Raw genomic sequence first — 57671 nt, forward strand, 5'->3', positions numbered from 1 at the left:
GCTGTTTATTTGTAAAGCCATTCATATGAATGGCTTTATTTTAATTTTGTATAAAAGGAGAATATATTCTTTACGTAGAATTAAGGTTGAGGCTAAAAATAATGCTTTAAGAAAGGAGAATAGGAATGATTAGACTAGAGCCTTTTAAAAGAAAGGATTTTAAACAGTTAATGAACTGGATTCATTCTGAGGATTTTTTAATACAATGGTCAGGAAATGCATTTACATATCCTTTAAATGATCAGCAATTAGAACAATATATAGAAAGTATAAATACACTTGCATTTAAAGTAATAGATGAAGAGACTAAAGAAGTAATTGGTCATATTTCACTTGGACAAATTGATAATATAAATAGATCTGCAAGAATTGGAAAAGTACTAGTTGGTGATACGAAAATGCGAGGACGTTCTATAGGGAAACATATGATGAAAGCAGTACTTCATGTTGCTTTTGAAGAATTAAAACTACATAGAGTAACACTTGGTGTTTATGATTTTAATACATCAGCCATTTCATGTTATGAAAAAATAGGATTTGTAAAAGAAGGTTTATTAAGAGAGTCAAAAAAAGTAGGGGAAATGTATTGGAATTTATGGGAAATGAGTATGTTAGAATATGAATGGAGAGCTAAAAAATAATCATTTCCTATAATTATATTATGTTAATTAAAAGAGGGTTGGGGGAAAATTATGAATAAAAAGACGAAAATCATTACAATTGCAGCTGTTTCAGGGGGAGGTAAAACTACTGTTACAGAAAGATTAACTTATAAGTTAATAAATTCAAAAGCTCTATATTTTGATAGCTACCACTTTGATAACTGTCCTGCAGATATTTGTAAATGGATTGATGATGGAGCAAATTATGATGAATGGGTACTCAAACCATTAATTAAGGATATTCAGCATTTTATACGAGATAGTAATGTAGATTATATTATTGTAGATTATCCTTTTGCATACTTAAATAGTGAAATGCGGCAATTTATTGATGTAACTATATTTATAGATACGCCTTTAGATATTGCGATGGCTAGAAGAATTTTGCGAGATTTTAAGGAAGATACAAGGAGTGAAATACATAATGATTTAAAGCATTATATAACATATGCTAGAAAAGCTTATTTGGAGGCGCTTCATACTGTAAAGCCAAATTCAGATATTGTTTTGGATGGATCTTTATCTGTAGATGAAATAATTAATCAAATTGAAGAGGAACTTAATCGAAGAGAAGTGATCGTCGATGGTTAAAAGTATAGAAAAATATGTACAAGTTGATGATTTTAGAATGTATTCAAGAGTATTTCAAGGAAAGAAGTTGCAGCCAGTTATTATAATGGATGCAGGTTATGGCGATTATTCAAAGGCATGGGAGCATATTGCTGAAGAACTGACTGAATTTGGGACTGTACTTACATATGATCGAGCGGGATTGGGGAAAAGTGGGGTTAGTTCCAAACGACGTATTAGTTCTGAAATGATAAAAGAATTAAGAAGTTGCTTAGAGAAATTGCAACTGAAACCGCCTTATATTTTCATAGGACATTCTTTTGGCGGTATAAATGCACGTTTATTTACGACTTTTTATCCCGAGAATATGATGGGAGTAGTTTTAGTTGATTCGACACCAGAAAATTATAAAGAAGCTTTTTTGCCGATCATGTCTCCTGAATTTCAAGAAGCTTACTATAAACAATTTGTACATGAAAGTTCTTATGAAGAGTTTATGTTTAGTCTAGGTGAAGCAGATAAACATTGTCAGTCGACGAGAGATATTCCACTCGTCGTGTTAGCTGCTGGTAAAAAAGCTTTTTATTCGCAAGATGCACAAATAAAATGGTTACAATTGCAAGAAGAATTATTAAGATTATCAAACAAAAATAAACTAATAATTGCAGAACAAAGTGGTCATTATATTCAAAAAGATGAACCACATTATATGATAGATGCTATTAAGTGGATAATTGAGGTAGGGGAGGGATAAACGTGTACACTTTATTTCGATACAATTGGCAAGTAAGAGATGATTGGTTTAAGTGGTGTGAGCAACTTTCAGAGGAAGAATTACTCCGCAAACGTGTTGGTGGTGTTGGAAGTATTTTAGAAACATTATTTCATATTGTTGATGTTGAGTATAGCTGGATTAATGCGCTTCAAGAAAAAGAAGATCGGGCACCGCAGTTTAAAGAGTATCAATCTATCCAAAAAGTGAAAGCGTTATCTGATTTATATAAAAGAGAAATAGAAGATTTTTTACAAGTATGGTCAGCTAACTTAGAAGGTAAAATATTAAAAGCTTCATGGACAGATAAAACATATACATATGGTGAGGTCTTAAGGCACGTAATTGTACATGAAATTCACCATATCGGTCAGTTATCTATATGGGCGAGGGAGTTAAATCTTCAGCCTGTTTCAGCGAGTTTAATTGGGAGAGGACTATAGATTTATAAAACAGCTTGCACTGAAAATGCAAGCTGTTTTATATATATAAGAAGATTTCCTAGTTGAAATCCTCGGATTTTTTCTGACGTATATGTAAGAACATTAAAATTGTTATAATGAAGAAAATTAACAATGTTTGTATAATCAAATTTTTAAACTGAAGCAAAACTGCCCAAGATGTAACAGCATCTTTAAACGCTTGGAGTGCAGAGTATGAAGAAGGATCAAAGCCGTACTGAAGTAACTTTTTTGTTTCAATAAAAGTACTGTTTTCATTTTCGGCGTCTAATATTACTGAAATAAGTCTAGTATCTCCTCGTTTTGCTGTACTGACAAAACTATAATTACCATTAGTTGAAAAACTAGTTTGTAAGCCATCAACACCTTGGTGTTTAATGTTTTTATTAAGGGAATAAATCATTTTATTGGTGTTGAAAACTTTCGTATCTTTGAAGGTGAACTGGTAAGAGGTTAGTTTTGTAACGTTCAGTACATCTGGAAAGTCTGTTACTAATTGTGTTGCTAGTTTAGCAACTTCAATTGCTGTTGTAGTTGAAAGTTTATTTGTATCGTTATTCATTCCAGTAGCGTTTAGAAACGGAGATGATTGTGATAACTTTAGGTGTTTTGCTTTTTCATTCATTAACTGTGTGAATTTATCTTCGTTTCCAGCGATGTGTTCTGCAAGAGCAAGTGCGGAACGATTATTTCCTGTCAATAACAGTGTATGAAGTAAATCACGAACCGTCGTTTTATCTTTCGAAGTTACTTGTATAGGACTCGTTTCTGCTCGGAAAACTTCGTTACTTATTTTTACTACTTCATCTAACTGTATAGTTCCTTCATTTAGTTGTTCCAGTGTGATATATTCAGTCATTAATTTAGATAAAGTAGCTGATTGTATAGGAGTTTCTTCATTTTTTTTATAAACAACTTCACCAGAATGAGCATCTATTAAAATAGCTGATTTAGCTTGAATAATTGGGCCATTTACATAAAGGTAAAAATATAAAACGATAAGTGCGGTAATAAAAAAAGATAATAATAAAATAGCGAATTTTTTTAAGAATTGCATAAGCGATCCTCCTATTATGACATCGATAATAATATTGTAAAAAGGAATGCTTAATTAGGAAGAAAGAAAAGGTAAAGAATTTCTAAAGAATTATAAAGGATTATTAAAATTTGGATGTTGCTGGAAAATGAAAGGTCCAATTTCTTATATCGTAAGAAATTGGACCTAAAATTAAGCTGTATTAACATTTATATGGTTGTAGTTTTACAGTGAATGTTGTTTTTTTGTCATCACTATACACTTCAATTGTTCCTTTATGCAATTCGACAATACTTTTTGCAATTGCCAATCCGAGTCCAGATCCACCAGTGTTTGTAGAGCGCGATTTCTCAACGCGATAAAAACGTTCAAAAATATGAGGTAAATCGGTACTAGGAATAGGTTGGCCGTAATTGGTTATATCGATTGCGATCATATTATTACTTTCATAAGCAGTAATATCAATATAATCACCATCGTTACCGTAAGCGATAGCATTAATAATTAGATTTTCAAATACGCGCACTAATTTGTCTCCATCAGCTAATACCATTAACTTCTTTGATGGGAAAAAGGGGCGACAATCAATATTAGCCTCTTGAAGCTGTATTCGAAATTGAACGGTTAATTGTCCAAGAAGTTCTACAATATCAATAGGGACAGAATATAAACTTAATTCTTTATTTTGAACACGTGTATATTCAAACAAATCATTCATTAATGCATTAAGACGGGTTACTTTATCATAAATGACTTGTATATAATGACGTAATTCCACTTCATCTCTATAATTATCATGGTGGATTAAATTCACGTATCCAACTATAGAGGTAAGAGGAGTGCGTAAATCATGTGATACATTTGTAATCAATTCACTTTTTGCTTGTTCTGCCTGTCTTTCTTCATCAATTGAGACTTTCAATTGTTCAACAATTTGATTAACCCCGCTTGCTAACTCTTCCAAATAATTATGGTTTACGATAGAAACTTTATGATTGAAGTTTCCATTTGCAATATAACGAATCTCTTCTATCATTTTTTTAATGCAAGTTTCATAGTAAAGCTTTCTTTCATGACGGTAAAAAATGTATAGGTAAGATGAGAAAATCGAAAATAAAAATAAATAAGAGACGATCATCATCCAAAGAGATTCTTTTATTCCTTTATATTTTTCATAACCAAAAATTCTAATGAACTCTTTGCCGAGTTCGCTTAATGTAAGTGAACTTTCAATTACACTTGTAACAAGACGATATATAATTAATTCAGTAATAGGGGTAAGTGTGATAGCTAACATGAACCAAAAAATTAACTTCCACTTTGGGATATCCTTTAATATATCAAATGCTTCATTTCTCAATTTTATAGCCCACTCCCCAAACAGTATGAATAAATTTTTCTCCATTCATTCCTGTTTCAAGTTTGTCCCGTAAATTACTAATGTGGACCATTACAGTTTTATTTGAACCATAACCATCTTCATTCCAAACACGTTCAAAAATTTCTTCGGAACTAAATACTCTCCCCGTATTACTCGCAAGTAAATATAAAATATCAAATTCAATAGATGTAAGCTTAATATATTCTCCATTGACTTTAACTGTATGATTATGTTTGTGTATTTCAGCAGAACGAATGCGAATCATACCATCTTCATTTTTGGAAGAAGTGGCATTTTGGAAAGATGATCTTCGTAGTAAAGCTTTCACTCTAGCTACTAATTCTAATGGATTGAATGGTTTAATCATATAATCGTCTGCACCAGTCATAAGACCTAATATTTTATCCATATCCTCTGCTTTTGCACTCAACATAAGAATAGGTACAGTATTATTCTCACGAACCTCTTGGCAAACTTCTAATCCGTTTCGTTTTGGCATCATAATATCCAAAATCATAAGGTCAACTTCATATGTAGAAATCATTTGCAATGCTTCATCGCCATCGTATGCTTTATAAATGTTATAGCCTTCATTTCGCAAATAAACAGCAAGTAATTCAACAATTTCTTTATCGTCATCAATAATTAATATGTTTTTATTCATTATGTAGTTCCTTTCCTTACAAATCATTAACATTACTATAATATCAAACATTTATGTGTTTTGTAGGAATGATTCTCTATAAAATTTCATGTAACGTATAAAAAAGGGATTAAAACATTAATAACGAATACAAATAAAAAGGATATTTAAATACAGCGTTATATTGAAAGTTAGGAAGAAGGGGACATACGATGCTATATAAGGATATATACTCATTTACTCCAACTGGAAAAATTGAAAATGATATAAAAGCTTTTCTATTAAAATACAATAAAGAAGTTACATATAAACATTCAATTCGAGTGGCAAATGAGTCTCGTAAAATTGCAGTTATGTATCATGTAAATGAAGAAAAGGCAGCAATTGCAGCATATTTACATGATATTAGTGCAATCTTTCCAAATGAAGATCGGATTGTAGTTGCTGAGCAATTTGGAATAGAGATATTACAAGAAGAACGAGAATTTCCAATGATTATTCATCAAAAGTTATCGAAAGTAATTGCAAAAGAGATATTTAAAGTGGATGATGAAGAAATTTTGAATGCAATTTGCTGCCATACTACACTACGTAAACATGCAACGAAAATGGATTTAGTGTTATTTGTTGCTGATAAAATAGAATGGGATCAAAATGGAGCGCCACCATATTTAGCAGAAGTAAAAAAAGGATTAGAAAAATCTTTAGAACATGCTGCTTTTGCATATATTTCATATTTGTGGGATAGAAAAGATAAGTTGAAAGTTTTGCATCCTTGGTTAGAAGAATCATATTGGCAGTTAAAAGAAATTGTAGAGTAGAAAGGGTATGAAAATGTAGCTAAGAAAATAAATGAATCAAAGATTTTCTGGGGTTACATTAGTGCCGTACATTTAATAAACACTTATTTGAAGATATATTTTCAAAAGAAGATAAAGTGTTTTTAATAACAAATGGTTATCGATTGAAAAAGGAAAATGTGAAAAATCTACAGAAAATAAATATATAGACGATTTATTTAGAAAAGAGACTTAAAGCATCATATAAGGCAAGAAACAATGCCATTTTTATTTAAAGATGAAGAAGTTGCTTTGTATTGTACATATCAATTTTCATTAAAATGGTTCACTGGTGATATAAAGCATAAGCGACCTATTTAAACACCGAATTATAAAGGTTTTCCAAATCGTTTTCCTCGTTTTGGACGAAAAAAGAAACTTCTTATCCAGATGTATTTCTCATAAATATAACAAAAGATATTATTATGTTTATGTATGATGATAGAGGAAGTGAAGTAATTACGAAGAATAAAGAAACAATACGAAGTTTATCCCGCTTTAATGGGCAGTAAGACCCCCACCTCAAAATTCAGCGAAAACAAAGAAGTTAGGTGGAGATCGGGCTGCCCATAAAAGTCCGATTGGTGAGGGCTGATTAAAGTTTCACTTTATATGAGAAATATAAAGAGTGGATTCCAGATTATGAACGAGAGAGGATAGATAAAGTATTTACATGATAACAATAGGGGAAGTGAAGCGTGTAATGAAACGTATTGCAATTGTAGCAGCTTGGGAACCTGAACTTACGTATTTGCATCAATATTATCCAAGTAAACGTATTGAAAAAAGAGCAGCTTGGGAATTTCATTTTCATACTATAAATGATCTGGAAATTATTTCAGTTATAACTGGAGTTGGGAAAGTAAGCTGTGCAAGTTGTGTACAATTATTAATTAGTGAGTTTCAGCCAGATGAGTTGTTTATGACAGGAATATGTGGAAGTCTATCAAATAAGGTGAAAAATGGACATATTGTAGTAGCTCTTAATGCAATACAACACGATGTTACTGCTGCCGGTTCGGGGGAAGATGTTTTTAATTTATATAATGGTAGGACAGCACCTATTGAAACAACAAAGTGGCTTGTAAGAAGAATAAAAAAGATACGATCATATGATCCGATTCATTATGGTACATTTTTATCTGGAGATCAACGTATTCGTAGTTCAGAAATGAGATATTTACTCCATACTGTATATGGAGCATTAGCGGTTGATCAAGAAGTGGCAGCTTTTGCTTATGTGTGCCAAATCAATAACAAACCTTTTCTATGTTTAAAAGCTGCTTCAGATCAAGCGAATGATAAAACGAAAGAGGAACAAAAAATCTTTAAAATGTTAGCATGTGAACGAGCGTGTGAGCATTTAATTGCTTTTTTACGTGTATATGAGATTAATGTAGTAAATCATAGATAGTAAGAGGGGTTAATATTGCACCATTTGTTATAAAACAAATTAATAGTGACAGATATGTAGGGAAGTGTCCGTTCATTTCAAATTAAGCAGTAGAATTCAAAATTAAAGTATGATGTGACTAGTAGATCTTATATATTTGAACATTAGTTTAACACGAGTAAGTGGGGGATAATTTTATATGATTCAATATAAAAGATGCAGTGAGATAAATATAGATTTAGTGTATGAAGCTTTTAGAGATGGCTTTTCAGATTACATTATTAAAATGGAAGTTTCAAAGGAAGATTTTATAAAAAGATTTTTTGGAGCTGAAGGGAATTCACTAAAACATTCATTTGTTGCTTTAGAGGGTAATAAATCTGTTGGTGTAATACTTGGCGGGATAAAGGATTATGAAAACATAAAAACAATGCGCTGCGGAACATTAGCAGTTCATCCCAATTACCGTGGTATTGGTGTGAGCCAAAAGTTATTTGAATTACATAAAGAAGAGGCGATTCAAAATGAGTGTAAGCAACTTTTCCTTGAAGTCATTGTAGGCAATGACCGGGCGATTCGTTTTTATAATAAATTAGGCTATGAAAAAGTGTACGATCTATCTTATTATAATTTAAAAGATATGACTAAAATAATACATAAAGAATGTAAGGGAATTGAAGTAAAACAATTAGAATTCCCTGCTTTTAAAGTTGAAATTCAGAAATGGTTACACTTCCATATAAACTGGCAAAATGATATGGATTATATCGAAAAAACAAATCATACATTTTATGGCGCATATGTCGATAATGATTTAAAAGGTTCTATATGTATAAATGAACAAGGTAAAATTAGTTTTATTTTCGTAGACAAAGAGTATAGAAATCGTGGTATTGGATCAAAATTATTACAAGTAGCAAGAGATGAGTTGAATTTAGAAAGCTTATTAATTAGTTTTCCAAACAACAGTTTACTGGAAGGGTTTTTAAAGAAAACTGGATTTGAAAAGAATTCTTTAGCACAATATGAAATGTATGTATTACTGTAAAAAGCGAAAGAAGTTATTCTTTCGCTTTTTATTTTTGTACTATACTGATATTTTACTTTGTATAATATTCTTTTTTTATGTAGAATAGATAGGAGGGGATAAAATGAATAACGGATTAAAGCTTAAGATTGTTGAGTTGCATTGTTTCGTTCAAAAGACTTATTCTGATATGAAAATAGCATGTGATATTGCTATTTATCAAGAAAACACTTCTAAATATTTAGTTTCATTAGGATTTTTAAATAAATCATATATGACTTATATAGAAGCAAGAAGATTTTATCGTGAAAATGAAGAACTTGTAAGTGTAGAATTTGATAATTTCTTTCATACATATGATATATTAGAACAGGAGTTAAAAAAAGTTATTTCAACTGAAGATAAGAATCCTTCATTGTTACATAGTAGATTTGATCAGTTTCAGCAGAAAGTTGAAAATATAAATGACCTAATAAAAGTATTGCAAAATGCTCGTTAATGAATGCTTTTTTCTGTTTATATAGAAATTATGCATTAAAAATATATTAGGGATATTACATATTGAAGGGATGACTTTTGTTGATTACAAAAGTCATCTTTTTATGATAGGAATAAATTGTATGGATTTTAGCAGTTTCATATTTTAGAAAATTATACGAGGAAAATAACATGAAAAATAAAAAAGAAATAGCTATAGTTGCATTAACAACAGGATTAGCTTTAGCAAGTGTAACACCATATGGGGTAGGTTATGCAGAGGAAATGGTTCAAATGCAAGTTGATGTTCAAGAGGATTCGTTTCGTACCGGTGAACTTACACAACCATCACAAAAGACGCCAGAGAATGTAGTGAAAGATGCACTTAAGGAAAAGACAGAGCATGCTTTGTCTCCAAAACAAGTTAGTGGAGACAAAGGGGTAGATTACAAGGTTCTTCAAAAACGTAGTTCATATGATGGGACGACACTTTTGCGTATGCAACAAATATATGAAGGAAAAGAAGTATATGGACATCAATTGACTGCTCATGTAGATAAAAAAAGTGTTATTAAAAGTGTTTCAGGAGACAGCGCACAAAATTTAGCAAAAGAAGATTTAAAGAATCCTATTAATTTATCAAAAGAAGAAGCAAAACAATATATTTATACGAAGTATGGAAAGGATATTCAATTTATTTCTGAGGCAGAAGTTAAGGAAGTTATTTTTGTTGATGAAAATCGTGGGCAGGCTACAAATGCATATCAAGTTACATTTGCAGCTGCCACACCAAACTATGTATCTGGAACTTATTTAGTGGATGCTCATAGTGGTGATATGTTGAAAAATATGGTGCAAGAGTCAGATTTAAAAGTAAGTGAAGAGCGTGTTGAAGCTATTCAGGAGAGTAAAAAAAGTAATTTTAAATCATTAACCGGGACTGGAAAAGATGATTTAGGAATAACTCGTACATTTGGTATTTCTGAACAAAGTAACGGGAAGTATGCGCTTGCCGATTATACAAGAGGGCAAGGAATTGAGACGTACGATGTAAATTATAGAGATATTACTTTTGAAGATAAATATTATCCTGGTATATTAGCAACTAGCACATCAACAACATTTAATGACCCAAAAGCGGTAAGTGCTCATTTCTTAGCGACAAACGTATATGATTTTTATAAAGACAAATATAAGCGTAATAGTTTTGATAATAACGGAAAAAAAGTAGTTTCAGTTGTACATGCATGGGATTCAGGAGAAACAAATGATCCTAAAAATTGGGGGAATGCATTTAGCGCTAATATTAACAATGTTAGTATGCTTATATATGGTGATCCAATGGTTAGAGCGTTTGACATAGCGGGCCATGAATTTACACATGCGGTTACATCTAGTGAATCTAATCTTGAATTTTTTGGAGAATCCGGGGCAATTAACGAGGCATTATCTGATATTATGGGAACGGCTATTGAGAAATATGTAAATAATGGAGAATTTAATTGGACAATAGGAGAACAAAGTGGATCCGTTCTCCGTAATATGAAAGATCCATCTTCAGTCAAATTTTTTGATGGAGTACCGTATCCGGATGATTATAGTAAATTCAGTGATTTAAACGGAGAGGATAATGAGGGCGTTCATTTTAATTCAAGTATTATTAATAAAGTCGCATATTTAATTGCACAAGGTGGTACTCATAACGGTGTAACTGTAAATGGTATTGGTGAAGATAAAATGTTTGATATTTTCTATTATGCAAATACTGATGAATTGAACATGACTTCTAATTTCTCTGAATTAAGATTAGCGTGTCTTAAAGTTGCAACAAATAAATATGGGGCAAATTCCATTGAGGTTGAAACGGTCCAAAAAGCTTTTGATGCGGCAAAAATTAAAGGACCAGTGAAAGAAAACGAAAAAACTGAGGCAAACCAAGTCCCAGGGCTAACAGTACCGCCAACAATTACACTACGTGTCGGTGATAAGTTTGACCCAATGAGCAATATAACAGCTATTGATAAAGAAGATGGTGATTTAACAACTCGAGTAGAACATAAAGGTGATGTAGACACTTCTAAACCAGGCAAATACATTGTGGAGTACTCTGTCGTTGATTCTCAAGGTGGGAAAGCAACGGTAACACGGACTGTAATTGTAGAGGGAGATGGAGAAACATCAGATCTAAAACCTACATTAACAGTTCCTATTGCAGCGACAATTACTGTAGGAGAATCATTCGATCCGATGGCAAAAGTAAAAGCTATTGATAAAGAAGACGGCGATCTTACTTCTAAAGTAAAAGTTGAGGGGGAAGTAGATACCTCTAAAGTCGGTACTTACATAGTAACGTATATAGTTACAAATTCTAAAGGCCATGAAGAAATTGCGAAACAAACTGTAACAGTCACAGGTAGAGAAGAAGTTAAGAATGACATACCAATACTAAAAGTACCTTCTACAACTACAATTACTAAGGGAGATGAATTCAATCCGATGGTAGGTGTATCAGCTACGGATAAAGAAGACGGTGATCTTACTTCTAAAGTAGTATATAAAGATATTGGAGATACCACTAAAGCTGGTACTTTTGAAATAATATATAGTGTGACAGATTCTGTAGGTAATAAGGTACATGCAATACAAAAAGTATTAGTGAAGGATACAGACGCTAGCAAAGCTAAAGGTAGTACTAATAACGGTAATATCCAAAACAACAGTAATTTCGATAAAAAAGAATCTACATATAAAGAGCTTCCAAACACGGGGGGCAGTACAACTAACAGTACAACAATGGGCTTATGGATGGTTTTTGCAGGTATAGTGTTCACTTTAGTTCGCAAATTTAGAAAAATATAAAAGTAGATAGTACAGCTTATTCGTTTGAAGAATAGAGTACAAAAATAATTGTGCATCATGAACTGTTTTCATAACTCATTTTTGTTAAAGCAATCACCATTTTTTCTTAATTTATTTTAGAAGGTAGAATAATAGTAAACATAGAATATATTAATAATTAAAATGTTTACGAGGTGAAGGTGATGGCAATAAAACAAGACGAAATTAAAGTAGTAGTCGGAGCAGGGGTGTTTAATAATAATCCTGGATGGATACAAACGCAAGAAAATGAACTTAATTTACTAGATAAAGCTACGTGGGAAGAAAGATTTGAATACAATTCTATTTCAGCTATCTTAGCTGAGCATGTATGGGAACACCTTACGTTTGAAGAAGGTGTAAGAGCTGCTGAAATTTGCTATGAATTTTTAAAGCAAGAGGGGCATATTCGGTGCGGTGTTCCTGATGCATTTTTCCGAGATGAGGCGTACCAAAAGATAGTTCAAATAGGTGGACCTGGCCCAAAAGATCACCCAGCAGCAAGTCATAAAATTGTCCATACCTATAAAACACTAATGAAAATGTTTGAAACTGCTGGATTTGAGGTAGTTTTACTTGAATATTGTGATGAAAATGGTCAGTTTTATTATAATGAATGGGATGCAAACGACGGTGTTATTTTCCGTTCGAAAAGGTATGATTCTAGAAATAAAGGTGATAAACTTGGTTTTCCATCGTTAATTGTTGATGCGATTAAACGATAAGTTTTTCAAGTAAGTAGATTTAGTATAATAATTTCATGAGTCATAGCGTTTCTTTATATGCTGTAATTCTATGTTCGATGAAAATGAGAACGCAACATAAGGGGAATTCCTTAAAGTTGCATAATATGAATTAAATTGAGCATAAGAAATATAATACTAATTATAAAATTGGCAGAAAGTAGTCTTTCTGCTTTTTATTTTGCAAAGGGGATGAATATACTATGCAACCTATAAAACAAGTGGCATTAACATGTATTACTCATGATCCAACAGGGAGCTTATTATCTGCAATAAAAGAATTAAAAGAGGAATTGTCAAACTTAAATTATGATGAGAAATATATAACAATTAGTAATGTAACACCAAAAGAGATTGTAAAAGAACTAGAGGAAAGTAACTTCCATATAAATATAGTAGAAAAATTAGGTGTAGGGAATGCGCGTAGGGATTCTTTAAAGTTTGTTAGTAACTATGATTATGATTACTATCACTATTGTGACTTTGATCGTTTGCTAACTTGGATTAAAGAATATCCAGCTGAACTTAATTCCTTCATTCAGAATATAGTAGATGTAGATTACTTAATCATTGGCAGAACAGAAAAAGCTTTTCAGACACATCCTGAAGAATGGCAAGTTACAGAATCAGTATCAAATAAAATTATGTCATTACAATTAGAGAAACAAGTAGATATTACAGCTGGTTCATGTGCGTTATCAAAACGAGCAATTGATTACATAATAAAATATTCTAAATGCAGAATGACTGATGGAGAATGACCGATGATTATAAATACTTTTACAGATTTTAATATTGGTTACATTGCAGTAGAAGGTTTAAAATACGTGAACAAGCTTAACCAAGATAATCTAGTTGATCCGATAAAAGCATGGTCAACTAGATTAGAGCTCTCATATATAATAAGTCAATCCATTTTGGAGCTAACAAAAACCTCTTAAATTAATGGGGTGTAATAGTGATTTCTTTTTTAATTGAAATCATGTAAAATAAAGAACATACATTCGTTTTGACGAAAAGGGGGTTAATTAATAATGTTAGCAGTAATAGAGAAACAAGGTAATGAATATGTAGTGCAATTTGAGCGTTATTTTTCATATTCAATAGAAGAAGTTTGGTCTGTTTTAACAGAAAACAGTAATTTGAAAAAATGGATGTCTAATTTACAAATCGAAAGCCTTAAAACAGGTGGAATAATCAAGTTTGATATGATGGACGGTTCATTTATAAATATCGATATTTTAGAGTGTCAAGTAAACGCAGTGCTTGAATTTACTTGGGATAAAGACTGTGTACGATTTGAAATACATAAAGAGGAAAATGGTACTCTTTTACTTCTTAAAGAATACATTCATGAGTTAACAGATCATACTCCGAAAGATATAGCGGGTTGGCATATTTGTTTAGATCTTTTTTCCTCCGTACTAGAAGGGAAAGAAAAAGAATTTTCTAAAGATGAATGGCAACAGTGGTTTGAAATATATAAAGATAAGGTTCTTGAATTAAGAGTGTAATCAACTTAAAGGTTATATTCATTGTGTAATTATTATATTGCAAATATGATTTTAATGAGAAATAAGAATAGAGGTTAATATGAAGGTAAACCAATTAATTGCTAATAACATAAACAAATTAGATACAGTCATTCCATTTAATAAGTCTTTTGGAATCGCTGGTTTATCAGGATCAGGTAAAACAACTTTTTGTCAAACAATTGGTGAAGAATCAAAAAAACGATTAGTTTCTTTATTACCAAAGGCTGAATATCAATATTTATTTCCTAATATCATGGAAACGAATTTTAGTGCTATTAAGATGGAGGATATGCCTTTAGTACTTTTTCTGGGGAAATCATCAATTTCTTCTAATCCACGTTCAACGCTAGGTACTCATACTGGTGTTTTCACTGAAATTCGCGAAAAACTTGCTGACGTATTTCATCTTTCCCCTGAGGTTTTTTCATTTAATAACCAGTTAGGTTGGTGTTCTGGTTGTAAAGGCCGAGGTACTAATAAAAATATTGAGTGTAAAAAATGTAAGGGAAAACGTTATAGTGAAGAAATTGAACAACATACTATAGATTTATTTGCTAAACCACATACCATTTCAAATATTAATGATTTAAGTGTTGAGTCTATTCTTTCGCTAGCGGAAGTGTTAAATATTAGTGAAGCAAAGCAACATATATTACAAAACATAATAAATATGAACATTGGTTATTTAACATTAAATCGAATAATGGGTACGTTGTCAGGTGGAGAGTTAACACGACTATATTTAGCTGAATTCATGGCAGTAAGTGAAAATGCTGTAATTATTATTGATGAGATTTCAGTTGGACTTGATCATGGAACATTATTACAAATATTAGAAGAGATCAAGAAATTAGGGTGTAAAAATCAAATTTGGCTTATAGATCATTCAGATACAGTACTGGATACAACAGATGAGCAATTGTTCTTTGGACCTGGTAGCGGAAAATATGGTGGACAAATTGTGAAAGAATCACCAAGACCAAAATCAATACTGTGCGATCTAAATAAAGAAGTACCAACAGAATATTATACATTCCAAGAATTATATTGCCGTAATATCCAAATGGTGGAGTTTCAGATTCCTAAAAATAGGCTTGTAACAGTTACAGGAGAATCTGGTTGTGGGAAATCTACTCTTGTCAATGAATGTTTAGCTACAGATTTCTTGAAACGATATCCAAAAGATAAACTAGTTATGGTAGGGCAAGATCGAAATCAATCCATTACAAGTCGATCAACTGTAGCAACTTTTCTAGATATTAAAAAGAAACTAACAAAGTATAGTGAAGAAATTGATAATATTTTTGAGCGTTCGATTGAAGATATTATTGGTGAACTTCCAAATGAAGATATTGCGTATAAACGCTTGAGTCTACTCATTAAATTAGGACTTGGTTATTTAACGTTAGAACGAAAAACACAAACATTATCAACAGGTGAGTTTCAATGTGTTCATTTAGTTTCGGAGTTATTTGCAAACACTAGAAATCCACACACATTATTTATTTTTGATGAGCCTTCAAAAGGTTTATCACAAAATATTTTAAATCAATTTATAGATAGTGTTAGAGGGATATTGCAAGATGAATCAGTCTCTATCATCATGATTGAACATAATAGTTACATGTTAGAAAGCTCTGATTATATTGTAGATTTTGGGAAAAGACAGCTTGAATCTATCAATCATCTTGATGTAGTAAGTCATGAAGATTATTATCGTCAAAAAAGCAGTGTGAATAATGCTGAACAAATACATATTTCTTCAGCCCTTAAGCAGAAGGAAGGCGTTCATTATTTAGAAGAAGATCATATTAACTATTTTAAAAATGCTGAAAACATTTATAAGGGTGGTATCTTAAAAAGCTTATCATCAATGGCGCGTTTAATTTATGGTGAATATGAATCTGATACAATTGCACCGGTTATTGCTATTGATTTTGAGAGGCATTTATATAGTCAATATAGTTTTTTATATGAGGTTGGTGGACTAATTAATCATATTGTAGCTGCTCATCCAACTAATAAAGATACGAGAAGTTTTGATTTCTATTCACAGGACAACCATTGTCCATCTTGCTCTGGACGTCTTCAAATTGAAGTTTTCGATAAAGATATTACAATTCAAAATAAAAACGTTCCATTTTGGGATGGTTTATTCGATCCGGAAATCATGAAAGTATTAAAATTTTATCAATATGAAAAAATAGAATTTCTATTTGATGAAATTAAACATGAGCTTGGTCAAGATTTGTCAAAGAGCTATAATGAAATGTCCGAAGAAGAAAAGCATACGTTTTGGTACGGGTATTTTGAAAAATCATTTTATGATAAAAAAGGAAAGACACGCAGAACATGGGTAGGTTTTAATACGATTATTGGTGGATATATTGTTATTTCAAAAGCACCTATTAAAGAAGAAATTAAGACTTCTAAAGAAATGGTGACATGTCCAATTTGTGAAGGGACGGTTTTAAATCATCATAAACCACTTAAATTTGGCAACTCAGATATTCGTGAAATTATCAATCAGCCAGTTGATGAAGTGTTGAAAATAGTCGGTGATTTACCTGCACTTCATAAATTGAAGGATATAGTTGGTGGCGATATGAGATTGACAGAAGATGTTTCTTTATTGCCAAGAAAAGTACAAGTTGCATTGAAAATGTTTGAATTAGAACAGGCAAGCTTTTCAAACTATGAAATAGTGTTACAAAATGTCTTACCATTCTGGGATAAAATAAAAGGAAATATCGAATTCATTAGTGGTAATAATCAAGTAACTGTTTGTGATTTCCCTAATGTTTATGAAACGAGAGAAAACATGATAGATAAGTATTTCACAAATGGTAAATATAAAAAACTTACGTATGTATACGAAGCATTTGGATATAAAAAGTTAGTTACCCAAATTAATAAAATTAAAAAAGGTTATCCATGTCCATTCTGTAAAGGAAAGAAAGTTATAACGGAAGATAATTTGCATGATGGTGTCTTTAAATTAACAATTCCATGTGTAACTTGTAATGCAAGTGGTATTAATGACGAAGGACTAAAAAAAGTTGTTGAGGGTGTGGATGTACAAACATGGTTAACTGGAAAAGTTAGTGATGTTGTGGATGAGAGCTTATTAACAGAGGCTGTTGAGCAAATACCAATTTTTAATCGTATTCGTGAATTGGATAAACGAGATATGATGGCGGTTTATGAATGTCTTGAGCGTAATCAGTAAAGTTTTATTAGCTTATGTGTTATTAACATAACTTATATAAAATGTATATTCTTTATAATATATATTAACACAGTATGATTAATACAAGGTAATGAAAGAAGATTCAATTTCTTAATGTTAAAATTAAGAAATTGGATCTTTTATTATTTTTATGTTCCGCATACAATGTTTTTTACTAAGAAAAGAATTATGGAAAGGGAAAGGAGGAGAGATGGAAAACTAAAAAGAATAAACAGGTGATATAATTATGTAATTATTATATTATAAAATCGATTAATAAGCATAAAAATAGTTCTTAGGTTATTGTTTTCTTTATCAACTTATCCGTAATTACAATTAACCAATCATACATAATTATCTCTCCTTCTATTATAGTTTTCGTATTGGACTATATAGTGCAATAAAAACTTCAACTAGCTTCGTGAAAGCAGCTAAAGCAAATACAAGTACTGGATTATAGGCTGAAATAATACCTCCTACTAATGCCCCGAGTGGCATAGCTAATCGTGTAAGTACACGTGAAAACCCTAAAACCCTTCCTTGCATATTTGATGGAACGGTTTCCTGGCGAACTGTGGCTACAATTGTATTCCATGCAATATTGCAAGTCATTGCAATACCGAAAGCAATTCCAGGAACGAACCAATATGTATTCCAAAGTGCAAAAGTTAAGCCAATTGCTCCAACAAATAGGAGTAAAGGAATTAGTATGCCGCGCTGCAACCTTTTTTCTAAAGGAACTGCAATAAAGCTTCCTAAAAGACCACCTATTCCAATTAATGAATAATTAACCCCACTTTGTTCTGGGGTAAGTTGTAATGTGGATAATAAATAATACATGAATATACCTAAAACTGCACTTGCTCCAAAGTTTCCTATCATAGCTTGAAAAGATAAAGCTAAATTTAAGTGGTCATTTTTGAGCCATTTAAATCCATTAACCAAATCAGATAGTATATTTTGAAGTGTATTTTTATCTTCACATTTTTTATTTGTGGTTTTCATAGACGGTAATAACATCACAGCAACTAATGTTGCAATAAATGAAAGAACATTAATCCAAAGCAACTGAAAGCCGCCAATAAAAGAAATGAAGACCCCAGCTATCATTGGACCAAATAAACTAGCCAATTGATTGATCATTTGATAGAAAGAATTGGCCTTCGTTAAGGATGCTCCAGCAATTTGCGGAATGACTGTAACAGTTGTTACATCAAAAAGCATGGACATAACTGCTAACATAAAAGTAATTATGTATAAATGCCAAATTTCTAATAGATGTAATGAATGTAGTATTGGAACAAGACTTACTAAAATAATATTGGTAATATCCGCTACCAAAAGTAACTTTTTTCGATCATAACGATCAATTATTACACCAACTAAAGGACCAAATAAAACGATTGGCAATACGTTAATAGCAAATAAAGAACTCATAATGACAGCTGAACCGGTTAATTGATAGGCAATCCAAGGTAACGCAAAAGTATACAATGAGTCCCCAATTCGTGAAATGAGTAAACCAAAAATAAAAATCTTATATTCTTTAGAAAAAGTTGTCTTTACGGTAAGGCTACGTCCTTGTATAGGTTTCACACTGTTTATACCACCTTTATGATAGAGGAATTTGAAAATCATCCGTCCAATACTTGTTATATATATAATTCTGTAATTTTTTGGTGAATCCTATTTTTTGCATGTATTTTAAGGAGGAAATAAAAATGAAGAATATAAAAGGAGTCTGTACTGTTTTATATAGTATGTATGGTTGGGAAGAGATGTAGATTATACATGTAAATAAACCATAAAAATGTTATGTAAACTATTTGTGCATATGAAATATATTTTCCTTATAATTTGTATTTTATAATATATAATAGAAAGTAAGAACATTTTGGTAGTTATTGAATGAAATTAAGAGCCTGTATTTGAAAGGAGTGATGTTTTATGAACAAACAGAAGAAAATCAAGCATGAGGTAAAAATAATTTGAGTATGCGTATCATACCTCTATAAACTACGTTCGCTCAAAGCTAGGAGCAGCGCATGATAAAAATTACAATAGGAAAAAATCAATACCCAATAACATTAGCTGAGGAACATAATTTTGATTGGTTAAAGGGGGTAGAAGTATTTACTGTTTTTGATCAGCAAGATTCAGGAAATATTAGCTTTGGTATTATTGAAAATGGACATCGTTACTTTTTGAAGTATGCCGGTGCACGTAATTTAGAGTACAAAGGTAATGTAGCGGATGCAATTCAACGATTAATGAAAGCAAAAGAAATATATGAACAAATTCAACATCCTTTACTAGTTCCATATATTAATTGTATTCAAATGCAAAATGGGTTTTGTTTAAAGTTTCATTGGATAGATGGGGAATGCATGCACAATCATTGGGACTTTACTCCGTTTGAAAAGCACCATTCACCAAATTCACCTTTTGTTAAGTTAAGACAATTATCCGTGATGGAGAGACTTAACATATTGACTCAGATTTTTGAGTTTGCAACCTATGTGGAGTCACTAGGCTATGTCATGGTTGATTTTTATGACGGTAGTATTTTATATAATTTCGAGCAATCAAAATTGATGATTTGTGATATTGATTTTTTTCAAAAAGCACCAGTGTTTAATGAAATTGGGGAGAATTTTTGGGGTACAGCTCGCTTTAAAGCACCAGAGGAATATGAACTGTATGCACAAATTACAAGCGAAACGAATGTGTATGTATTAGCTGGAATTGCTTTTTCCTTTATCGGTGGAAAAAATGATAAAAGCTATGAAAAATGGGAGAGCTCACAAGAATTATATAATATATGTAAAAAAGCGCTGCATAAAGAAAAAAGTAAAAGATACCGCACTATTCAAGCGTTTTATGAAGCTTGGCTTACAAATATAGAATAAATAATCAATATTCATTTTAATTTATATGTATCAACAAAGGGGAACACATAAAATGAACGAATTAGAGTACAAAAACTTTTATGATAAAGTAGGAAGATTAAATGGATGGGATTTTGGTAAGATAAAATGTGAAACTGCAGGAGATTCAGGGGACTTTTATAGAGAGGTAAAAGAAAGATGCAAACCATCACATATTTTACTTGATGTTGGTACAGGCGGAGGAGAAAATGTACTTAATATAGCATCATCAGCTAAATCTTTAATTGGAATAGATAATTCTAACGGAATGATTGAAAAAAGCACATTCCAATTTGAGAAAATCAGGTGTACAAAATGTTGAGTTTCTGCAAATGGATTCTGAAGCTTTAACGTTTCCACATGTTTATTTTGATATTGTTTCAAGTTGTCACGCACCATTTGCAGCATCCGAATTAGCAAAAGTAATGAAACAAGGTGCTTTTTTCTTAACACAACAAGTAAGCGAACATGATAAATTAAATCTTAAGGAAGCATTTGGGCGAGGACAATGCTTAGGTGAAAGAGATGGCACATTAAAAGAAAAGTATATGAGTGAACTTATTAGTGCAGGATTTGAACTCGTGCAAGTACGTGAATATGATGTGACTGATTATTACAGAACGCCTGAAGATCTTATTTTCTTATTAAAACATACGCCTATTATTCCTAATTTTGGAGAAGAGGCAGAAGATTTTACTATTTTACAAAGTTTCATTGATGTTAATAGTTTTGAAAAAGGGATTCGTACGAATTCAAAAAGATTTATGATTATTGCTGTAAAATCATGATGTATTTTATTGTAGAAGCTGCTTTTCGTTTGAGGAAAGGCAGCTTTTTTGTATGGAAACAATGCAGGATAAATTTAAATATTCATACTAAAGTTGTAGCTTTTATATGAAAAAATCCACCCTTCTGTTTGATTTTATCTATTTATAAATGTAATACAATACGAATAGATAATATGAAACAAGGGGGAATGTAACGTGATTACACATATATCAGATATAAAATTACAAACGGTTTCGATAGAAGGGGTAAAGCAAGTATATAAGGACATATTATCTTTTCCAATAAAAAAAGAAACGGCATCATTTATTCAATTTGAAGTAACACCTTATACAACCATTAGTTTTCAAGAAGTATACGAACCAATCGCACCTGCACATTTCGCTTTTGAGATTCCATATTCAAAATTTCATGAAACAGTAAGATGGTTAAAGGATTCTGGATTACTCATTGTGAAATGGCAAAATGGAAATGTAATTGGTGAAGAGAATGGTCTATTCAATGTATACTTTAAAGATGGGGATGGAAATCTACTCGAAATTATCGCACATAGTTATGTTAAGGAGAATGTATTAGTACCGCAGTCACCTTTAAACATTTTATATATAAGGGAAATTGGTCTTCCTGTTAAAAGTGTACCTATTTTTAGGGAATGGCTGAAATCAAATTTAAATATGAAAACGATGGAAGACGGGGATATTTTTAACTTTGTAGTTGGCGGCACTGCATATATCGTCGCAACTTGGTGGCAGCGACCTTGGATCCCAATTGCGATGAAAGCTTTACCACCGAAAGTACATGTTTCCTTCGGAACACCAGATCAAGCATTTTTACAACGCATACAAAATAACTTGAAGAAAAATAGTGTTCCATATGAATGTAAACATAATGAAGTATCATTTATTCAGCAAGGATATTCATTTACTATCTTGCATACACCAAATCTCCATGCTGATATTCCAAGTAAATTAAATTTACCGCTTTCTATTTAAGGATGGAAAGTGGTAGATTTTTTGTATCTTCGTAAAGAAGGTTTTTGTTATGTTTACAGTGAATGTAAAGAAAGGGAAAAGGCACTATTCAAATTTATTTTATGGAGGTAAACGAAATGAATCTAGATAATCTGATTGCAAAAGGAAATACAGCAGAAATTTATCTATATGACAATAAGATTGTAAAATTATTTAAAGATTACCTCCCAGATACAGAGTCTATGAATGAAGCGAAAAAACAAAAATATGCTTGTTCATGTGGACTACCAGTTCCAAACATATTTGAAGTGATAAAGATACAAAATAGACAGGCGATTATTATGGAATACATAAAAGGGGATAGTATTGGTAATCTCCTGCTCAATAATTTAAATAAAGCAGAGCATTACATAAATATTTGTGTTAATGAACAAAAAAAGATTCATTCTATTTGTGTGAACACAGATGAAATAGAATCAATGAGAGGAAGGTTAGAGCGACAAATAAAATCTGTACATAAATTAGATGAAAAGCAAAAGGAAAATATATTGAATAAGTTACATTCAATTAAATTTGAACCTAGATTATGTCATGGGGATTTCCATCCATTTAATCTAATTTTGAGTAAAAAGAATGTGAATATTATAGATTGGGTAGATGCTAGTTCAGGTGACATTCGTGCAGATGTGTTTCGAACATATTTATTATATGCGCAGTCTCATATAGAATTAGCGGAAATGTATTTGCAAATATATTGCAATAATACCGATCTAACAAGAGATGAAATCTTTCAATGGGCTCCTATTATTAGCGTAGCTAGATTTACCGAGAAAGTATCGCTGCAAAATGAAGTGTATTTGAGCAAACTTTTGAATCAGTATTTATAAGTTGTAAAAAAGGTTGTCTAGTAGATAATTAATAATTGCTGCTGTTTAACTACAAGGAAACTTAGTGAAACAACAGCATTTTTAAATTTTGATATACGTATATTTATTTTTAATCTTCATCCTATAGAGGTTCATTATCCGTACTTGTTCCTCAGTAAATTCTTCTTTAACCCAATACATATGCATTAAGCTATATTCAAAAATCTTTTTTAATTTAATAAACTATGGAAACTTCTCGATCATCTCTTTAGGTAGTTCATTTTCTTCTTGGTACCCTTCAAATAGTGCTTTTGTAATAGAATGCTCGTACTCAACGATATTCTCATTTCCAGCAAATGAATATTCTATTGCACTATAAATAGGAACAGCTAAATCGAATAGGTAAAAATGTTTTTCGCAATTTTGAAAATCAATCATTGTTATGGTTGAATTGTTTTCAACTAAAATATTTTCTAACCATAAATCTCCGTGAATTAAGCCGTAATTTGAAGTGGATTTTTGTAGCTCTTTCATTATAACTTCCTTTCAAAACTTTTATTTTTTAACTAGAGAATTAAAAGAATCTTATTTTACAAAATTCATATTTCATTTTTGAAATCCTTTAAAATGAAATATGATGTAAATTGATCTTTAATAATTAGTTAAGTCTTACCAGCATACGAATGAACACTAAATTGAAAAATGAATAGAAGGTATGTCAAAATAAGATAGGTAAAAAATATAAAATTAATACATATATATAGATTTTACAGAATGGCTCATGTTATAAAACACAAGAAATATCAAAAGAATGAAATGCACTTCTCTTATACTTTTATATAAGGAGTGAAGGAAATGAATGAACATATACAGCAGATGATTGATTGGATTGAGCGCAATTTGAAAAAGGGATTTTCATTAGATGAATTATCTCGTTACATGGGGTATTCTCCTTATTATTGCTCTTTTAAATTTCATCAAGTAACGGGTTTCAGTATGAGACGCTATATTCTTCTTAGAAGATTGTATTTATCTACAGAAGATTTAAAGAATGGTAGGAAAATAATTGAGATCACATTGGATTACGATTACTCTTCCCAAGAAGCTTATAGTAGAGCTTTCAAAAATGTTTTTGGAATGAATCCAAGAGAATACCAACTTAGCAAAATGACTATTCAATCATTTGTTAAACTAAATTTAAATAAAGAAGGGGCGTTTAATATGAATATTTCTAGAAAATTAGAGGTTGAACAGTTACGAAATAGGAAGAGTGAGCTATTTGATAAAGAAGTACTTAACATATTAAATGGTCAAGTTATGTATGAAGAATTTAAAAACGAAAAGTTAATGGGTGATTCTGATTATGCACCATTTAATGAGGCGATGTGTGTGAACCCCGCTACTACAAAAATTTTTGATGACGATTTTATTAAAACAAGAGCGGAAGGACACAACAGTTCCGTAGAAAGTTATACAAAAAAGGTTATAGATCCGCTAGAAAAACTTTTTACGAAAAAGTATAAATGTATTGTCTTATGGTTTGGTGAAGATATGTTTTGCCAAATGAATCTACTTACAATACTTTCATATCTTGAACAGTCTTATTATGAAGGGAAAGTATATTTAAATAGCTTCAGAGAGGATGAATTTAAAGTAAATCAAATTGAACTTGAATTAGGAAATTATTCTTCGGTATACAATGAAGTATTAGTAAATCATAAAAAGACTTTCTATAAGGTACCACCTGTAATGTATCAGACTATAGATCTATATTTAGAAATGCTAAAAGAAGACAATGCTGTAATGAAATTTATCTTTAAAAATAAAGACGTATCAACTCAAGAATTATTAACGAAGTTGTTTCATTTTTTTCCAACAATTGGATATGGAGATATTCAGTACATAGAACTGATTAATAAAATAAAGAAGAAAACTACACCTAAAATATAAGTGTAGTTTTCTTCTTATAATTGCTCAAGTAATTCTAATTCTTTTTCTACAAATGCCATTAATTCTTTAATTGTTTCGCCAGAAAAATCAAAACGAATTCCAGCTGCTTCATACACTTCTTTTATAGATTGCGAGCTTCCTAGTGATAATGCCTTTTTATAATTTTCTAGTGCTTGCTTTGGATCCTCTTTATATTGTTTATACATTTGTAATGCACCCAGTTGGGCGATCGCATATTCAATATAATAAAATGGTACTTCAAAAATATGGAGTACAGGTAACCAACTCGTTGCTATCCAGTTTTCGTAGCCATCAATATGTATGACGCTAGACTGATAATGTTTTTGAAGTTGTAAGTATTTTTCATTTCTTTCTTCAGAAGTATGACTTGGATTTTCATACAGCCAGTGTTGAAATTGATCGACAATAAGCATAATAGGTAAATATGAAATAACATCTTTAAAGAAGTTAATTTTTGCTTGTTTTAAATCTTTTTTGTCTGTATAGAAGGTATCCCAATAATTAAGCGAGAATAACTCCATTGTCATACTGGCTAGTTCAGCTGTTTCAGCTGGAATTTCTATATACTGTCGTATTTCTAATGGTTTTATGAGTTCGTTATGAATACTATGACCCATTTCATGTATAAAAGTGATAATATCATCTTGTGTATAATTTAAGTTCATAAAAATAAATGATAATTGTGAAGCTGGTAAGTACTCACAAAAGCCTCCAGATGCTTTTCCTTTGCGGCTTGTTAAATCAAGACAGTTATGTTTATACATTTGGTTTAAAAGTGCTGAAAATTCAACATCTAGTTTATTAAAGATATGAGTGCTCTTTTCCATTAAATCATTTTCATTTGCAATTGGTTTAAGTACTTTTTGATCTGGAGTTACAGCTGATACATCCCACGGGCGAAGCGTATCCACTTGCAGTTTCTCTTTTTTTTCTAGTAATATTTTATCTTTAAGAGGCACAACATACTTACGTATGGATTCAGCTAGTTCATAGCAATCTTTCGCTGAATAATCAAAACGCTCGTATTTTTTGAACATATAATCGCAATAATTCTCTATTTGAATATTTTTTGCTTTTTGATGACGAATTTCAATTAATTGATTTAATATGTTTTGAAGTTCTTTTTCAACAGATAAAAATTGTTCAGAAATAATGGTTTTTGCCTTTTTACGGGTGTCACGATTCGAATCTTGTAAATAGGATTGTAATTCTGTTATCGTTTTTTCTTCTCCGTCCCAAATTCCAATTAATCCTCCAGTAATTTCAAAGTACTCTGTGACTAATTTGTCTTCTTGTATTTCTAATTTGATATTTTCCTCACAAAATAACTTTTGAGCATTTTTTATTTTTGCATTCAATAAACCATATACGTTAGAATCTAATTCCATTCGAAATGGTGACTCTAAATATTTATTATCCAATAAATTTTGGTACCGCTTTAAAAGTGGCTTTACAAATTGTTGATCATGTTCAAAAGTATCTTTTATTTCTTCATCATCCGTATTACATTGAAAGGCGATATAATGTGATTTTAATTGTTCTTCGATTTCCCAAATCACTTTTGACTGCTCTTTTAACCAATTTTCAAGGTCTAGTTTTGAAGAAATCATTTTATTTAATAAAGTCGAAAGCGTTTTTTCCAATTGTAGTACATTACTAATATCAATTGTATTTACATGTTGCATTATATATCCCTCACTTTTTATTTATTCATGAAGATATTCTATTTATTAATTGTAATTTCCTTTTTAAGAGGAGAAAATGTGAAATAATGTTAAAATTTGAAATTATAGAAGGTATTTATATGTGAAAGTAAAAGTTTATCGTAAATGAAAATTTACGGAGGGAAGTGCAATGAAAAGAGGAAAGAAGTTGATTGTATTTTTATTTTCAATTGCTTTATTGTGTGCTTGTGAGTCTGAAATGGAAGAATCCAAAAGTGAAGATTCTATAGTTATGGATATTGCTACAGCGACAGTCAAGGAGGAATCTTTTTTTAGTGCTGCTATATGGGATGAAAAGGAAAGAATAGTAGATTTAGAGATTGCTGATAGCGAAGATGCTAACGAAATAAAAAAAGAAATTAATAAAAGATTGCAAATTCAAGGCATTATGTCTTATAAAGTAAATATATCTCAAAGAAACAAGGAGATTGTAAATGCAGAACATAGATGGGAGTTAGTTTTTGGACAGATATTTGATGACGTATTCAGAAAAAATGGATATGAAGGGTTTGGGATTCAGCAAATAAATTATAAAAAGAATCAACCTGTTGCTATTGATATAAAAACTAAGATTAGCAATGATGAAGTAAGAACGAGAGAACTTGGGCAGAAAATAGAAAAAGAGGTTGAAGGTGTACTTAAAACAGAAGCAGTAAAGAAATGGATTGAAAATGATTCATATGCTATTGGGATTTACGATATAGATAATCGAAAAATTAACTAATTGAGGAATGAATGCTATATGGATGAAAAATCGATGTAATTAAATATAAAATTGCTGAAGGAGGTGTAAAATGTATAAGTATTTACGTATTTTTAATGATATAGAAAACATGATTCAACATGGAGAAATAAAAGAAGGAAAGAAATTACCGTCTATACGATCGCTTGTTACGCAATATGAATGTAATAAGGCGACAGTTATACGTGCACTTCATGAATTAGAAAAGCGTCACATTATATATTCTATCCCTCAAAGTGGATACTACGTTGTTCAAAAGTCAGGGAGTTTTGTAGAAAATGACGGGATAATTGATTTTGCTTCCTCAGCACCAGATCCAGATGTTTTCCCATATTTAGATTTTCAGCATTGTATGAATAAGGCAATTGATACTTATAAAAATGATTTGTTCGTATACGGAACACCGAAAGGGTTACCATCTTTAATTCCAGTCATTCAAAAACAGTTGGCAAATTATCAAGTGTTCACGAAAGAAGACAATATTTTTATAACATCAGGTGTGCAGCAGGCACTTGCAATATTAACTTCTATACCATTTCCAAATGAAAATGAAACAATATTAGTTGAACAGCCAACGTATCATTTATATATAGAATATCTAAAAATAAATAAAGTCCCTGTAATCGGTATTCAACGTACGATTGAAGGTATTGATTTAAATGAATTGGAGCGTATTTTTCGAACTGGTAAAATAAAATTCTTTTATACAATACCAAGATATCATCATCTGCTTGGAACTTCTTATTCTAAAGGTGAGAAAGAAAAAATCGTGCTATTGGCTAAGAAATATAATGTATTTATAGTAGAAGATGATTATTTAGCAGATTTAGAAACAGATTCAAAAGCTGATCCGTTATATAGCTTGGATCATGGTAATCATGTTATATATTTAAAAAGTTATTCAAAAATTATTTTTCCAGGTTTACGAGTTGGTGTAGCAGTTATTCCAACGGCTATTTCGAGTGCTTTTCATACATATAAAAAGATTTTAGATATCGATAGTCCAATGATATCCCAAGCTGCTTTAGAAATTTATATAAAGAGTGGCATGTTCGAACGCCATAAAAATAAAATTAAATCTTCCTATAATAATAGATCTAAAAAACTAGCAGAAGCATTAGAAAGAATGTATAGTGAAAACCCGCTTTTATTCACATATAAAAAGCAAAATACAATTGGAATCCATACTTGTTTAGAAGTACATAAAACAAGTATTTCGGACATGTTGATACAAAGACTAAGTGAAATACAAATCAGGATTGATTCGATTGATAAAAATTATGTGAGAGGTTTTCCGAAACAAAGACTATTAAAGTTAAACGTATCGAATGTAAAGGAAGATAGGATTGAGGAAGGAATTCGTAAAGTAGTGGAGGAAATCAAACAAGTAGAACGTCTAAATTTTCAATTTAAAAAAGAATAAATTGAATTAGGAGGTTTATTGTGAGACGCAAAATAATTCTCTTGTTTGTGTGTATCGCTATTATAATTGGAGCTGTCGTTCTAATTAATTATTATAGAAAAGATGATCAATGTATCGCGATTGGTAAGTATTCAAGAGGCATTATCGTAGATCAAAATAACGAACCTATATCTAATGTAAAAATTTATGAAGATTCAATTGAAAGTAAGGAACGCAGTGTTTCAAATATAGAAGGTAAATTTGAAATACCACATGGTGTTTGTGGCGAGATTGTATTACAATTAGTTACTCCAAATGGAGAAATCTATACAAGGAAATATGATAGTAATCATATACCGGCAGTGATAGAACTGAGTTATAAAAAGTAAGAGAACTGTCATAAAATCATTACGGGGAAAATATGTTAAATTAATATTTTTTAGAGCACTCAATAGCTGAATGCTCTTTTTATTTTGGATATAAGTAATTTAAATGGAAATAAACTACCAATAAATGTTAACCTTAAAGTGTAGTGTTTATTTTGAATAGGAGGCTGATAGAGTCTATGGCAGTACGTATAATTGATGATTTACAACAATTATCATTGTTACTTATGTTTTTAAGTACATTTATATTTTACAGGTACTTAAAGAAGGTTAAACGAGAGAGGAAATTGACTGGTTTTGAATGGACAATGTATTTTGTCACTCAATTTGCGACATTAATTTGGGCAATGACTTATTTTATTAAACACTTAGCTGAATCGTAATTTCTATTCACTCAATCTAGTTTACTGTTATCTATTAGGGATATAAATATAGTCTGTATCTAAATCAATAACAACATCGCTCAAGAGGTCTTCTTGTAATAACTTTGGGATTCGTTCATAGTGGTACCGCATACAAAATAAAATTAGAAGCTCTTTATTAGATATTTCTTCATTTTTAACATTTAAATACATTATCATTAACTCTTTAAGAGAACAATTAAGGCCAAAAACATACTCATTAATTCCATATCCATCAAATTCAATTATCATATTATCACTGTTGGGTGCTAGCCAACGTTATAGCTTAAATTTTAGATGAATTTATTATACATTGTTTGAAATGTAGTGAGAATATATTTTTATAAAATGTGAGGGTTATAAATGGAACAAAATAAATTAGTTTTAGAAGGACCACACTTGAACAATGTTTTGAGGAATTAAGTCAAGGAATAATTACCTCTTTAAAAGTATTTGTCTCATATGAATAATGAACAAAATGACCAGGTACTTGTCACATAGCCCACATATGTTTAGACACTAATATGATAGCAGAGCGCGGAGTAACATGTACGGGGATTCTTTAATAGGTACAACGGGTTGTGAAAACAGAGAATGGTTTTTGCTCTTTCATTATGTACAAATAGTATATTATCTTTCTCAATGTACATATTAAGTAAAATGTTTCATATCATGTACATAAAAGGTGGGGTAATATGGATGAAAAAAAGGAAAATGAAGAATTGATTAAATTTAAGAAACAATGGTTTAATGAAGATAATCAACCAGTGGCTGGAATAGAGTTAGCTTTACCGCCTGATATAGGCAGCATGTTAGACTCCAAATCAGTTGATGATGAAAGTGAAGAAAGTAATAATGAATAAGTTTAATCTATATGCATCCATTCGGGTGCTTTTTCTTTTTTTGACAATGGAAGATGGACCATCAAATCCTTATTGAAAAAGGTTGGTCAAAATAAATTCTTTTTCAGTATATGTAAGTTTGATTTTTACAAAAAAGTTTAATTAAAATACATTTAGAATGCTATATGAAATGGGAATGCTAGTAACATTCACCATTAAAGGATTGGGCTATTATGAATATGATTTTTGAAAGCATTATTTTAATTCTGACTGGGATTATTGCATTAAAAATGACAGGTAGTAAATCTGTTAGCCAAATGACAAGAGCTGAAATTATTATAGTAGTATCAATTGCACGTATTATTGTGGAGCCTGTATTAAGTAGGAAAGTAGGCCCATCTATATTTGCAGCTGTAATATTTGCAGCCGTCCTTCTTATCATTCATTTCTTTGAATTGAAATCAAAGAAGATGGAACAATTCCTAAATGGCAGTAGCATTATAGTAGTAGAAAATGGAGAGATTGTAAAAGAGAATTTGATGAAGGCGAAAATGTCGGAACAACAACTATATATGCAATTAAGAGAAAAAGGAATTCATGATCTGAAGAGCTTACAGCAAGTTACAGCTGAGCCGAATGGGCGGATTGGTTACCAATTAATAGAGAAAGCTCAACCGATAACTTTAGAAATGTTAGAAAAAGTAATAGATCAGTACAATATAAAAAGATAATTTATCTTAAGAAAAACCAATACTACAACGGAAGTATTGGTTTTTCTATTTTTTTACATATTAATATAGGGGAAATAATAAGCCAATCTTAAAATTAGATATAGGCTTATTATTATGCTATATTCAATGAACCTATAGTGAATGTGGTAAAAAAATTAATTTGGCATAGGTAGCCACAGCACTAAAATTTATAAGTTTTTAATGTGATACTAAAAATAGGATTAGAACAAGGAGATAGAAACATAATGGAATTTTGGGAATCAAGTTTTATTGAGAAACAAACGATGTGGGGTTTTGAACCTACAGAATCTGCAATTTTGGCAAAAGATTTTTTTCTAGAAAAGAACGTTAAGGACATATTAGTTCCGGGTATTGGTTATGGAAGAAACGCGAAGGTATTTATCGAAAATAGTATAAATGTAACAGGTATTGAAATTTCGAAAACAGCGATCGATTTAGCAAGAGAAAACGGACTAGAAGATGTTAGTATCTATCACGGTTCGGTAAACGAAATGCCTTTTGATAATAAACTGTATGATGGGATATTTAGTCATGCACTTCTTCATTTGTTGAATGAACAGGAAAGAGAGAAATTTATTGAAGATTGTTATAATCAGTTAAAACCAGACGGATATATGGTTTTTACAACTGTTTCTAAAAAAGCTCCCATGTACGGAAAAGGAAAACAGTTGGATAAAGATTATTATGAGATAATGGAAGGCGTAAAAATGTTCTTCTATGATTCGGAATCTATAAAAAAAGATTTTAATCAATATGGATTAGTACAAGTTTCGGAAATTGATGAACCAAATAAGAACATGGCAAATAAACCTTCAATCAACTTTTTAACGATAAAATGTAAGAAAGAACTATAACTAAAAGTTATTAAGAATGATTAAATATGTTTATATATTAATTATGCACAAATAAAGAGGACAAGCATATAATAGAAATACCTTTTAACTTTAAGTAACCTTAACTTTCGTTAATAGGGTATCTCAAAATCCCCAAAAGAGCACTTGCGGAAACAAGTGCTCTTTTATTTTTTGTTTATTTAAGATGAATAAATTTCGTTAAATCAATATGGGGTTTTAAGCCATTATTTTATATAAAGTGGTAAAATAAATAGGGGGAATATTTAAGGGGGCGGAACATTTGAAACTAAAAGAGTTGGCGAATTTGTTATTGATTAAAGAAACTATTGGCAATATGGATGTAGAAATTACGGGGTTAGAAATGGATTCTAGAAAGATAACTGATGGAGATCTATTTATATGTGTATCAGGTATCGATGGTTTTCTTGAAGATCGACATCAATTTGTTGAAGATGCAGTGAAGAATGGTGCTGTAGCCCTAATTGTAGAAAGGGATGTAAATATTGAGATACCTAAAATAATTGTTAAAGATGCTAGATATGCTATGGCAGTTATTGCGTCACACTTCTATGGTTATCCATCTAATAAAATGAAGCTAATTGGAATTACAGGTACAAATGGGAAAACAACTACTTCCTATTTACTTGAAAAAATTTTAAGTGATTATGGATATCACACGGGGCTCATGGGGAATAACGGAGTAAAAGTTGATTCAAAATGGTATCCTACTGATATTAATACGCAAGAACCTCCAACACTTCAACGGAATTTGCAAATGATGAAAAATCAAAATGCAGATTATTGTGTTATGGAAGTTACGTCACAAGGTTTACATATGGAAAGAGTGAAAGGGTGTAACTTTAAAATAGCTGTTTTTACAAATTTAACGCAAGATCATTTGGATTATCATGGAACATTTCATGAATATAAGCATGTAAAAGGTCTTCTTTTTTCAAGATTAGGAAATGATTTATCTACTACGGATAAAAAAATAGCTGTTTTGAATGCAGACGATCCATCGGTAGAATACTTTAAAAAAATTACTTCAGCTGAGGTTATCACATATGGAATACATAATGGAGCAGATGTTCAAGCGAAGAACATAACTTTAAGCCCAAAAGGAATTCGTTTTTTAGTTTCGTCCTTTAATGGAGAAATAGAGGTTAGCCTTAATCTTGTAGGTCGTTTTAATGTTTATAATGCATTAGCAGCAATAACAGTTGCAATGGTTGAAGGTATTCCGCTTACAAACATTTGTGATAGTTTATCTAACTTAAAGAGTATTGAAGGTAGAATGGAAATCATAGATGAAAATCAAGATTTTCTTGTAATAGTGGACTATGCTCATACACCGGATGCGTTAGAAAATGTTCTCTCTACAATTAGCGAGTTTTCAAAAGGTAAAGTTATTACTGTTTTCGGTTGTGGTGGAGATAGAGACACAAAAAAACGATCTATAATGGGCGGAATTGCTGGAAGTTATAGTGATTTTGTTTTTATTACTTCTGACAATCCGCGTTCGGAAGATCCGCAGGCAATAATGAAAGATATTGAAAAAGGATTTTCGCAAAATAATAATTTGAATTATAAAGTAGAAGTAGATCGTGAACTTGCAATAACTCACGCAATAAACATGGCATCTTCTAATGATATCGTTTTGATTGCAGGGAAAGGGCATGAAACGTATCAAATTTTAAAAGATTCAACTATTCATTTTGATGATAAAGAAAAAGCTCGACAAGCAATTATTAACAAATGAATTTAATTAATAGCTTAATAGTATTTCTAATAAAAATAATGTTTTAGATAAAGCTAAAACTAATAACGAAGTAATTTTTTGAAGAATTGATCATTGAAAGGTAAGGGTGTTTCTCTAAATATATGAGGGGAAAACCTTACCTTTTATAGTTTTATTTCTGAAAAATAAATGTTATAGCATTTGTTTTTAATTGAATATGCCTTTCATCGCGAACAATATCATAGACTAATTCTTTTATTTCAACTTTAATTTCTTTCCATTCCTTATAAATACTTTTTAATAGATATATCATATCTTCAGTAGGAAGGTTAATTTCAATTAAAGCATCTAATTCTTCATTTGTATGTAAGTCAATTTCTTGTATGTTCGAGTTAATAATTAAACAATTAATACCGCCGTTTGTTGTACCTTTTTTCATAGAATGGAGCACGTGTTTTAAATCTTCTTCTGACTCAACATGCTCTAAACTGGATACTGCAACGATATAATCATAAGTATTAGGTTGAATGTAGTAGTTTTCAATTGCTGCTTGTTCTGTTTTAATATTATTAATTACACCATATTCTTTACTATAAGTTTGTAATTTTGTTAAAGCAGAATCAAGTAAATCCACACATGTAACAGTACCACTAGTATTTTGAATCTTTTGGGCAATTGGAATACTATTTCTTCCAACGCCAGAGCCGAGATCAAGTACTTGCAAGTTGTTTTTTCCTTCAAAATAATCCATCAAATCCATAACTGTTTTAACTGGTTTGTAAAGCCAAGAGCCAGTTTCAAATAGTTTGTATTGTTCATAGCAAAGGTCATGATATTTCTTTTCTTCTTGTCTTATGTAATCGAGACGATTCATATTGTTTCAGCTCCAATATTATTATTGCGAAATGAATGGGTAGGACAACCTTTTATATTTGTTTGAATTCGAAAAATACCACCAGCATGTGGATATTCTTTTAATTCGTTATTTGTCATTCTTGTTCTGGCTGTTGTAACATATAGGTCTGTTAAATTAGGTCCTCCAAATGTACACGAGGTTACATATAGCGCTGGAATTGGGATGCTTAATATTCGTTCTCCAGTTGAAGGATTCCATCTCGTAATCTTTGAACCTCCCCAATGAGCAATCCATAAACAACCTTCCTCGTCAATTGTCATACCATCAGGTAGACCGTCATTTTCGGGGAAAATGATTACATCATTTGGATTACGAATTTCTCCAGTACAAATATTATAATGAAAACGAACTACTTTTTTAGTAGGTGTATCAATATAGTAAAGGTATGTATAATCAGGTGACCAAGCGATGCCATTTGATGTATTTACATGTGAAACTTTTTTCTCTACCTTTAAACTATTATTTAAACAATACAAGGAACCTACAGCATTAATACCGTATGTATCTGTAGTACCTGCCCAAAAACGTCCTGCTGGATCGCATTTTCCATCGTTAAAACGATTATCAAATAAATGTGGTTCAGGGTCAAAAATATGTGTCAGTTTTTCTGTTTTTATATTAATAGAATAAAAGCCATTTTCCATAGCTAGGAGTAGTACGTCATCTAAATATGGAACAACACAGCCAATTTGTTGATTGAGAGCAATTACTCGGTTTGTATTAGCGGTAGGGCTAAATATGCATAATTGTTTCTCCACAATATCAACCCAGTATAAAAGCTGCTTTTTTTCATCCCAACATGGTCCTTCAGCTAAACTTGCTTTCGCATCTAAAATTAATTCTATATTACTGTCCAAGATGTCCACCTCGCTTTATAAGATATTTATATAATTCGATAAGAATAGAGGTAAACCTTTTAATCAGAAGATATTAAGATTTGTACTATGGAAAAGTAATTTTCTCGAGCGATTAAAAAATGTATAAACATGGAGAGGAAAATGCATATGATGTTTTATGAAATTATTTGCTTTTCTTGTAAAAATATATTTCGTGTGTATGAAGGTAGTGAAAAATATAAGCGATTTAAAGAGAAACCAAAAGGGTTATATTGTTGTGATGAGTGTAGCCACAAAATTCAATTAGAAGCGATAAAGAATTTTTTTAGATAATTATACTGTTTTATTTCGGAAAAGTTTGACAATAGAGTCGTTTTAAATTATCCTATGAAAAAACTAATATTTAAAATGGCATGGAAGAGAAGAGTAGTTAAGAAATAATACATACAGAGAGCTCTGGTAGCTGAGAAAGAGCGGTATACATCTTAACGAAAAAAGACTTGGAGCTGCGCAAGGAACTAATTTATTTAGGGATGGTGCGACGGGTTCTCCCGTTATAGAGATAGGGTATAAGCTATTTTGCCGTACCTGAAGAGGTTAGTATGGCGACATATTAACAAACTGAGGTGGTACCGCGAAGCTAATAACTCTCGTCCTCAAGATGAATAATCTTGGGGGTGGGAGTTTTTTTATTGCAAAAAAATGAAAATGTGAGAACAAAAATATAATTGAGGTGAGTAGTATATGCATTGGGCGTATGAAGTAGCAAATGAATTAATTAGAAAACATCCAAACAAAGAAACTTTTATTTGCGCATCTGGGATTAGTCCATCAGGTTCTGTTCATATTGGAAACTTTCGTGAAATCGTAACGACTTATTTTGTTGTAAGGGCACTTCAAGATTTAGGGAAAAAAGCGCGTTTTATATTTTCATGGGATGATTACGACAGGTTTAGAAAAGTTCCTAAAAATATTGATCCATCTTTTATAAAGTATATCGGTATGCCATACTGTAATATACCAGATCCGTATGGATGTCATAATTCATATGCTGATCATTTTGAAAAAGAGTTTGAGGAATCTCTTCAAGCATTTGGAATTGAAGTAGAATTTATTTATCAACATGATGAATACAGGAGCGGAAGGTATAACAAAAGCATATTAGAGGCTTTGTATAAAAGAAAAGAAATATATGGTATTTTAATGGATTATAAAACTGGGGAATGTAGTGAAGAAGAGCGAGAGAGCTTCTATCCAGTTACGTTATATTGCGAGAAATGCGGGAGAGATACAACAGCGATTACGCATTTTGATGAAGTATTAAAAACAGTTCGGTATGAATGTGAATGTGGAAATCAAAATGAATTATCTATACTAAATACAAATAATATGAAATTGAATTGGAAAATCGATTGGCCGATGAGATGGATGATAGAGGATGTTGTTTTTGAACCGGGCGGAAGAGATCATTCATCAGAAACGGGTAGTTATAATGTATCAAAAGAAATTGCGAGAAAAATATTCAATCGTGAAGCGCCCCATTACGTTGCTTACGATTTCATTGGTATTAAAGGGAATCATGAAAAAATGTCTAGTTCCTCAGGGAATAGTATTACACCTAGCGAGTTGCTAAAAGTGTATTTGCCCGAAGTGATTCTATTTATGTTTGCAAAATATAGGCCAGACGCAGCTTTTCATATCGGTCTTGATGAAGATGTGATTCGCAATTATACAGAGTATGAACGATCAAAAGATCGTTATAAAAATAAAACGCTCAAAAATGAAGATTTATTTGATGCAATTAAACTTTCTAGAGTAGATAGCGAATTGAAAGAATATCCGAAATTTAATCAAGTAGCAGGAACGTTACCGTTATTAAATTTTGATTCATCTATTTTACAAGGTATATTAGACAAAATAGATAGGAATTATGCATTAGAGGATATGGTAGCGATAAGTAAACGTGCAGAGTATTGGGTTAGAAACTTTCAATCTGAAAAATTAATGGCGGTAAATCAAGAGAGAAATATAGAGTTTTACAACACATTAGATGAAAGACAGAAAGAATGGTTAGTAGAAGTCTGCAACATACTTCGTTCTAACAAAGATTACTCTAACTTAATGGAACAATTGTACGCGCTTTGTCATCATGAAAATAAAAAAATAATGAAAGAAAATCAAAAACAATTATTTATTATTATATATAAGCTCATTATGAATCAGTCCAGTGGCCCTCGAATACCGTTATTAATACATGTTGTAGGAGTTGAAAAGTTCATCACATTATTAGATTTTTAAAAAGCTCAAAGAAATGCAAGTACTTAAAGGGCTAAGTACTTGCATTTCAAATTCTATTACCGTGAATACATTTTCGGACATTCGTCACCACTAGGTTCATAAAAACAATGACTTTTAAACTGTCCTACAAATGGCTGGTTATACCATTGGGGTGGACAAGATCCAACTGGACGGAAATACCAAAGAGCCCATCGTGCAGGCCAGCGCCATTCACCTTGTAAAACTTTTCGTGCGATTTCTTTTTCTGACTCACGAGCACGTTGATAAAAATATCCGTATTGCACTGCTTCGAATCCACCAGGGCTTTGATATACAGCGTCACGTACAGAACGAAGTTGTTTAAAATCTAAGCAATCACAAAATACACGATTTACTACTACACAGCCAACAAGTTGTTCACCTTGTCGACCGTCGCCTTCAGCTTCAGCACGCATTAAACGAGCTAGTAAATCAACATCGCTTTCGTTATATGGAATAAGGGGCATAGTGATACCACCTTTCTTTACCTGTTATAGTAAAGAGTGTATGTATGAAAATAAGCTAAGTGCTTTTCTATATGTAAATTCATTAATTATTAAAAGGAGCTTTTATGAAAAAAGCTAATTATTAATTGTAGACTAATATAAAGAGGAGAGATAATATGCATCGAATTCAGAAAGACCATATCATTTACGCAATGTCACCAGAAAATCAACCATGTATGGAAGTAGAAATTGGGAGTCGCCTTATATTTGAAACATATGATTGCTTTGAAAATCAAATTAATTCTGAAGATGTTGTGTTTCAAGAATTAGATTGGAACCGGATTAATCCAGCGACTGGTCCGGTATATATTAATGGTGCAGAACCTGGGGATATATTAGTTGTTACGATTGAAAAGATAAAAATTGCAGAGCAAGGTGTTTTAACTACAGGGGTGAATCTTGGCGTAATGGGTGAAGAGCTACATGAAAATACAGTGAAAATCGTCTCAATACATAATGAACATGTTCTGTTTTCAAATGAACTACAAATCCCGATTAATCCAATGATCGGTGTAATTGGAACAGCGCCGAAAGAAGCGAGCATTTCATGTGGCACACCACATGATCACGGCGGGAATATGGACTGTAAAGAGATAAAAGAAGGGACAACATTATTATTACCTGTAAATGTTCCTGGTGCTCTATTAGCATTAGGTGATTTACACGCAGCGATGGGTGATGGTGAAATTGGTGTTAGTGGAGTAGAGGTTGCTGGTGAGGTAACCGTAACAGTCCAAATTATAAGAGGGAAAAAATGGCCATTACCAATGGCTATTCAAAAAGAAAAAGTAATGACGATTGCTTCAGAAAAATTGCTAGATGATGCAGCGAATCGTGCTGTACGTAATATGGTGACATTTTTACATGAAGAATTAGAAATGTCTAAAGCTGATGCAATACTTTTATTATCAGCTGCCGGCAATTTAAAAGTTTGTCAAGTGGTTGACCCGTTGAAGACTGCTCGAATGGAATTAGGGATGAATTATGTGGAGAAATTGGGGTTTACTATGAATGAATTCCATATTAAATAAGAAATGATAGAAGAAGGATGATTTTGTATAAAAGTATCTTTTTTGATTTACGGATTATATAAAAAAAGGTAGTATTTATTTTATATAATTGAATATAAGATTGTGGGTCGAAAAAGGAGTAAACACATGGTTAAAATTATGATTGTAGAAGACGATATGAAAATTGCAGAACTATTATCAACACACGTTGCGAAATATGGGTATGAAGGAATTATTGTATCGGATTTTCATAATGTATTAAATATTTTTTTAGAAGAACAACCAGAGTTAGTTTTATTAGATATTAATTTACCGAGTTTTGATGGGTACTATTGGTGTCGTCAAATTCGCGGAGTTTCTACATGTCCGATATTATTTATTTCAGCTCGTGAAGGTACGATGGATCAAGTCATGGCGCTAGAAAACGGTGGCGATGATTTCATTTCAAAGCCATTCCATTACGAAGTTGTAATGGCTAAAATTCGAAGTCATTTAAGGCGTGCTTACGGAGATTATGCACCGAAAGTAGAAGAACGGATGGTTGAGCAACAGGGTCTTTGTTTATATCCTGAAAGGCTTGTATTGAAGCTTAAGAATCAAGAAATTGATATAACGAGAAATGAAGCTATTTTATTAGAAATGTTAATGAAAAATTATCCGCGTGTTGTGAGTAGAGAAGTGTTATTAAATAAATTATGGGATGGCGAATCCTATGTTGATGATAATACATTAAGTGTAAATACGACACGTGTTAGAAAAAAGTTAAAAACGTTACATATTGAGAATGCGATTGAAACAATTCGTAGTGTTGGATATAGATTGCATATTACTTGGGATACTGGTATGGAAAAATGATAAGGCTGTTTATACGTGATCATATACCACTTATTTGCTTTACAGCGATCCAACTACTAGCCATATTCCTCGTATATTGGTTTGATGGACATAACCGTATTGCGACGGCATTGTATGCAATGTTTTTAGGTGCCTTTTTTATGGTAGGCTATTTACTATTTCGTTACTATACACATCGTTCTTTTTATGAACGTTTAGCAAACCCGATGCAATCTTTAGATGAATCGGTTCAAAAATCTGATTTTGCAGCTATATCTGCTGCTCTTCAAGACTTGCTTGAAGTACAATATCGCCATTATCAAAATCAACTCCAGATACAAGAGAGAAAAAATAATGATCATTTAACTTTTATGAATCAGTGGATTCATCAAATGAAAACACCTTTATCTGTAATAGAATTAATTACACAGGATGAAGTGGATCCACGTTTTGAAAGTATAAATGAGGAAACAGATAGGCTGAAAAAGGGGCTAGAGATGGCACTGTATGTCGCACGTTTAGAAGCATTTACACAAGATTTTTATGTGGAAAGAGTACAATTACATAAAATAGTGAATGATTCTGTGCATGAACATAAACGCTTCTTTATCCGGAATTTTGTATATCCAGAGCTTAAAATTGATAAGGACATTACAGTAGAAAGTGATGCGAAATGGTTACAATTTTTAATTGGACAAATACTATCAAATGCGATTAAATATTCATCTGGTAGCCGAGAGAAGATTAAAGTGAAAGCTTGTAAGGAAGGTAATAATGTTATACTTAAAATTGCTGATAACGGTGTAGGCATACCGAAGCAAGATTTACCAAGAGTGTTTAAACCTTTCTTTACAGGAGAAAATGGTAGAGATTTTAAAGAATCAACTGGAATGGGGCTATATCTCGTATATGAAATTACGAAGCAATTAGGGCATAGTGTAGAAATCCATTCAGAAGTTGGTAAAGGTACGGTTGTACGAATTAAATTTTATAATGTATAAATAAGTGATCTAGGCTAAAGAACTTTGGAAATAAGTTTTTTAGCCTTATTTTATCTCGTTTTAATGGGGGGCGGATTGCTCATTAAAGTCCGATTGATGAGGGATAATAATTAGTGGGTGATAAAGAAAACCCCCACTGGTTAAAGTTTACCTTTACGGCGATTATATGGAATGGTAAAAGGTCATCTTAGTATACATAATGCCACGCTAATAAATACGATTGTTAAATTAGAAGTATTTAATAAAAGTTGATGAATAGTTTTTGTAAGAAAAAAGCTATCCCTTTGAAAGAGATAGCTTCATGAATCCAGCCTATGAATAAGTGTATCAACATTAATAAGTATAATGATCAAATTCGTGATATATTTTGTGGACTATAATAGAATTAGTCTTTTGTTTTTTCATGATACAGTATTGTAATTAAGTAAACAAACTTAATAATTTATATCCAATTAATCCTAAAATAGTGATAGGAACCATCATTAAGAAAGAAGAAATTCGATTAGCATTAGAGCGTTCTAATACAAGAATCAAGATAATCCCGACTATGACTTCGGTATATCCAACAGGTAACATGTGATTATAGTCTTCAAAATTTAAAAGAATGTGAAGTCCATCCGTTACAAAAACTCCACCAATAAGTGCACTTCCTAATTTATGAAGTGGATTTGTAGTATCTTTCCATAGAAAGCCTGCAATTCCAAAGATAGTTCCTCCAATGAATGCACATGTTATCCATACAGAAATAAAATAAATAGAATGAGATACATTTTTAAATATTATTGCATAACCATAGTAGCCTAGTACCATACCGAGTAGTGCAAGGATACCAGAAAGTATAGCTGTACGCTTAGAATAACTAAAGCTAGCCACAAAAAAGGATGGAACTAACCAAACGCTTCCTAGGTTAGCTAATGAATTCCAATGTCCTGGAAGTATACCTTGTCCCAATTTCGTTAGTATACCAACAAGTATCCCTACTATAATCGGGAGGATAAAAATCCTTACAAACATATTTAACTTTGTGATTTCTAATGTCCTGTCCATAAATTCAATCCTTACATTAATATTTTCTGTAAAGATATAATAGCTTATCGCAAGGGAATAATCAATAAAAATTTATCGAAAAACAATAAGTGGTTATTGGATAACAAATAAGATTTTGTTTTTATATAAAATTTATTACTGTGGAAACCTAAAGGGCGTATTACAATCAATGTAATTTGTGCTTATTCAACATGAAGTTAAGGAATAATAAATAAATCTAAAAGAAAGCAATCTTTTTAACAGCACATATAATTACATTTACTCATACAGTACTAGTATGGTACAATATGGTTATTAACGACGGAAAGGAATGATGGGTGGACGATGATTAACTAATCTTATTTTTAAATGTTGAAATTCAATATATTTCAATTTCTAAAAAATAGGATTAGTCTGCCCAATTTCCATACAACGGTATTGCTATTTATGTTGCGCAATAGCTTATTTGGGTATAAATATTTTAACGACTAATCCTGCCAAATTTATTTGGGAGGATTTTTTTATTCTCCCTTAATGAAAGGGATCGGTATTATGAAAGAACTATTAAAATTAAATGATGTTTATGTTGAAATAAAGGAAAATACTTTGTTAGAGAAAATGAATGTGACAGTAAGACAAGGGGATGTTATCGGATTAATCGGCAAAAATGGGGCTGGTAAATCAACGTTACTTCAATTAATAAATGGGAAGATTGAACCATCAAAAGGTACTGTTGAATGGATTCAAATGAATATGACAACAGCATATGTTGAACAAGAAAAAGAATCTTTCGTTAGTAAGGATATAATTGCAAAAGAAGCAGAACTTCTTGCGAAATGGGGCGTGCCAACGAATGATTTTTTTACTTTAAGTGGTGGTGAAAAGCTAAAAGTTCGATTAGCAAAAGGATTTGCTGAAAATCCTAATGTCTTAATATTAGACGAACCGACAAATCATCTAGATGAGATGAGTACAGAATTTCTCATTAAGCAAATTAAAAATATGAAAGGTACAGTTATCGTCGTATCACATGATCGATATTTTTTAGATGTTGTCGCGACTAGAATATGGTCAATTGAGGATAAGAAATTAATTGATCATAGCGGGAATTATACGAGTTATATGAAAGCACGTGAGCATAAAAGAATGACGCAGCAGCGTGAATATGAAAAACACCAAAAGAAGATAGAACAAGTAGAAACTCATATAAAAGAATTAAGCTCATGGTCACAAAAGGCACATGCGCAGTCCACAAAACAAGAAGGTGTGAAAGAGTTTTATCGTGTAAAGGCGAAGCGAATGGATGCGCAAGTAAAATCGAAACGAAAACGTCTTGAAAAAGAGCTTGAGAAAACGAAAGTTGAACGTGTGAAAGAAGATTATTCGGTTGAATTTTCTATTCAAGCGAATAAAAAAGTAGGGAAACGTTTTTTAGAAGTAAAACAATTACGGAAAGAATTTAATAATCGGCTATTATTTGAAAACGTTAATTTTACAATTCAGCACGGTGAGAAGATTGCGATTGTTGGCCCAAACGGTAGCGGGAAAACAACATTACTAAAGATGATTATGGGAGCGGAAACTGCTCAAGGCGAAATATGGATTTCACCATCAGCAAACATCGGTTATTTAACACAAGAAGTATTTGATTTACCACTTGATAAAACACCAGAAGATTTATTTTATAAAGATACATTTGAAGAAAGAGGAAAAGTCCAAAATTTAATGAAACATTTAGGATTTGAATCTTCTCAATGGATAGAGCCGATACGATATATGAGTATGGGAGAACGAGTAAAATGTAAGCTAATGGCTTATATTTTAGATGAAAAAGATGTACTTATTTTAGATGAACCAACGAATCATCTGGATTTGCCTTCACGTGAACAGCTCGAAAATACATTAGCTGAGTATAACGGAACACTCGTTATTGTTTCTCATGATCGATATTTTCTGGAGAAAACAACAAACACAAAACTTGTGTTTGTAAACAATACGATACAAAAGCAACTTGAAGAACCTACGAAAACAAGAGATGAAATTGAAGAGCTACGTTTAACGTTAGAAACAGAAAGACAAGAAGTATTAGGGAAATTAAGCTTTTTAACTTCTAAAGACAAAGAATATAAAGCACTGGATGAACGATTTAAGGAACTTACGAAGCAGATTAAGGAACTTTAATGTAAGTAAGGGGGATTAACATGGGAGAAGAGAGTTTGACTAAGTTATTTAGAATAGATTGTGGAGATCTATACCTACAAGAGTTTACGGTCAATGATGCAGAGAGTATTTATCAAATACATTTCAATTAAAGGCGTAAGTTAAAAATATAACTTTGGGAATGAAAAGATCGATAAAGTAATCGGTCTTTTCTTTTTCGTATAATAAAGATAGGATATTGTATTTCCTACCACTATACAATTATTATAAGATAGTTATGCGTTAATTTTAATTTGTAAATAGTATTATTATCAGTTTTTTTAGAAATCTTACAAGCGTGTAAGATAAATGAAAGATGAATCAATATGAGCTATAAGAGAATTCATTTACACTCTATTGTGAGAAGTGCAAATGAAGGGAGAATAGAAATGGGAATTTTACATGCGAAAAATATTAGTAAAGTATATAAAGGGAAAATACCTTTTAAAGCATTAGTAGATATTGATTTATCAATTCAAGAAGGTGAATTTATAGGGATCATGGGGCCATCTGGTAGCGGGAAAACAACGTTATTAAATATGGTATCTACTATCGACTCTCCAACATCGGGAGAAATAGTAATAAATGGTACGAATCCTTTCCAGTTATCATCTGAAGATTTGGCTTTATTCCGTAGAAAACAATTAGGATTTGTATTCCAATCATTTAATTTACTTAGTACGCTTACAGTGAAGGAAAATATCGTATTGCCGATGACATTAGATGGTGTTTCTGTGCAAGAAATGAATAAACGAGTAGAAGAAATTGCAGAGAAATTAAATATTACAGATATATTGAATAAAAGAACGTTTGAAATTTCAGGGGGACAAGCTCAAAGAACAGCAATTGCTCGTGCAATTGTTCATAAGCCGCAATTATTACTTGCTGATGAACCGACCGGGAATTTAGACTCTAAATCTTCAAATGATGTAATGGAGATGCTGGATACGCTTAATAAGGAAGAAAAGGCAACGATGATGTTAGTTACACATGATCCGTATGCAGCTAGTTTTTGTAGCCGAGTAATCTTCATAAAAGATGGTCAACTGTATAACGAAATTTATCGTGGTGAAAGTCGGCAAACCTTTTATCAAAAGATTATGGATGTCCTTTCTTTGTTAGGAGGGAAAAGGCATGACTTTTCGTCAGTTCGCATTTAATAATATTTTTCGAAATAAGCGTACATATGCTGCCCATTTTTTAAGTAGTGCATTTTCGATTATGATTTTCTTTACATATGCCCTTTTATTATTCCATCCTGATTTACAGGGGGAGTTGAAATCGACAAGTAAAACAATAAGTACATTTGGTACATTAGGATTTCAAATATCCCAAGGTTTGATTTTTGTCTTTTCATTTTTCTTTATTTTATATTCAGTGAGCTCGTTTTTAAAAACGCGTAAGAAAGAATTTGGTATTTTAATGATGCAAGGTATGTCAATGAGACAGCTTAAGCAGTTATTGTTAATTGAAAATATGTTAATCGGACTTGGTTCGATTTGTATTGGTATCCTCATTGGCCTCATATTTTCTAAACTAGTTTTACTAATCAGTGCCAGTGTATTAATGATTAGTAATGGTTTACCTTTTTATATACCAGTGCAGGCTGTATTATTAACAGTTTTCACGTTTCTTGTCTTATTTTTAATCGTTTCGTTAGTTACATTTAAAACGGTTAAAGTAACCGAACTTGTGGAACTTATTCAAGCTGGAGAAAAGCCAAAGCCTGAACCGAAAGCTTCAATAATATTATCGTTACTTTCTTTAATTAGTATAGGGTATGGATATATTTCAGTATTTCGCTTTATTCAAAATCATAGTTTTATCATGCTCGTAATGGGTGTGCTCTTAGTAATTATAGGAACGTACTTTTTATATACACAATGTAGCGTTTATATATTGCATCTTGCGAAAAGGAGTGAATTTTTCTTTTTAAAGAGAACAAATATATTAACGTTTTCAGAATTAATTTACCGTATGAAAGATAATGCAACTATGTTTTTTATAGTGTCTATTATTTCAGCAGTTGCTTTTACAGCAATTGGAACTACAGCTGCTATTGGGAATAAAGAATTGGTAAGAATGACAAACCCATATACGTTTCTTTATATAGGTCCTGAAAAAGACAAAGTGGTGGATAAACATCTATCTATTATAAAAAAACATCTTGCTGATGCGAATATTCCATATCGAACAGCTTCATCTTCTTATAAATATACAGAAAGTAATGTATATGTAATGAAGTTAAGTGAATATAACGAACTTGCGAGAGCGCTAGGATATCAACAAGAAACAATTGAAAAAGAAGATGAAATATTACTAATCCCTGGAATGGTATCACAAAAACAAGAATTTAAAAATGGTGATTATAAAAAGAATATTGAAGTCATTGAAGGAGATTGGATAAAGACATTTCGTGTGAAAAAAGCTGTAGAAAATTTAGTTTTACCACATGATACTAGCGGTATTTTTATCGCGGTTCAAGATCGTGTATATGATGGTATTCCTTTTAATATCAATCAAGATGATGTAGTTATTCAACATCGTACATACGGATTTGTTGTAGATGACTGGATAAAGACGAAAGAAATTTCAAATCAATTAAATAGTATATTCAATGCAGATGCAAGAGAAGATAATTTCCATTTTCAAGCTTTGACTTTAAGTTTGTTAGAGGCAAAACAAACGAATGGATTATTACTTATGGCCAGTGTTTTAGTTGGAATCGTCTTCTTCACATTTGCCGCTAGTTTTATTTACTTCCGGTTATATACTGATTTGGATCGCGATCAACAACAATATAAAATGATTTCGAAAATGGGATTAAGTAAGCGAGAGTTGAAAAAAGTTGTAACGAGACAGTTATTATTAATGTTCTTTTTACCGATTACCATTGCAGTAATACACACAGTGGTTGCTTATATGGCATTACAACAATTAGTCGATTTTTCTATTTTAAATAGTTCTATTGTAATTTTAATTTCATTTATCTGTATACAAGTTTTATATTTCTATATAACTCGTTGGCGTTATTTACAAAAGCTTTATAAAACTATGGAACAGTAGGGAATATGAGTAAGTAAGACTGCATAAAAGCATGTAAAAACAATTTGAGTTATGAAAGGAACTGTGATGAAGAAAATATTATCTATTTTCATTTTAAGTATATTAATGTTAATAAGTTTAAGTGCATGCTCTAAAAATGAAAACAGATTTCCAGCTAACGGTGTATTAATCATTGGAGATGAAAATAATACTTTATCAATTATGAATCGTTATCAGGAAATTACGAAAGAAAATGAAGTGTTTTCTGTGAAAACGGGTACATTTGGAAATGGACAAGTTTTAATTTTAAATGAATCTACAGCACAAGCGTTGATTAAAACAAAGATTTTTCGTGAAAGAGAGAATGGATCCAAATTTAGACCTATAGATACGTTACCTAAGTTACCAAAAGAAGGCTCGATTTTGTTGGCACAAGAAGATGAAAAAAATTTAAAAAGTATTGAATTAGAAGGAAAGGAGTTTGCTGTTAAATACGGTAGTGATGCTTGGATAGGTAACACTCGTAAATATCCAACACAAGCGTATGTAATTGTAGCAAAAGATAGTGTGTATAAAGAATTAAAAGCAAATGAAACGAAAATGCATCTTCTCCACCTGAACAAGTCTTTAGGTGATGAAAAACCTAAAATGTCGACAGATAATACATTAATAAATGAAAAAGTAAAAGTAGAAAAGTTAATTAAAGATCATCAAGGGGAAGTATCATTTCAGTTTGTAACGATTGGAGAAAAATCTTAAAAAAGAGTTCGAGGTTGATAGAAATTTTATCAATCTCGAACTCTTTTTACTTTAGAGCATTCATATAACATAGATTACATTACTTCATTTAATCGAGTCTCACTCGTTTCTTCAATCGCAGTTGAATTTTGAACTGAATTATTTTGTGTTTCTTTTTCTTTACGAGCCTTTTGTAGCATTTCAAGTATAATCCATAAAGGAACACCTTTATCTTTTAGCATCTTCCATAAATCTAATTCATTAAATTTATGCTCAGGTTGTTTCATCTCTTTTTCAGATGAACGAATATCAAATTTGATGGGATCATTTGATTTTTTATTTTCAAGTTTAGTAGAAGAGATAGTATTATGCTCAAGATTAGACGGAGTTATTTTAGTAGGTTGAGATAATGTATGAATATTTGATTTGATTTGCATGCTTTTTCCTCCTTTTCAAGCAATGAGATTAGTTTTCTTATGGTTTTTAAATCTTTTTAACATGAGGAAACTATATCTAATTATAAATTCAAATAAACAGATTTACAAGATGTATTGTAAAAAGTAAAAATTCACTTGAATTAATATTTATCAACATTTGTATATGTTTTCTATATATACAACGTATATATAATACTTTACATTATGTTTAAGTTATGAATGCATGATGTAAATTAAAAAATATAAACGTTTTACTAGGGGGAGTATGGGGTAGAGAAGAAATGCTTGGCGTAAAATATTGGGGTGGTGTTCATGATATACAGGAAGATTACATTTGCCTCATTTCACGATGAATAAAGTGTTAATAGGGAACTTAAGTTCCTATGCAAGATATGAAGGAAATCATCCATTAATTGATACTGTTTGGTGGCAAAAAGACGGTGTAGTAAATACAAATTCTATGATTGTATCTTCTACTAATACTGCTGTAAATAATTATGAGCCTTTACAGGTTGGAAGATGGAATCATATCGAAACGAAAGCAAATTAGGACAATCTCGACATGGTAGGATGAAGTGTTTCAGACACATTAGGTTTTTCTAGTATTCAAGAGTTTTATAGAACAATCGCTGAAAAGCTATTACGTTTACCGAAATAGGTAATAATAAAGCGCTCTCGATGGAATTCGAGGGCGCTTTATTATATATTATATTGAAAGAGGGATTGGATAGAAAAATATGGGGGGATATTATGAAAATTAAAGTTGTACTCTCAGGATATGGAACAGTAGGAAAAGAGTTTATAAAATTACTACATGAAAAATGTTCATATATATATGAAACTTATGGTATAGAGTTAGTTGTAAGTGGCGTATTAGGCAGAAATGTTGCAATACATAATAAAGATGGATTATCTATTCATAACTTATTAATGTATGGTAGCAGTAGTGCTGCAATTGAAAAGTATATAGAATATCATCCGGAGGAACGTGCAACAGATAACATAAGTGGTACAGTGCTGGTAGAATCAACAGTTACAAACCTTAAAGATGGAAATCCAGGGAAACAATATATAAAACAAGCGATTGAGAAACAAATGGATATAGTAGCAATTTCAAAAGGTGCGCTTGTTACAAACTGGAGAGAAATAAATGAAGCAGCAAAAATCGCAAATGTACGAATTCGATATAGTGGTGCAACTGCTGCGGCATTACCGACACTTGATATTGGTCAATTTAGTTTAGCTGGTTGCCATATTGAAAAAATAGAAGGAATATTAAACGGGACTACAAATTATATTCTTTCGAAAATGAATGAGGAAGATATTATGTTTGAAGAAGCACTGAAAGAAGCGCAACGTAAAGGAATTGCTGAGACGAATCCAATATTGGATGTAAGCGGATCTGATAGTGCTTGTAAATTGTTACTTTTGACAAACAGTTTAATGGGAACAGAGCATATGCTTACAGATATACATATAAAAGGAATTGAACATGTTACAAAACAACAAATTCGAAATGCTAAGGAACAAAATAAATTTGTTAAATTAATAGCTTCAGCGTATAAGGAGCAGGATGGTAAAGTGACTCTTAAAGTAGAACCGTACGAAATAGATAAGAATCATCCGCTAGCAAATGTAAATGGGACAGAAAAAGGGATTACGTTCTTTACAGATACGATGGGGCAAGTTACTACAATTGGTGGTGCATCAAATCCACGCGGAGCCGCAGCAGCAGCTTTAAAAGATATAATTAACTTATACCGTAAAGATTTATCCCTTAGTAACAGGTAGTAAAACGCCTGGTTCGTGAGGGCTAATAATCAGTGAGCTTAATAAACAATCCCATTGATTAAAGTTCCACTTTATAAGACCGTACCGCCCTTTATAAAAAATACATATGTAGTGGACCTTTTGAGAATGAAATAATTATGCAAAAATGATTGCAGGGGGTAAGGAATTGTTTAAAGATTTTAAAGTTGTCAAAGAGCGTCCCGTTTATATTCAATTGAAAGATTATTTAAAAAAGATGATTATGAAAGGGCATTTGCTCGGGGATCAAAAAATTCCTTCGACGAGGGAACTTAGCGAATTATTAAGTGTGAGCAGAAATACTGTGCTAGCTGCTTATGCGGATTTAGAGCAAGAAGGACTTATATATGCAGTAAAAGGAAAAGGGAATTTTGTTGCGAAGGTTGATATTTCAAACACTTCGTCTGTTGAAATAGATTGGAAAAATAAACTTAATACAGTTACTTTATTAGCGGATGAATTAGATTTAATGAAACATGGTGTTCGCTGGGAAAAAGGAATGATTGTTTTTAACAGTATCGCTCCGGACGAAAAGCTATTTGATGTGGAAAATTTCAAAAGAGCTTTTCTTACTCGTATGTCCATTGAAGGTGATGTCGTATTAAATTACGGATACGCAAAAGGCTATAGACCGTTAATGAAATATCTACTTCATTATATGGAAATGAAAGGTGTAGATATTTCGAATAAAGACATTTTAATTACAAATGGATTTACAGAAGGGTTAGACATTGTTCTATCCTCGTTATCAAAGAAATCAGGGCGGGTTATTTGCGAGAATCCGACTCATCATGCTGCACTCAAGCTTTTCCGCCTACATGGTCTTGAAGTGCATGGAATAAATATGAATGAAGATGGCATTGATACGAACGAAGTGGAAAAAAGCTTGCGTGAAAAAGAGTTTGATTTTGCGTATTTAATTCCTTCCTATCATAATCCAACCGGTATTGTTACGAGTTCAGAGAAAAGAACGGAACTGATGAGATTATTTTCAAAATATAAGGTTCCTATTATAGAAGATGGATTTAATGAGGAACTACGTTATTCAGGTTCACATTTAGCCCCACTATTAACTTTTGCTGGTGCTGGTAATAATGTGATTTATATTAGTAGCTTTTCGAAGGTACTTTTCCCTGGTTTACGTGTTGGATGGATCATTGCAGATAAAGAGCTGATTCATTATTTAGAAAGTGTAAAAAGAGCAAGAACAATTCACACATCTACTTTAGATCAAGCTGTTCTTTTTCAATATTTACATGAAGGATATTTTGAAAAATATTTAAAAAAGGCAAGGTCTGTTTATAAGAAAAAATATGAGTTAGCTGTTGGGGCGTGTAACGAGTACATTCCGTTTCAAAGAATGACCGGTGATGGTGGACTTCATTTATTTATAGAGTTAGAAGAAAAAATTCATGCCCGCACACTTTTGCAAAAGTGTTATGAGCAAGGGGTTACTTTTTCTCCTGGAGATGTGTTTTATTCTGATGGAGAAGGAGCGACCACTTTTCGATTAGGATTTTCACGTCTGAAAGAAGAAGAAATAGTTCGTGGCATTAAAATAATCGGTGATACAATAAAAAACGAAATTTGGAGTTGAGGAAATGAGAATTGGCGTTATTATGGGAGGAGTATCCTCTGAAAAACAAGTATCCATTATGACTGGAAATGAAATGATTGCAAATTTAGATAAAAATAAATATGAAATTGTACCAATTACATTAAATGAAAAAATGGATTTAATCGAAAAAGCGAAAGACATTGATTTTGCATTGCTCGCATTACACGGAAAATACGGAGAAGATGGAACTGTTCAAGGAACGCTTGAAAGTTTAGGTATTCCTTATAGCGGAAGCAATATGTTATCTAGCGGTATATGTATGGACAAAAATATTTCGAAAAAGATTTTACGTTATGAAGGAATAGAAACACCAGATTGGATTGAACTTACAAAAATGGAGGATCTAAATGTTGATGAATTAGATAAATTAGGATTTCCGTTAGTGGTAAAACCAAACTCTGGTGGCTCGAGTGTGGGGGTAAAGATTGTCTATGATAAAGATGAATTAATTTCAATGCTGGAAACGGTGTTCGAATGGGATTCAGAAGTAGTAATAGAGAAATATATAAAAGGTGACGAGATTACATGTTCCATTTTTGATGGAAAACAATTACCTATTATTTCAATTCGACATGCGGCGGAGTTCTTTGATTACAATGCGAAATATGATGATATTAGTACAATTGAAGAAGTTATTGAACTTCCAGCTGAACTTAAGGAACGTGTAAACAAAGCGTCACTGGCTTGCTATAAAGCATTAAAATGCAGCGTTTATGCAAGGGTGGATATGATGGTGAAGGATGGTATTCCATATGTAATGGAGATTAATACATTACCAGGGATGACGCAAGCGAGTTTACTACCAAAAAGTGCAGCTGCAGCGGGAATTGAATATAGTAAACTATTAGATATGATTATTGAAACTTCATTAAGAGTAAGAAAAGACGAAGGATTTTAAGTAGTGGTATCATGAATAACTTTTGACAGTTACATGAAGTATGTTATGATGAATACAATACGAAAATTAAATATTTTATCCACTAGGGGGGCCTATTATAGGCTGAGATCAAATTGGAATTTGAGACTCTTAGTACCTGATCTGGTTAATACCAGCGTAGGGAAGTGGGAAAGACATTGCTATTTAATAAATAAAAACTGTCAATTTCACTTTCTTTACGCCTGTAAAGAAAGTTTTTTTGTTTTACAGATTTAATAATGGTGGGTAAATACTTAAATTTTATACATAATTGGAGGGACTTAAATGACTTTTTCACAATCATTACGTAAAGAAGTAGATTCAATTTGGGAAGCTAGTTTTCATCATCCTTTTGTAAAAAAACTTGGTGAAGGAACGTTAGATTTAGCTAATTTTCGCTATTACGTGCTTCAAGATTCATATTATTTAAGTCATTTTGCTAGAGTACAAACTTTAGGAGCTGCAAAAGCACTAGAATTAGAAACGACAGCTCGTATGGCACACCATGCTCAAAATACATATGAGGCGGAATTATCTTTACATGAGAATTTTGCGAAGAAATTAGGGATAACACAAGAAGAAAAAGATACTTTTATCCCTGCTCCAACTGCATACGCATATACTTCACATATGTATCGTGCTGCGTATGAAGGGCATTTAGGTGATATCATTGCAGCAATTTTACCTTGCTATTGGCTGTATTATGAAATTGGTGAGCGTTTAAAAGAGTGTCAGCCAGAAGAGCCGATTTATAACGAATGGATTTCTGCTTATGGATCTGATTGGTTCCGAACATTGGTGGAAGAGCAAATCACACGATTAGATGCAATAGCTGAAAAAGTAACAGAGGCAGACCGAAATCGAATGAAACAACATTTTATTATTAGCAGCCAATATGAATATTCATTTTGGGAAATGGCTTATACATTAGAAAAGTGGCCGATAAGTACAGAAGAGAAAAACGTAATCGGATAAAGAGAAGAGGTATTGCTATTCACAGGTATGAATCATACTTATGTATATAATTTAACAAAAGAAGTATCGCAAAAAGGCGCATCAATCTAAATGCGTCTTTTTTCAATTTATTGTAAAGTTATTGTAAATGATAAATACATTACATTATTTATATTGTATAATTTGAATGTATTAAAAAATAGTTTTTAAGGGGGCTGTATATGATAATTACTTTTCATTTTTAAATGAGCTGTTTCAATAATATATGGTTCAGAGAAATGTTTTTTTACTTTTCTTTTAAATACTTGATGTAAATGGATTAGAGTAAGTGCTATTTTTCTAGTTTTTTGACAATCAAGACAAATAAAGAAAGGAAGTAATCATTTTATGGGAAAATTAAAGTTGTTAACATTTGAAAATATAATAGAACCTCTTTTAAACGAAAGCGTATCATTTATATATTTTCCTATTGAATGGCTCGATATTGTAGAGATACATTATAAGACATTTTTATTAACGAGTAAGTTGAAACGATTGAATGAAAGATTATATGATATGTTTTCTGATATATTATTTATTCAGCATAATCCATATGTATTAAATGAAAATACACCATGGATTGTATGTAAAGAACCTATTAGAAAAGAACAACTTGATTATATTTTTCAAAGTTGGTATGAGATTATTCATGATTGGAAACCTAATAAATTAATAGAATCGCCAAAATATGAATGGCATTACGATTTAATTTCTAATTTAACAGTACTACATGATAAGGAAGTATATTCTAAATGGGTGCCCGCTTTAATTTCACATATTTTTTGTGAACGTCCTGTACAATTAGAAAATATAAATGAAGAAGATATATATTTTTCTCCTCTTAGATCACAAAATATTTGTGAGGCGATGTCAGAGCCTATTAAAGATGAAAAAACACAAGACTATTTCGCCTATGTATTTCGGTTCGAATATATAACGCGCGGAGGAGAGAACATTCCATTATTAAATGTTTCAATAGGAATTCGGAGGTTTTATCAAGAATATAACCATCCAGACATTCCTTTGCTATTAAGACGAAAACGGGGCATGATATTAATTTCTACTCCAGAATTTGCATCGAATAATAAGAAATTACGATTTGTAAAACTAAAAGTTCAGCAGGCTACAAACGGCATCAAATGGATTAAGATATTTAGAAATTTAAAAGATGATTTTCGTATAGGTGGAGAAGTTGAATTAGAGCATATTCTTCAATATCCGAAAGATTATATGCTAGGAGCAAATCTTAGGGTACTTCTTCCATACAATGAGAGGATATATAAAGTTCAAGGTACTAAAATAAAATCTGGTATAAAAGCAAAAGAAAGAGAGTATCTATTTAAAGGGTTTCAACAAAAATTTTCTTATTTCACATTACTACCAGAATGCAAAAAGATGGAAACAGATAATAGGAAAGAATTATTCCCTTTAATTGCACCAAAAGGATTAGAGACTATAACGCTAGAAATATGGTCTGAAAAAATATCGCTGGAAGTAGAACAAGCATTATTTGAAAGTGAAATTGTGTTAGCTCAAATTAGTGAGTCATCATATATATTAAATGCAGATTCGCCAGTGTTGTTAAAAATAGTAAGATGTAATATTGAAAAGGTATTGCAAAATCCATATAAAATGCAATATTGCCAGAAGTATAAAACGAATTTAGTAGAGGATGTTATGAAAGCGGTTTATGCTACTGCAGGTGAGCGTAATGATGCGACATTGGCGTTAATTGCAATGAAAAATTGTGATGGACGTGAAAAAATTGATCCAAAGCAAATTGTTAGAGAAGGATTTGCACGAACAAACCGTATTTCAGCATTTATTAATTTATTTATAGGTCAAAGTGTATCTCGTAAAACGATTATAAATGGTATTTTGAGTTTATTAGAACAAAAAGGATTTTTAAAACGTAGTTGGAATAAGATAAATTTACCTTGTACATATGTTAATTTATCAATTGAACGAATCTCGAAATTTGATTTCTTACCCATTTTTTCAAAAATAAAAGGAAAAGAAATTTCATATAAATTATATGGGAATACAGAGTGGCAAACGATTGATCGTTTATTATTAAATGTAGATAAACATAACACCTTTTTGCCGCAGCCTTCAAAAAGAAATGATATGGGCATTCAATTTAAACAATTTGTTTCTGAAACATTAGCGGAAATTTTACAACCTGCAAAAGAGCAAAATGAGCAAGTATACTTTATTATAGATGCGAATGTAAGAAAACATTGGATAAAAGAGGTTCAAAATGAAAAAATTGATATAGATACTTTCCCTGACATTGTTCCAGATGTGCTAAAGGTTCCAAACTTAAATGCTGTAAGAATAAATACATCTTTTGATGTACCAAAATACGGTGTGATAGAATGTGATGACGTACTAGATAGTACGAGTTTATATATAGATCAAAAAGGAATGTATTATAGCACTGGTGAGTATCTGTGTAATGATAGTGAAACATTGCATCGATATATACTTGAAATATTACCTCTAGGTGTAAAAGCTGTTGAAAGGAACTATATTGCCAAAATGGTACATTACATGTGCTGTAATTCAAGTATGCTTTTGGAAAAGAATATACACATGCCATATTCTATGCATATGGCGAAAGTAATAAAGAGCTATATGACGGATATAGATGCAAGAGAGTTTAAAGAGTTTGATGATGAATTGGATGTAGATATTATAAAAATAGAAAAGAAAGATTCAATTATTCTACTGTAAATAATAATAAACAAATCCTGCTCATTATATCGATCAGGATTTGTCATTTTTTCATGTAAATAAGGATATCTTTTGTCATGTATCCTCTCTTTTATATATTTACTTTATTTCCATACAGGATTAAGATGTTTTTTAGAAATAAAAAACTATATCATTTGGAAAAGCAATAGGAATGAATTCAAAAGAAATTGGAAAGGAATGAGGAATTGTGAAGAAATTAGATGTGCTATTCATGCTATTGAGCGGCCTCTTTCCAGTTGCAGGAATTATGAAGCAAATCCCACTAGAACAATCTTTATATATTGGAGGCCTTTTATTTTTCACCAGTTTCGGTAGTTATTTTGCGAAAAAAATATATTCACGTATATGTAGCTGGATAGCATATGCGCCATTTATTACACTATTGTTAGTTATTTGGCATCAAGATATTTCAACAAGTTCAATCATAGCGAATGCGAAAATCGCTGCTTGTGTCGCTTTAATCCCATGTTTATTCCGTTTTCGTACATATGGGCTTACTTTCGGTTTATTCGCATTATGGGCTGCTTTACTATGGGATATTAAAGAAGTGCAGTCGTTAGTCATACTTGAACGTATGTCGAGTTTAATGACAAGTAATTTCAAATATCTTATGCTTTTAGTTGGTGGACTTATATTAGGTGGATTAATTGCTATGTTATTACACCGTAAAGAAGAGGATTATAAAGAAAATATAACTTTATTTCAAC

The 57671-nt window shown here is 31.4% G+C and carries 50 protein-coding genes, 7 pseudogenes, 1 riboswitch and 1 other annotated feature (1 of these 59 only partly in view); of the genes and pseudogenes, 45 read left to right on the plus strand and 12 right to left on the minus strand.

The annotated features are described in order from the left end of the window. The first annotated feature begins 125 nt into the window (after positions 1-125). From PDQ68_RS02635 to PDQ68_RS02650, 4 genes are read left to right on the plus strand one after another with little or no spacing between them, the layout of a single operon-like run. Positions 126-641: a GNAT family N-acetyltransferase gene (locus PDQ68_RS02635; protein WP_061182902.1), complete on the plus strand. Its 516-nt coding sequence runs from the start codon at positions 126-128 to the stop codon at positions 639-641. Between the two features lie 51 nt (positions 642-692). Next, entirely contained in the window at positions 693-1253 is a 561-nt protein-coding gene (locus PDQ68_RS02640; RefSeq protein WP_061182903.1) for a nucleoside/nucleotide kinase family protein, read from the plus strand. Next, positions 1246-1986: an alpha/beta hydrolase gene (locus PDQ68_RS02645; RefSeq protein WP_061182904.1), complete on the plus strand. Its 741-nt coding sequence runs from the start codon at positions 1246-1248 to the stop codon at positions 1984-1986. Before PDQ68_RS02640 ends, PDQ68_RS02645 begins: the two co-directional genes overlap by 8 nt. A 2-nt stretch (positions 1987-1988) precedes the next feature. Further along, complete coding sequence (locus PDQ68_RS02650; protein ID WP_061182905.1) at positions 1989-2447, plus strand: DinB family protein; 459 nt, start codon at positions 1989-1991, stop codon at positions 2445-2447. A 58-nt stretch (positions 2448-2505) separates the two neighbouring features. Here PDQ68_RS02650 and PDQ68_RS02655 read toward each other — a convergent pair whose 3' ends face one another. The 3 genes from PDQ68_RS02655 to PDQ68_RS02665 form a co-directional block, all read right to left on the minus strand. Then, positions 2506-3522: a D-alanyl-D-alanine carboxypeptidase family protein gene (locus PDQ68_RS02655; RefSeq protein WP_016717536.1), complete on the minus strand. Its 1017-nt coding sequence runs from the start codon at positions 3520-3522 to the stop codon at positions 2506-2508. Between the two features lie 181 nt (positions 3523-3703). Continuing rightward, positions 3704-4861, minus strand: a complete 1158-nt coding sequence (locus PDQ68_RS02660) for a sensor histidine kinase (protein ID WP_001243288.1) — start codon at positions 4859-4861, stop codon at positions 3704-3706. Continuing rightward, on the minus strand, positions 4851-5546 hold the full coding sequence (locus tag PDQ68_RS02665) for a response regulator transcription factor (protein ID WP_001038817.1): 696 nt from the start codon (positions 5544-5546) through the stop codon (positions 4851-4853). Before PDQ68_RS02665 ends, PDQ68_RS02660 begins: the two co-directional genes overlap by 11 nt. Before the next feature lie 191 nt (positions 5547-5737). On the opposite strand from PDQ68_RS02665, the gene yqeK reads away from it, so the two are divergent. The 11 genes and pseudogenes from yqeK (at position 5738) to PDQ68_RS02725 (ending at position 17645) form a co-directional block, all read left to right on the plus strand. Then, positions 5738-6346 carry a bis(5'-nucleosyl)-tetraphosphatase (symmetrical) YqeK gene (gene yqeK, locus PDQ68_RS02670; protein WP_061182906.1) on the plus strand — a complete coding sequence of 203 codons (609 nt, stop codon included), beginning with the start codon at positions 5738-5740 and terminating at the stop codon, positions 6344-6346. A gap of 68 nt (positions 6347-6414) precedes the next feature. Then, positions 6415-6876, plus strand: a pseudogene (locus PDQ68_RS02675) (DUF3885 domain-containing protein); the annotation flags it as partial. Between the two features lie 164 nt (positions 6877-7040). Further along, positions 7041-7778, plus strand: coding sequence for a phosphorylase family protein (locus PDQ68_RS02685; protein ID WP_116733359.1), 738 nt, complete (start codon positions 7041-7043; stop codon positions 7776-7778). 11 nt (positions 7779-7789) lie between these two features. Beyond that, positions 7790-7864, plus strand: a pseudogene (locus tag PDQ68_RS02690) (NADH-flavin reductase); the annotation flags it as partial. 92 nt (positions 7865-7956) lie between these two features. Further along, the gene (locus tag PDQ68_RS02695; protein ID WP_061182907.1) at positions 7957-8805 is read left to right on the plus strand and encodes a GNAT family N-acetyltransferase; all 849 of its coding nucleotides are present in this window, start codon (positions 7957-7959) and stop codon (positions 8803-8805) included. Between the two features lie 103 nt (positions 8806-8908). After that, positions 8909-9283, plus strand: coding sequence for a hypothetical protein (locus tag PDQ68_RS02700; protein WP_016717541.1), 375 nt, complete (start codon positions 8909-8911; stop codon positions 9281-9283). Between the two features lie 170 nt (positions 9284-9453). Next, positions 9454-12120, plus strand: a complete 2667-nt coding sequence (locus PDQ68_RS02705) for a M4 family metallopeptidase (RefSeq protein ID WP_061182908.1) — start codon at positions 9454-9456, stop codon at positions 12118-12120. Positions 12121-12302: 182 nt separating this feature from the next. After that, positions 12303-12863, plus strand: coding sequence for a class I SAM-dependent methyltransferase (locus PDQ68_RS02710; RefSeq protein WP_016717543.1), 561 nt, complete (start codon positions 12303-12305; stop codon positions 12861-12863). Positions 12864-13084: 221 nt separating this feature from the next. Further along, a pseudogene (locus PDQ68_RS02715) lies at positions 13085-13822 on the plus strand (hypothetical protein). Positions 13823-13915: 93 nt separating this feature from the next. Then, a complete protein-coding gene (locus tag PDQ68_RS02720; protein ID WP_016717545.1) occupies positions 13916-14395 on the plus strand; it encodes an SRPBCC family protein in 480 nt (159 codons plus the stop codon). A gap of 79 nt (positions 14396-14474) precedes the next feature. After that, complete coding sequence (locus PDQ68_RS02725) at positions 14475-17645, plus strand: ATP-binding cassette domain-containing protein (protein WP_061182909.1); 3171 nt, start codon at positions 14475-14477, stop codon at positions 17643-17645. A gap of 369 nt (positions 17646-18014) precedes the next feature. Here PDQ68_RS02725 and PDQ68_RS02730 read toward each other — a convergent pair whose 3' ends face one another. Continuing rightward, positions 18015-19241: an MFS transporter gene (locus PDQ68_RS02730; protein ID WP_061182910.1), complete on the minus strand. Its 1227-nt coding sequence runs from the start codon at positions 19239-19241 to the stop codon at positions 18015-18017. Positions 19242-19690: 449 nt separating this feature from the next. Between PDQ68_RS02730 and PDQ68_RS02735 the strand changes: the two genes are divergently transcribed. The 4 genes and pseudogenes from PDQ68_RS02735 (at position 19691) to PDQ68_RS02750 (ending at position 23216) form a co-directional block, all read left to right on the plus strand. Continuing rightward, the gene (locus PDQ68_RS02735; RefSeq protein ID WP_016717548.1) at positions 19691-20554 is read left to right on the plus strand and encodes a serine/threonine protein kinase; all 864 of its coding nucleotides are present in this window, start codon (positions 19691-19693) and stop codon (positions 20552-20554) included. Positions 20555-20606: 52 nt separating this feature from the next. After that, positions 20607-21360 (plus strand): annotated as a pseudogene (locus tag PDQ68_RS02740) (class I SAM-dependent methyltransferase). Between the two features lie 195 nt (positions 21361-21555). Next, positions 21556-22350, plus strand: coding sequence for a VOC family protein (locus tag PDQ68_RS02745; protein WP_061182333.1), 795 nt, complete (start codon positions 21556-21558; stop codon positions 22348-22350). Between the two features lie 116 nt (positions 22351-22466). Continuing rightward, complete coding sequence (locus PDQ68_RS02750; RefSeq protein WP_061182332.1) at positions 22467-23216, plus strand: aminoglycoside phosphotransferase family protein; 750 nt, start codon at positions 22467-22469, stop codon at positions 23214-23216. 81 nt (positions 23217-23297) lie between these two features. Here PDQ68_RS02750 and PDQ68_RS02755 read toward each other — a convergent pair. Next, positions 23298-23729 (minus strand): annotated as a pseudogene (locus tag PDQ68_RS02755) (phosphotransferase enzyme family protein); the annotation flags it as partial. Positions 23730-24050: 321 nt separating this feature from the next. On the opposite strand from PDQ68_RS02755, the gene PDQ68_RS02760 reads away from it, so the two are divergent. After that, positions 24051-25145, plus strand: a complete 1095-nt coding sequence (locus PDQ68_RS02760) for a helix-turn-helix domain-containing protein (protein WP_061182393.1) — start codon at positions 24051-24053, stop codon at positions 25143-25145. A 14-nt stretch (positions 25146-25159) separates the two neighbouring features. Here PDQ68_RS02760 and PDQ68_RS02765 read toward each other — a convergent pair whose 3' ends face one another. Continuing rightward, positions 25160-26851 carry a M3 family oligoendopeptidase gene (locus PDQ68_RS02765; RefSeq protein ID WP_061182392.1) on the minus strand — a complete coding sequence of 564 codons (1692 nt, stop codon included), beginning with the start codon at positions 26849-26851 and terminating at the stop codon, positions 25160-25162. Positions 26852-27020: 169 nt separating this feature from the next. On the opposite strand from PDQ68_RS02765, the gene PDQ68_RS02770 reads away from it, so the two are divergent. The 4 genes from PDQ68_RS02770 to PDQ68_RS02785 all read left to right on the plus strand — a co-directional run bounded on the left by PDQ68_RS02770 (position 27021) and on the right by PDQ68_RS02785 (position 29803). Continuing rightward, positions 27021-27614 (plus strand): DUF4030 domain-containing protein, encoded by a 594-nt coding sequence (locus PDQ68_RS02770; protein ID WP_061182391.1) that lies wholly within the window; start codon positions 27021-27023, stop codon positions 27612-27614. Positions 27615-27684: 70 nt separating this feature from the next. Further along, positions 27685-29055, plus strand: a complete 1371-nt coding sequence (locus tag PDQ68_RS02775) for an aminotransferase-like domain-containing protein (RefSeq protein ID WP_270786576.1) — start codon at positions 27685-27687, stop codon at positions 29053-29055. A 20-nt stretch (positions 29056-29075) separates the two neighbouring features. Then, positions 29076-29423: a hypothetical protein gene (locus PDQ68_RS02780; protein ID WP_016717556.1), complete on the plus strand. Its 348-nt coding sequence runs from the start codon at positions 29076-29078 to the stop codon at positions 29421-29423. 176 nt (positions 29424-29599) lie between these two features. Then, positions 29600-29803: a hypothetical protein gene (locus tag PDQ68_RS02785; RefSeq protein ID WP_016717557.1), complete on the plus strand. Its 204-nt coding sequence runs from the start codon at positions 29600-29602 to the stop codon at positions 29801-29803. 27 nt (positions 29804-29830) lie between these two features. Here the strand turns inward: PDQ68_RS02785 and PDQ68_RS02790 are convergent, their stop codons facing one another. After that, on the minus strand, positions 29831-30073 hold the full coding sequence (locus PDQ68_RS02790) for a hypothetical protein (protein WP_016717558.1): 243 nt from the start codon (positions 30071-30073) through the stop codon (positions 29831-29833). A gap of 443 nt (positions 30074-30516) precedes the next feature. Here PDQ68_RS02790 and PDQ68_RS02795 point away from each other — a divergent pair, with 443 nt between their 5' ends. The 4 genes from PDQ68_RS02795 (at position 30517) to PDQ68_RS02810 (ending at position 34028) form a co-directional block, all read left to right on the plus strand. Continuing rightward, on the plus strand, positions 30517-30684 hold the full coding sequence (locus tag PDQ68_RS02795; RefSeq protein WP_016717559.1) for a hypothetical protein: 168 nt from the start codon (positions 30517-30519) through the stop codon (positions 30682-30684). Positions 30685-30896: 212 nt separating this feature from the next. Continuing rightward, entirely contained in the window at positions 30897-31394 is a 498-nt protein-coding gene (locus PDQ68_RS02800; RefSeq protein ID WP_016717560.1) for a DUF421 domain-containing protein, read from the plus strand. Positions 31395-31639: 245 nt separating this feature from the next. Further along, positions 31640-32269: a class I SAM-dependent methyltransferase gene (locus PDQ68_RS02805; RefSeq protein ID WP_016717561.1), complete on the plus strand. Its 630-nt coding sequence runs from the start codon at positions 31640-31642 to the stop codon at positions 32267-32269. Between the two features lie 280 nt (positions 32270-32549). Continuing rightward, entirely contained in the window at positions 32550-34028 is a 1479-nt protein-coding gene (locus tag PDQ68_RS02810; RefSeq protein WP_061182325.1) for a UDP-N-acetylmuramoyl-L-alanyl-D-glutamate--2,6-diaminopimelate ligase, read from the plus strand. Positions 34029-34179: 151 nt separating this feature from the next. Here PDQ68_RS02810 and PDQ68_RS02815 read toward each other — a convergent pair whose 3' ends face one another. Beyond that, complete coding sequence (locus PDQ68_RS02815; protein ID WP_016717563.1) at positions 34180-34881, minus strand: class I SAM-dependent methyltransferase; 702 nt, start codon at positions 34879-34881, stop codon at positions 34180-34182. Then, positions 34878-35780: an SMP-30/gluconolactonase/LRE family protein gene (locus tag PDQ68_RS02820; RefSeq protein WP_016717564.1), complete on the minus strand. Its 903-nt coding sequence runs from the start codon at positions 35778-35780 to the stop codon at positions 34878-34880. Before PDQ68_RS02820 ends, PDQ68_RS02815 begins: the two co-directional genes overlap by 4 nt. A 141-nt stretch (positions 35781-35921) precedes the next feature. Between PDQ68_RS02820 and PDQ68_RS02825 the strand changes: the two genes are divergently transcribed. Together PDQ68_RS02825 and lysS are read left to right on the plus strand one after the other, a co-directional pair. Then, positions 35922-36092, plus strand: coding sequence for a DUF2197 domain-containing protein (locus tag PDQ68_RS02825; RefSeq protein WP_061182326.1), 171 nt, complete (start codon positions 35922-35924; stop codon positions 36090-36092). 72 nt (positions 36093-36164) lie between these two features. Then, positions 36165-36420, plus strand: a binding site (T-box leader). 83 nt (positions 36421-36503) lie between these two features. Continuing rightward, positions 36504-38057 carry a lysine--tRNA ligase gene (gene lysS / locus PDQ68_RS02830; protein ID WP_061182427.1) on the plus strand — a complete coding sequence of 518 codons (1554 nt, stop codon included), beginning with the start codon at positions 36504-36506 and terminating at the stop codon, positions 38055-38057. Positions 38058-38113: 56 nt separating this feature from the next. On the opposite strand, the gene PDQ68_RS02835 is transcribed toward lysS, so the two are convergent. After that, the gene (locus PDQ68_RS02835; protein ID WP_016717568.1) at positions 38114-38542 is read right to left on the minus strand and encodes a cell wall hydrolase; all 429 of its coding nucleotides are present in this window, start codon (positions 38540-38542) and stop codon (positions 38114-38116) included. Positions 38543-38697: 155 nt separating this feature from the next. On the opposite strand from PDQ68_RS02835, the gene PDQ68_RS02840 reads away from it, so the two are divergent. From PDQ68_RS02840 to PDQ68_RS02850, 3 genes are all read left to right on the plus strand, one after another. Next, positions 38698-39612: an acetamidase/formamidase family protein gene (locus PDQ68_RS02840; protein WP_016717569.1), complete on the plus strand. Its 915-nt coding sequence runs from the start codon at positions 38698-38700 to the stop codon at positions 39610-39612. Positions 39613-39738: 126 nt separating this feature from the next. Beyond that, positions 39739-40446: a response regulator transcription factor gene (locus tag PDQ68_RS02845; RefSeq protein WP_061182428.1), complete on the plus strand. Its 708-nt coding sequence runs from the start codon at positions 39739-39741 to the stop codon at positions 40444-40446. Then, a complete protein-coding gene (locus PDQ68_RS02850) occupies positions 40443-41426 on the plus strand; it encodes a sensor histidine kinase (protein ID WP_061182429.1) in 984 nt (327 codons plus the stop codon). Before PDQ68_RS02845 ends, PDQ68_RS02850 begins: the two co-directional genes overlap by 4 nt. Positions 41427-41846: 420 nt before the next feature. On the opposite strand, the gene PDQ68_RS02855 is transcribed toward PDQ68_RS02850, so the two are convergent. Then, positions 41847-42473, minus strand: a complete 627-nt coding sequence (locus tag PDQ68_RS02855; protein ID WP_000376247.1) for a DUF6518 family protein — start codon at positions 42471-42473, stop codon at positions 41847-41849. A gap of 531 nt (positions 42474-43004) precedes the next feature. Here PDQ68_RS02855 and abc-f point away from each other — a divergent pair. From abc-f to PDQ68_RS02875, 5 genes and pseudogenes are all read left to right on the plus strand, one after another. After that, on the plus strand, positions 43005-44633 hold the full coding sequence (gene abc-f, locus PDQ68_RS02860; RefSeq protein ID WP_061182430.1) for a ribosomal protection-like ABC-F family protein: 1629 nt from the start codon (positions 43005-43007) through the stop codon (positions 44631-44633). A 20-nt stretch (positions 44634-44653) separates the two neighbouring features. Next, positions 44654-44752, plus strand: a pseudogene (locus PDQ68_RS28860) (acetyltransferase); the annotation flags it as partial. A 288-nt stretch (positions 44753-45040) separates the two neighbouring features. Continuing rightward, on the plus strand, positions 45041-45811 hold the full coding sequence (locus PDQ68_RS02865) for an ABC transporter ATP-binding protein (protein ID WP_000511813.1): 771 nt from the start codon (positions 45041-45043) through the stop codon (positions 45809-45811). Then, complete coding sequence (locus PDQ68_RS02870; protein ID WP_046647115.1) at positions 45786-47717, plus strand: ABC transporter permease; 1932 nt, start codon at positions 45786-45788, stop codon at positions 47715-47717. Before PDQ68_RS02865 ends, PDQ68_RS02870 begins: the two co-directional genes overlap by 26 nt. A gap of 66 nt (positions 47718-47783) precedes the next feature. Further along, positions 47784-48455, plus strand: coding sequence for a lipoprotein BA_5634 family protein (locus PDQ68_RS02875; protein ID WP_048554571.1), 672 nt, complete (start codon positions 47784-47786; stop codon positions 48453-48455). 74 nt (positions 48456-48529) lie between these two features. On the opposite strand, the gene PDQ68_RS02880 is transcribed toward PDQ68_RS02875, so the two are convergent. Beyond that, on the minus strand, positions 48530-48871 hold the full coding sequence (locus PDQ68_RS02880) for a DUF3914 domain-containing protein (protein WP_016717573.1): 342 nt from the start codon (positions 48869-48871) through the stop codon (positions 48530-48532). Between the two features lie 328 nt (positions 48872-49199). Between PDQ68_RS02880 and PDQ68_RS02885 the strand changes: the two are divergent. From PDQ68_RS02885 to PDQ68_RS02915, 7 genes and pseudogenes are all read left to right on the plus strand, one after another. Then, positions 49200-49529 (plus strand): annotated as a pseudogene (locus PDQ68_RS02885) (lipase); the annotation flags it as partial. 92 nt (positions 49530-49621) lie between these two features. Further along, positions 49622-50662: a homoserine dehydrogenase gene (locus tag PDQ68_RS02890; RefSeq protein WP_061182380.1), complete on the plus strand. Its 1041-nt coding sequence runs from the start codon at positions 49622-49624 to the stop codon at positions 50660-50662. Positions 50663-50828: 166 nt separating this feature from the next. After that, positions 50829-52277: a MocR-like pyridoxine biosynthesis transcription factor PdxR gene (gene pdxR, locus PDQ68_RS02895; RefSeq protein WP_016717576.1), complete on the plus strand. Its 1449-nt coding sequence runs from the start codon at positions 50829-50831 to the stop codon at positions 52275-52277. A gap of 4 nt (positions 52278-52281) precedes the next feature. After that, positions 52282-53196, plus strand: a complete 915-nt coding sequence (ddlB, locus tag PDQ68_RS02900) for a D-alanine--D-alanine ligase (protein ID WP_016717577.1) — start codon at positions 52282-52284, stop codon at positions 53194-53196. A gap of 74 nt (positions 53197-53270) precedes the next feature. Next, positions 53271-53376, plus strand: a riboswitch (TPP riboswitch). A gap of 123 nt (positions 53377-53499) precedes the next feature. Beyond that, complete coding sequence (gene tenA / locus PDQ68_RS02905) at positions 53500-54189, plus strand: thiaminase II (protein WP_016717578.1); 690 nt, start codon at positions 53500-53502, stop codon at positions 54187-54189. A gap of 366 nt (positions 54190-54555) precedes the next feature. After that, positions 54556-56943, plus strand: a complete 2388-nt coding sequence (locus PDQ68_RS02910) for an RNaseH domain-containing protein (RefSeq protein WP_062822553.1) — start codon at positions 54556-54558, stop codon at positions 56941-56943. 208 nt (positions 56944-57151) lie between these two features. Further along, positions 57152-57671, plus strand: partial view of a DUF3959 family protein gene (locus tag PDQ68_RS02915; protein WP_061182328.1) — the 5' portion only. It continues 251 nt past the right edge of the window; 520 of the gene's 771 nt are visible here — the first part of the coding sequence; its start codon is at positions 57152-57154; the stop codon falls past the right edge of the window.

Origin of the sequence: Bacillus cereus group sp. Bc010, assembly GCF_027716745.1 — a bacterium.
Lineage (GTDB): Bacteria > Bacillota > Bacilli > Bacillales > Bacillaceae_G > Bacillus_A > Bacillus_A pacificus.

Bases quoted from the DNA above. Each gene is read 5' to 3' on its own strand.
- PDQ68_RS02645 (WP_061182904.1), top strand. From the start codon at position 1,246: ATGGTTAAAAGTATAGAAAAATATGTACAAGTTGATGATTTTAGAATG.
- PDQ68_RS02750 (WP_061182332.1), top strand. From the start codon at position 22,467: ATGAATCTAGATAATCTGATTGCAAAAGGAAATACAGCAGAAATTTAT.
- PDQ68_RS02700 (WP_016717541.1), top strand. From the start codon at position 8,909: ATGAATAACGGATTAAAGCTTAAGATTGTTGAGTTGCATTGTTTCGTT.
- PDQ68_RS02835 (WP_016717568.1), bottom strand. From the start codon at position 38,542: ATGCCCCTTATTCCATATAACGAAAGCGATGTTGATTTACTAGCTCGT.
- PDQ68_RS02790 (WP_016717558.1), bottom strand. From the start codon at position 30,073: ATGATAATTGAATTTGATGGATATGGAATTAATGAGTATGTTTTTGGC.
- PDQ68_RS02840 (WP_016717569.1), top strand. From the start codon at position 38,698: ATGCATCGAATTCAGAAAGACCATATCATTTACGCAATGTCACCAGAA.
- PDQ68_RS02825 (WP_061182326.1), top strand. From the start codon at position 35,922: ATGCATATGATGTTTTATGAAATTATTTGCTTTTCTTGTAAAAATATA.
- PDQ68_RS02795 (WP_016717559.1), top strand. From the start codon at position 30,517: ATGGATGAAAAAAAGGAAAATGAAGAATTGATTAAATTTAAGAAACAA.
- PDQ68_RS02665 (WP_001038817.1), bottom strand. From the start codon at position 5,546: ATGAATAAAAACATATTAATTATTGATGACGATAAAGAAATTGTTGAA.
- tenA (WP_016717578.1), top strand. From the start codon at position 53,500: ATGACTTTTTCACAATCATTACGTAAAGAAGTAGATTCAATTTGGGAA.
- PDQ68_RS02765 (WP_061182392.1), bottom strand. From the start codon at position 26,851: ATGCAACATGTAAATACAATTGATATTAGTAATGTACTACAATTGGAA.
- PDQ68_RS02640 (WP_061182903.1), top strand. From the start codon at position 693: ATGAATAAAAAGACGAAAATCATTACAATTGCAGCTGTTTCAGGGGGA.
- yqeK (WP_061182906.1), top strand. From the start codon at position 5,738: ATGCTATATAAGGATATATACTCATTTACTCCAACTGGAAAAATTGAA.
- PDQ68_RS02635 (WP_061182902.1), top strand. From the start codon at position 126: ATGATTAGACTAGAGCCTTTTAAAAGAAAGGATTTTAAACAGTTAATG.
- PDQ68_RS02815 (WP_016717563.1), bottom strand. From the start codon at position 34,881: ATGAATCGTCTCGATTACATAAGACAAGAAGAAAAGAAATATCATGAC.
- PDQ68_RS02805 (WP_016717561.1), top strand. From the start codon at position 31,640: ATGGAATTTTGGGAATCAAGTTTTATTGAGAAACAAACGATGTGGGGT.
- PDQ68_RS02855 (WP_000376247.1), bottom strand. From the start codon at position 42,473: ATGGACAGGACATTAGAAATCACAAAGTTAAATATGTTTGTAAGGATT.
- PDQ68_RS02720 (WP_016717545.1), top strand. From the start codon at position 13,916: ATGTTAGCAGTAATAGAGAAACAAGGTAATGAATATGTAGTGCAATTT.
- PDQ68_RS02735 (WP_016717548.1), top strand. From the start codon at position 19,691: ATGATAAAAATTACAATAGGAAAAAATCAATACCCAATAACATTAGCT.
- PDQ68_RS02760 (WP_061182393.1), top strand. From the start codon at position 24,051: ATGAATGAACATATACAGCAGATGATTGATTGGATTGAGCGCAATTTG.
- ddlB (WP_016717577.1), top strand. From the start codon at position 52,282: ATGAGAATTGGCGTTATTATGGGAGGAGTATCCTCTGAAAAACAAGTA.
- PDQ68_RS02870 (WP_046647115.1), top strand. From the start codon at position 45,786: ATGACTTTTCGTCAGTTCGCATTTAATAATATTTTTCGAAATAAGCGT.
- PDQ68_RS02770 (WP_061182391.1), top strand. From the start codon at position 27,021: ATGAAAAGAGGAAAGAAGTTGATTGTATTTTTATTTTCAATTGCTTTA.
- PDQ68_RS02850 (WP_061182429.1), top strand. From the start codon at position 40,443: ATGATAAGGCTGTTTATACGTGATCATATACCACTTATTTGCTTTACA.
- lysS (WP_061182427.1), top strand. From the start codon at position 36,504: ATGCATTGGGCGTATGAAGTAGCAAATGAATTAATTAGAAAACATCCA.
- PDQ68_RS02710 (WP_016717543.1), top strand. From the start codon at position 12,303: ATGGCAATAAAACAAGACGAAATTAAAGTAGTAGTCGGAGCAGGGGTG.
- PDQ68_RS02910 (WP_062822553.1), top strand. From the start codon at position 54,556: ATGGGAAAATTAAAGTTGTTAACATTTGAAAATATAATAGAACCTCTT.
- PDQ68_RS02880 (WP_016717573.1), bottom strand. From the start codon at position 48,871: ATGCAAATCAAATCAAATATTCATACATTATCTCAACCTACTAAAATA.
- PDQ68_RS02655 (WP_016717536.1), bottom strand. From the start codon at position 3,522: ATGCAATTCTTAAAAAAATTCGCTATTTTATTATTATCTTTTTTTATT.
- PDQ68_RS02845 (WP_061182428.1), top strand. From the start codon at position 39,739: ATGGTTAAAATTATGATTGTAGAAGACGATATGAAAATTGCAGAACTA.
- PDQ68_RS02775 (WP_270786576.1), top strand. From the start codon at position 27,685: ATGTATAAGTATTTACGTATTTTTAATGATATAGAAAACATGATTCAA.
- abc-f (WP_061182430.1), top strand. From the start codon at position 43,005: ATGAAAGAACTATTAAAATTAAATGATGTTTATGTTGAAATAAAGGAA.
- PDQ68_RS02800 (WP_016717560.1), top strand. From the start codon at position 30,897: ATGAATATGATTTTTGAAAGCATTATTTTAATTCTGACTGGGATTATT.
- PDQ68_RS02890 (WP_061182380.1), top strand. From the start codon at position 49,622: ATGAAAATTAAAGTTGTACTCTCAGGATATGGAACAGTAGGAAAAGAG.
- PDQ68_RS02695 (WP_061182907.1), top strand. From the start codon at position 7,957: ATGATTCAATATAAAAGATGCAGTGAGATAAATATAGATTTAGTGTAT.
- PDQ68_RS02875 (WP_048554571.1), top strand. From the start codon at position 47,784: ATGAAGAAAATATTATCTATTTTCATTTTAAGTATATTAATGTTAATA.
- PDQ68_RS02725 (WP_061182909.1), top strand. From the start codon at position 14,475: ATGAAGGTAAACCAATTAATTGCTAATAACATAAACAAATTAGATACA.
- PDQ68_RS02865 (WP_000511813.1), top strand. From the start codon at position 45,041: ATGGGAATTTTACATGCGAAAAATATTAGTAAAGTATATAAAGGGAAA.
- PDQ68_RS02705 (WP_061182908.1), top strand. From the start codon at position 9,454: ATGAAAAATAAAAAAGAAATAGCTATAGTTGCATTAACAACAGGATTA.
- PDQ68_RS02785 (WP_016717557.1), top strand. From the start codon at position 29,600: ATGGCAGTACGTATAATTGATGATTTACAACAATTATCATTGTTACTT.